At 68.9% G+C, this 57,671-nt stretch carries 39 protein-coding genes, 1 pseudogene and 2 riboswitches (2 of these 42 running past the window's edge); of the genes and pseudogenes, 27 read left to right on the forward strand and 13 right to left on the reverse strand.

Annotated features, from left to right (window positions below; genetic code table 11):
* The 6 genes from GO592_RS03525 to GO592_RS03545 all read left to right on the forward strand — a co-directional run.
* On the forward strand, positions 1-469 hold the final stretch of the coding sequence (locus GO592_RS03525) for an amino acid adenylation domain-containing protein (protein ID WP_007296430.1). It extends 1,103 nt beyond the left edge of the window; only the last 469 of its 1,572 coding nucleotides appear in the window; the start codon falls outside the window, past its left edge; the stop codon is at positions 467-469.
* Positions 456-9,602, forward strand: coding sequence for a non-ribosomal peptide synthetase (locus GO592_RS03530; RefSeq protein ID WP_007296429.1), 9,147 nt, complete (start codon positions 456-458; stop codon positions 9,600-9,602). Before GO592_RS03525 ends, GO592_RS03530 begins: the two co-directional genes overlap by 14 nt.
* A gap of 20 nt (positions 9,603-9,622) precedes the next feature.
* The gene (locus tag GO592_RS03535; RefSeq protein WP_007296428.1) at positions 9,623-14,053 is read left to right on the forward strand and encodes a condensation domain-containing protein; all 4,431 of its coding nucleotides are present in this window, start codon (positions 9,623-9,625) and stop codon (positions 14,051-14,053) included.
* Positions 14,050-14,910, forward strand: coding sequence for a 3-hydroxyacyl-CoA dehydrogenase family protein (locus GO592_RS03540; RefSeq protein ID WP_039950767.1), 861 nt, complete (start codon positions 14,050-14,052; stop codon positions 14,908-14,910). Before GO592_RS03535 ends, GO592_RS03540 begins: the two co-directional genes overlap by 4 nt.
* A complete protein-coding gene (locus tag GO592_RS44035) occupies positions 14,897-17,233 on the forward strand; it encodes an AMP-binding protein (RefSeq protein WP_237737185.1) in 2,337 nt (778 codons plus the stop codon). Before GO592_RS03540 ends, GO592_RS44035 begins: the two co-directional genes overlap by 14 nt.
* A 69-nt stretch (positions 17,234-17,302) precedes the next feature.
* Positions 17,303-26,437: an amino acid adenylation domain-containing protein gene (locus tag GO592_RS03545; protein ID WP_237737186.1), complete on the forward strand. Its 9,135-nt coding sequence runs from the start codon at positions 17,303-17,305 to the stop codon at positions 26,435-26,437.
* On the opposite strand, the gene GO592_RS03550 is transcribed toward GO592_RS03545, so the two are convergent.
* The gene (locus GO592_RS03550; protein WP_007301293.1) at positions 26,393-27,352 is read right to left on the reverse strand and encodes an alpha/beta hydrolase; all 960 of its coding nucleotides are present in this window, start codon (positions 27,350-27,352) and stop codon (positions 26,393-26,395) included. The two genes, GO592_RS03545 and GO592_RS03550, sit on opposite strands and share 45 nt — an antisense overlap.
* A gap of 92 nt (positions 27,353-27,444) precedes the next feature.
* On the opposite strand from GO592_RS03550, the gene GO592_RS03555 reads away from it, so the two are divergent.
* Together GO592_RS03555 and fgd are read left to right on the forward strand one after the other, a co-directional pair.
* Positions 27,445-27,786, forward strand: coding sequence for a YidH family protein (locus GO592_RS03555; protein WP_007301294.1), 342 nt, complete (start codon positions 27,445-27,447; stop codon positions 27,784-27,786).
* A gap of 55 nt (positions 27,787-27,841) precedes the next feature.
* Entirely contained in the window at positions 27,842-28,849 is a 1,008-nt protein-coding gene (fgd, locus tag GO592_RS03560) for a glucose-6-phosphate dehydrogenase (coenzyme-F420) (RefSeq protein WP_005571309.1), read from the forward strand.
* 69 nt (positions 28,850-28,918) lie between these two features.
* Here fgd and GO592_RS03565 read toward each other — a convergent pair whose 3' ends face one another.
* Positions 28,919-29,833: an AurF N-oxygenase family protein gene (locus GO592_RS03565; protein WP_007301295.1), complete on the reverse strand. Its 915-nt coding sequence runs from the start codon at positions 29,831-29,833 to the stop codon at positions 28,919-28,921.
* A 254-nt stretch (positions 29,834-30,087) separates the two neighbouring features.
* Between GO592_RS03565 and GO592_RS03570 the strand changes: the two genes are divergently transcribed.
* Positions 30,088-30,354 (forward strand): hypothetical protein, encoded by a 267-nt coding sequence (locus tag GO592_RS03570; protein ID WP_005264836.1) that lies wholly within the window; start codon positions 30,088-30,090, stop codon positions 30,352-30,354.
* 1 nt (position 30,355) lies between these two features.
* On the opposite strand, the gene GO592_RS03575 is transcribed toward GO592_RS03570, so the two are convergent.
* On the reverse strand, positions 30,356-30,979 hold the full coding sequence (locus GO592_RS03575; protein WP_063709752.1) for a CatB-related O-acetyltransferase: 624 nt from the start codon (positions 30,977-30,979) through the stop codon (positions 30,356-30,358).
* A 118-nt stretch (positions 30,980-31,097) separates the two neighbouring features.
* On the opposite strand from GO592_RS03575, the pseudogene GO592_RS44040 reads away from it, so the two are divergent.
* Positions 31,098-31,571: pseudogene (locus tag GO592_RS44040) on the forward strand (HNH endonuclease); the annotation flags it as partial.
* Here GO592_RS44040 and GO592_RS03585 read toward each other — a convergent pair.
* Entirely contained in the window at positions 31,517-32,026 is a 510-nt protein-coding gene (locus GO592_RS03585) for a nitroreductase/quinone reductase family protein (protein WP_005264839.1), read from the reverse strand. The pseudogene GO592_RS44040 and the gene GO592_RS03585 sit on opposite strands and share 55 nt — an antisense overlap.
* A 62-nt stretch (positions 32,027-32,088) precedes the next feature.
* On the opposite strand from GO592_RS03585, the gene pta reads away from it, so the two are divergent.
* Together pta and GO592_RS03595 are read left to right on the forward strand one after the other, a co-directional pair.
* Positions 32,089-34,209, forward strand: coding sequence for a phosphate acetyltransferase (gene pta / locus GO592_RS03590; protein ID WP_050998719.1), 2,121 nt, complete (start codon positions 32,089-32,091; stop codon positions 34,207-34,209).
* Positions 34,206-35,399, forward strand: a complete 1,194-nt coding sequence (locus GO592_RS03595; protein ID WP_007301297.1) for an acetate kinase — start codon at positions 34,206-34,208, stop codon at positions 35,397-35,399. Before pta ends, GO592_RS03595 begins: the two co-directional genes overlap by 4 nt.
* Positions 35,400-35,402: 3 nt before the next feature.
* Here the strand turns inward: GO592_RS03595 and GO592_RS03600 are convergent, their stop codons facing one another.
* Genes GO592_RS03600 through GO592_RS03610 form a run of 3 tightly spaced genes read right to left on the reverse strand, consistent with a single transcriptional unit; the run spans position 35,403 to position 40,101 of the window.
* Positions 35,403-37,733: a serine/threonine-protein kinase gene (locus tag GO592_RS03600; RefSeq protein ID WP_007301298.1), complete on the reverse strand. Its 2,331-nt coding sequence runs from the start codon at positions 37,731-37,733 to the stop codon at positions 35,403-35,405.
* A gap of 8 nt (positions 37,734-37,741) precedes the next feature.
* Positions 37,742-38,722 (reverse strand): glutamate ABC transporter substrate-binding protein, encoded by a 981-nt coding sequence (locus GO592_RS03605; RefSeq protein WP_007301299.1) that lies wholly within the window; start codon positions 38,720-38,722, stop codon positions 37,742-37,744.
* Positions 38,719-40,101, reverse strand: a complete 1,383-nt coding sequence (locus GO592_RS03610) for a hypothetical protein (RefSeq protein WP_007301300.1) — start codon at positions 40,099-40,101, stop codon at positions 38,719-38,721. Before GO592_RS03610 ends, GO592_RS03605 begins: the two co-directional genes overlap by 4 nt.
* 124 nt (positions 40,102-40,225) lie before the next feature.
* Here GO592_RS03610 and GO592_RS03615 point away from each other — a divergent pair, with 124 nt between their 5' ends.
* Positions 40,226-40,984 carry an NUDIX hydrolase gene (locus tag GO592_RS03615; protein ID WP_007301301.1) on the forward strand — a complete coding sequence of 253 codons (759 nt, stop codon included), beginning with the start codon at positions 40,226-40,228 and terminating at the stop codon, positions 40,982-40,984.
* On the opposite strand, the gene thiE is transcribed toward GO592_RS03615, so the two are convergent.
* Complete coding sequence (gene thiE, locus GO592_RS03620; protein WP_005264846.1) at positions 40,985-41,683, reverse strand: thiamine phosphate synthase; 699 nt, start codon at positions 41,681-41,683, stop codon at positions 40,985-40,987.
* A gap of 24 nt (positions 41,684-41,707) precedes the next feature.
* Positions 41,708-41,820, forward strand: a riboswitch (TPP riboswitch).
* Here thiE and thiO point away from each other — a divergent pair.
* The 7 genes from thiO (at position 41,819) to GO592_RS03655 (ending at position 48,229) form a co-directional block, all read left to right on the forward strand.
* On the forward strand, positions 41,819-42,886 hold the full coding sequence (thiO, locus tag GO592_RS03625; RefSeq protein ID WP_005264847.1) for a glycine oxidase ThiO: 1,068 nt from the start codon (positions 41,819-41,821) through the stop codon (positions 42,884-42,886). Its footprint overlaps the riboswitch before it by 2 nt.
* A 2-nt stretch (positions 42,887-42,888) precedes the next feature.
* Positions 42,889-43,113 (forward strand): sulfur carrier protein ThiS, encoded by a 225-nt coding sequence (gene thiS, locus GO592_RS03630; protein ID WP_005251712.1) that lies wholly within the window; start codon positions 42,889-42,891, stop codon positions 43,111-43,113.
* Positions 43,106-43,873 carry a thiazole synthase gene (locus GO592_RS03635; protein ID WP_005251713.1) on the forward strand — a complete coding sequence of 256 codons (768 nt, stop codon included), beginning with the start codon at positions 43,106-43,108 and terminating at the stop codon, positions 43,871-43,873. The genes thiS and GO592_RS03635 overlap by 8 nt, the downstream gene beginning before the upstream one ends.
* A gap of 113 nt (positions 43,874-43,986) precedes the next feature.
* Entirely contained in the window at positions 43,987-44,928 is a 942-nt protein-coding gene (locus tag GO592_RS03640) for an ABC transporter ATP-binding protein (RefSeq protein WP_039953058.1), read from the forward strand.
* A complete protein-coding gene (locus tag GO592_RS03645; protein ID WP_005265052.1) occupies positions 44,928-45,722 on the forward strand; it encodes an ABC transporter permease in 795 nt (264 codons plus the stop codon). Before GO592_RS03640 ends, GO592_RS03645 begins: the two co-directional genes overlap by 1 nt.
* Before the next feature lie 145 nt (positions 45,723-45,867).
* The gene (locus tag GO592_RS03650) at positions 45,868-47,322 is read left to right on the forward strand and encodes a M20/M25/M40 family metallo-hydrolase (RefSeq protein WP_172651508.1); all 1,455 of its coding nucleotides are present in this window, start codon (positions 45,868-45,870) and stop codon (positions 47,320-47,322) included.
* Positions 47,323-47,374: 52 nt separating this feature from the next.
* Positions 47,375-48,229: an adenylate/guanylate cyclase domain-containing protein gene (locus tag GO592_RS03655; RefSeq protein WP_007301305.1), complete on the forward strand. Its 855-nt coding sequence runs from the start codon at positions 47,375-47,377 to the stop codon at positions 48,227-48,229.
* A 32-nt stretch (positions 48,230-48,261) separates the two neighbouring features.
* Here GO592_RS03655 and thiD read toward each other — a convergent pair whose 3' ends face one another.
* A complete protein-coding gene (gene thiD, locus GO592_RS03660; RefSeq protein ID WP_007301306.1) occupies positions 48,262-49,107 on the reverse strand; it encodes a bifunctional hydroxymethylpyrimidine kinase/phosphomethylpyrimidine kinase in 846 nt (281 codons plus the stop codon).
* A 10-nt stretch (positions 49,108-49,117) separates the two neighbouring features.
* Positions 49,118-50,764: a phosphomethylpyrimidine synthase ThiC gene (gene thiC / locus GO592_RS03665; protein ID WP_007301307.1), complete on the reverse strand. Its 1,647-nt coding sequence runs from the start codon at positions 50,762-50,764 to the stop codon at positions 49,118-49,120.
* Positions 50,757-50,864, reverse strand: a riboswitch (TPP riboswitch). (Overlaps the previous gene by 8 nt.)
* Positions 50,865-50,996: 132 nt before the next feature.
* On the opposite strand from thiC, the gene GO592_RS03670 reads away from it, so the two are divergent.
* The 3 genes from GO592_RS03670 (at position 50,997) to GO592_RS03680 (ending at position 52,618) form a co-directional block, all read left to right on the forward strand.
* Positions 50,997-51,383, forward strand: coding sequence for a GNAT family N-acetyltransferase (locus GO592_RS03670; protein WP_007301308.1), 387 nt, complete (start codon positions 50,997-50,999; stop codon positions 51,381-51,383).
* A 101-nt stretch (positions 51,384-51,484) separates the two neighbouring features.
* Entirely contained in the window at positions 51,485-51,847 is a 363-nt protein-coding gene (locus tag GO592_RS03675; RefSeq protein WP_005563840.1) for a GNAT family N-acetyltransferase, read from the forward strand.
* Between the two features lie 93 nt (positions 51,848-51,940).
* Positions 51,941-52,618, forward strand: a complete 678-nt coding sequence (locus GO592_RS03680) for a hypothetical protein (RefSeq protein WP_007301310.1) — start codon at positions 51,941-51,943, stop codon at positions 52,616-52,618.
* Here the strand turns inward: GO592_RS03680 and GO592_RS03685 are convergent.
* The 3 genes from GO592_RS03685 to GO592_RS03695 are packed head-to-tail and all read right to left on the reverse strand — an operon-like array spanning position 52,585 to position 54,968.
* Positions 52,585-53,388 carry an exodeoxyribonuclease III gene (locus GO592_RS03685; protein WP_007301311.1) on the reverse strand — a complete coding sequence of 268 codons (804 nt, stop codon included), beginning with the start codon at positions 53,386-53,388 and terminating at the stop codon, positions 52,585-52,587. The two genes, GO592_RS03680 and GO592_RS03685, sit on opposite strands and share 34 nt — an antisense overlap.
* Positions 53,389-53,422: 34 nt before the next feature.
* The gene (locus tag GO592_RS03690) at positions 53,423-54,388 is read right to left on the reverse strand and encodes an N-acetylglutamate synthase, CG3035 family (protein WP_005563837.1); all 966 of its coding nucleotides are present in this window, start codon (positions 54,386-54,388) and stop codon (positions 53,423-53,425) included.
* On the reverse strand, positions 54,378-54,968 hold the full coding sequence (locus GO592_RS03695) for a peptide deformylase (RefSeq protein WP_005251736.1): 591 nt from the start codon (positions 54,966-54,968) through the stop codon (positions 54,378-54,380). Before GO592_RS03695 ends, GO592_RS03690 begins: the two co-directional genes overlap by 11 nt.
* Before the next feature lie 178 nt (positions 54,969-55,146).
* Here GO592_RS03695 and GO592_RS03700 point away from each other — a divergent pair, with 178 nt between their 5' ends.
* From GO592_RS03700 to GO592_RS03715, 4 genes are all read left to right on the forward strand, one after another.
* A complete protein-coding gene (locus GO592_RS03700) occupies positions 55,147-55,485 on the forward strand; it encodes a DUF3263 domain-containing protein (RefSeq protein WP_007301312.1) in 339 nt (112 codons plus the stop codon).
* A 24-nt stretch (positions 55,486-55,509) separates the two neighbouring features.
* Positions 55,510-56,061, forward strand: a complete 552-nt coding sequence (locus tag GO592_RS03705; RefSeq protein WP_039953059.1) for a LytR C-terminal domain-containing protein — start codon at positions 55,510-55,512, stop codon at positions 56,059-56,061.
* 73 nt (positions 56,062-56,134) lie between these two features.
* Complete coding sequence (sodC, locus tag GO592_RS03710; protein ID WP_039953060.1) at positions 56,135-56,836, forward strand: superoxide dismutase[Cu-Zn]; 702 nt, start codon at positions 56,135-56,137, stop codon at positions 56,834-56,836.
* Positions 56,837-56,911: 75 nt separating this feature from the next.
* Positions 56,912-57,671, forward strand: partial view of a glutamate--cysteine ligase gene (locus tag GO592_RS03715; protein WP_007301315.1) — the 5' portion only. The gene runs 365 nt beyond the window's last position; 760 of the gene's 1,125 nt are visible here — the first part of the coding sequence; it begins with the start codon at positions 56,912-56,914; its stop codon lies beyond the right edge, outside the window.

The raw sequence follows: 57,671 nt of genomic DNA on the forward strand, positions 1-57,671 counted from the left end.
CGCGTCCCGCCCGGCCGCCACCGCGGCCCGCTTCGTCGCCGACCCCTTCGCGGCTCGGCCGGGTGCCCGGATGTATCACACGGGTGACCTCGCGCGCGTCGATGCGCACGGCGACATCGAATTCTGCGGCCGATTCGACGGACAGGTGAAAGTGCGCGGCGCCCGGGTCGAGAGACACGCGGTGGAGGCCGTCCTCGAGAGTCATCCCGCGATACACCAGGCCGTGGTTCTCGCCACCGCCGACGAACACGGGGAGACGGCCTTGACCGCGTTCTGGGTGCCCGCGGCCGCGGCGACCGTACTACCCACGCCGCGCGACCTGATCGCGCACTGTGCCGAGCGGCTCGTCGCGCAGGCGGTGCCCGACCGCTTCCTCGCGCTCGGCGCCCTTCCGCTCGCACCGAGCAGCAAGGTGGACGAGGCGGCGTTGCGCCGGCTGCTGCCCAGCGGAGGTGGTGGCGTTGCGTGAGCACCATACCGAGGCCGCCGGCGGCGCGGAAGTACCGTTCCCGCTGTCGTCGGCCCAATACGAGGCGTGGCTGGCCCAGCAACTGGCCCCCGACGTGCCGCTGTGCATCGCCCAGTACGTCGAGGTGCACGGCGATCTGGACGTCGACCTCCTGCGCGAGGCCACCGTTGCGACCGCCGACGAATTCGGATCGCCCTTCCTCCGGTTGATCGACAGGGACGGTCAGCCGTTCCAACTGGTCGACCCGTCGACGGACCGGTCGATCGGCCTGCTGGACTTCCGCGGGGACGCCGAACCGGTGGACGCCGCCCGCCGATGGATGCGCGCCGACTGCGAGACCCCACTGGATCCGACTCGCGACCGCCTCGTCGAATCGTCGATTCTTCGCGTCGGTGAGACGCACTACCTGTGGTACAGCAAGATTCACCACGTCGCCCTGGACGGTTACGGTGCGATGACGATGCTCAACCGCATCGCGGCCCGGTACACCGCGAAGGTGCTCGACCGGGAACTGCCGCCCAACGAGGCCGTGGACCCCCGGCAGCTGTACGAGGCCGATCAGCAGTACCGGTCGTCGACCCGCTTCGCCGCGGACCGGCAGTTCTGGGCCGAACGGGTCGGCGGCCTCGGACCCGGATCGAGCCTGGCCCGACGGACCGGGCCCGCGGTCGCCACGAGCACCGACGTCACCGCGCCCCTGCCGGACGCGGCGGAGCGAGCGCTCGGCGACGCCGGGGCCCACGGGACCGCGAAGATCATCGCCGCGTTCGCCTGCTACCTGTCGAGGACGACGGGACGCCGGGACGTGCTCGTGAAGATCCCGGTGTCGGCGCGCACCACCGCGACCCTGCGACGGTCCGGCGGAATGGTGGCGGGCGTCGTGCCGCTTCCCGTGCAGATCCGCCCCGAGGACACGGTGGGGCAGCTGGTGGAGCGGGTGCAACTCGACCTGATGGGGGCGCTGCGACACCAGCGTTTCGGGCTCGGCGACATCCGGCGCGACGCGGGCGCCGGTGCCACGGAGTCACTGTCGGGTCCGATGGTCAACGTGATGCTCTTCCACCAGGAACTCGCTCTGGGTCCGCTCGTCGGGGAGTATCACATCGTCACGTCCGGGCCGGTCGAGGACCTGCTCGTCAACGTGTACCGGAGCGGCACACCGGTAAGGACCTTCGTCCACTTCCTGGCCAACCCCAACCGGTACGACGCCGACGAGGTCGGCGCGCATCACCAGCAATTCCTGGAACTGCTGGGCGACTTCGTCACGGCCGCCGCGAACGCCGCGCTCACCACCGTCCACGAGGAGACGGCCCGGCTCGATTTCTGGACGCGCACATTGGCTGACGCGCCCCCGGTGCTGGATCTGCCCACCGACCATCCGCGGCCCGCGCGGCCGTCCCACCGCAGCGCCGCCGTCGACGTCGCACTCGACCCGGATCTGCGGCGCAGCCTGGAAGCGTTCGCCGCCGAACACCGCACGGTCGCCGCCACCGTGATCCATGCGGTGCTGGCGCTGGTGCTGGCACGGTCGGCTCGGACCGACGACGTCGTCCTCGGCGCGGAGACGGACACCGACCCGGTGGTGTTGCGGACCCACGTGTGCGGTTCGGACCGCTTCGGCGAGTACGTCGGCACGGTACGGGACGCCGCCGCGGAGGCGTTCGCGCACCGCGGTGTGCCCGCGCGGCGAATTCTGGACATCCTCGACCCGCCGCGGTCCACGTCCCACGCATCGCTCTTCCAGGTACTGCTCGAATTCACGGACCAGGCAGGGGAACTCGGCGACCTCGACCTGCGCGTGACGGTGTCGGACACGACGGCCCGATTCACCTACGCGACAGACCTGTTCGACGCCGCCACCGTGGAGGGAATCGCCCGGCGGTTCGTGCGGACCGCCGAGGCCGCCGCCGCGGATCCGTCTGTCGTCATCGGCGACCTCGACCTGGTCGAACAGGCCGAACGCGCTGTGCAGCAGGACTGGTCGATCCGTCCGGGGGATGCCGCCGACGAGACGACACTCGGTGAGTTGTTCGCCGCCCGGGCGTCGCGGAGCCCCGACGCCACCGCCGTCGTGTCGGGTAGCGAGCGCACGAGTTACGGCGACCTCGATGCCCGGTCGAACCGCCTTGCACGGCACCTGCTCTCCCTGGGTGTGGGCCCGGAGGCGTCGGTCGCGGTGGCGATGCCGCGATCGGCGGCGCTCGTCGTCGCACTCGTGGCGATCGTCAAGGCCGGGGCCGCCTATCTCCCCATCGACGCGGACCATCCCGGTGAGCGCTCGTCGCGCGTTCTCGACGACGCCCACCCGGTGTGCATTCTGGCCACCCGGGACACCGCGGTCGCACTGCCGGCGTCGGACATTCCTGTCCTGCTCCTCGATTCGACGGACACGGATCTCGGCGGCAGCTCCGCGGACCCGCTGACCGGCGCCGACCGGGCACCGGTCGATCCGGACTCGTTGGCCTACGTCGTCTACACGTCGGGATCGACGGGACGGCCGAAGGGCGTCGCGGTGTCGCACCGCAACGTGGTCTCGCTCTTCACGAGCACCCGGGACCTGTTCCGGTTCGCGGACACCGACGTGTGGACGATGTTCCACTCCCCGGCATTCGACTTCTCGGTCTGGGAGTTGTGGGGCGCGCTGCTGCACGGCGGGACCCTGGTCGTCGTCGACTTCGACACCACCCGGTCGCCCGCCGCGTTCCTCGCGCTGCTGCGCCGCGAGCGGGTGACGGTGCTGAGCCAGACGCCGACGGCGTTCTCGCAGCTGATCGAAGCCACCGACGCGGAGGCCTGCGCGGGCCCGCCGCTGCTGCGCTACGTCGTGCTCGGCGGCGAGGCGCTCGACTTCGGGCAACTCGAACGCTGGTACTCCCGCCACGACGAGGACGCGCCCGTGCTGGTGAACATGTACGGCATCACCGAGACGACGGTGCACGTCACGCACCTCCCGCTCGGTCGCGGGCTCGCCGCCGCCGCGTGGACGAGCAAGGTAGGGCGGCCGATTCCTGGGTTTCGGGTGTCGGTGCTGGACGCGCGGCTGCATCCGGTGCCGGTCGGTGTGGCCGGCGAATTGTACGTGGCGGGACCGCAGGTCGCGCGCGGCTACCTGGGCCGCGCCGGGCTCACGGCGTCCCGCTTCGTCGCGGATGCGTCGGGCGCCCGGATGTACCGGACCGGGGACATCGTCCGGTGGCGACGTGACGGGAGTCTCGACTACCTCGGACGCGACGACCTCCAGGTCGAGATCCGCGGATTCCGGGTGGAACTCGGCGAAGTGGAATGGGTGCTCGGCCGGTGCGACGGGGTCGCGCAGGCAGTGGTGACCCTGCACGACGACCCGGTGCCGGGCCCGGCTCCGGCGGCGTACGTGGTGCCCGAGGCGGGTGCGATCGTCGACACGGAGGCCGTGCTGGAATTCGCCGGAACCGCGTTGCCGTCGTACATGGTCCCGGCCTCGGTGACGGTCCTCGAGCGGCTCCCGCTCACCGTCAACGGGAAACTGGACCGGGCGGCACTTCCGGCGCCCGTCACGGCTTCCCGCGCCGAATTCGTGGCACCGGGGACTCCCGCCGAGGAGTCGCTCACCGTCATCTTCGCCGCGCTGCTCGGCGTGCCCGCGGTCGGGGTCGACGACGACTTCTTCGCGCTCGGCGGCAACTCGCTGATCGCGGCGAAGGTCGTGGCGCGGATTCACGGTGTGCTCGGTGCGGGCGTGGGTGTGCGCGACGTCTTCGAGGCGCGGACGGTGCGGTCGCTGGCGGCTCGGGTGAGCCGAGCGGCATCGGCGGACCGGCCGCCGCTGGTGGCGACGGACCGTTCCGCGGCGGCGCCGGTGTCCCTCGCGCAGACGCGGATGTGGTTCCTCGACCAGTTCGACACGACGTCGCCCGCCTACAACATCGCGGCGGCCTTCCGATTGCGCGGCCACCTCGACGTCGCGGCGCTGCACACGGCGCTGACGGACGTCGTGGACCGGCACGAGGCGTTGCGGACGATCTTCCCGATGCGGGGCGACACGCCCGTGCAGTCGGTGATACCGGCGGCGGAGGCGGTGCCCGGAATCCGCGCGGTCACGGTGTCGGGGGAGAGCGACCTCCGGGGCCGGCTCGCGGCGGCCCTGTCCGCGGGCTTCGAGGTGACCGCACAGGTTCCGTTGCGGGCGCACCTGTTCGAGGTCGGTCCGCGCGATCACGCCCTCGCCCTGGTGGTCCATCACATCGCGGCGGACGCGCTGTCGCTGGGCCCGCTCGCCCGGGACATCACGTCCGCGTACACCGCCCGGGCGCGGGGACACGCGCCGGACTGGGTGCCGCTTCCGGTGCAGTACGCCGACTACAGCATCTGGCAGCGGGCGCTGCTCGGCTCGGAGGACGATCCCGGCTCCCTGATGTCCCGCCAGCTCGGGTACTGGCGTTCCGCGCTCGCCGACGCCCCGGTCGTGACGGACCTGCCGATGGATCGCGCACGTCCCGAACACCGGTCGCTCGCCGGCGCCCGGGAGTCGTTCGACATCGGGGACCGCCTGCACCGGAAGGTGGTCGCCCTTGCGCGCGAACACGATGCGACCGTGTTCATGGTGACGCACGCCGCATTCGCGGTCCTGGTGTCCCGCTTGGGCAGCACCACCGACGTGGTGATCGGATCCGCGGTGGCGGGACGTGGTGAGGCCGTCCTCGACGACGTGGTGGGGATGTTCGTCAACACCCTGGCACTGCGCACCCCCGTCCACGGCGCCGAGTCGTTCGCCGCGCTGCTCGCCGCCGTGCGGGACCGCGACCTGGAGTCGTTCGCGCACGCCGAGGTGCCGTTCGAGCGGGTGGTCGAGGCGCTCGCTCTCCCGCGCACCACGGCGCACGCGCCGTTGTTCCAGGTGCTGTTCGAATTCCAGGACGTCGTGCGGCCCACTCCGAGCCTGCCGGAACTGGAGGTGGAGGAGATCGACCTCGGTGTCTCCGTCTCCACCTTCGACCTGCAGCTGACCCTGGCCGAACGATTCGCAGAGGACGGGTCGCCGGCCGGGATCAGCGCGGGATTCACCTATGCCACCGATATCTTCGATGCCGCGACCGTCCGCAAGTTCGCCGAACGATACGTGCGGTTCCTCGACGCGGTGGTCGCCGATCCGGACGTTCCACTGGCCCGATTCGATCTGCTGTCGCCCGGCGAACGCGAGGCACTCGTCCCGGTGCGTGGGCGGCCCACCGGCACGACCCGGTTGCTGCCGGAGATCCTCTCCGCCGCCGCCGCCCGGGACCCGCACGCCGTCGCGCTGTCGTACGGCAACGCGGTGATGTCGTATCGCGAACTCGACGACTGGTCGAACCGCCTGGCCTGGGTGTTGATCCGCCGCGGAATCGGACCCGAGGACCACGTGGCGATCGGGCTCGCCCGGTCCGTGGAACTGGTGGTGTCGGTGTGGGCGGTGGCGAAGTCGGGTGCGTCGTTCGTCCCGGTGGATCCGAGTCTGCCGCCGGGGAGGATCGCCGACATCCTCGCCGACTGCGGGGCGGTGGCGGGACTCACGGTCGCCGAACAGCGTGACCGGATGCCGGACGGCGTGGAGTGGCTGCTCCTCGACTATCCGGGTCCGACGCGGCGATGGGAGTCCCGTCCGATCACCGACGACGACCGGGTCGTGCCGCTGCGACCGGGCCATCCGGCGTATCTGATGTACACGTCCGGGTCGACGGGGGCACCGAAGGGCGTCGTGATCCCCCATGCGGGGTTGCAGAACTTCACGATCGATCAGCACACCCGGTACGCGACGACGAATGCCTCGCGCGTCCTGAATCTCGCGTCGCCCGGGTTCGACGCGACGATGCTCGAATACCTCGCGGCGTTCGGCGCCGGTGCGCGACTGGTCATCGCGGCGCCGCACGTCTACGGCGGCGCCGCACTGACGGAGCTGCTGGCGGCGGAGAGGATCACGCACGCGTTCGCCACCCCCGCGGTCCTGGCCACGATCGACCCGCGTGGTCTGCGCCTGCTCCGCACGCTCGTCGTCGGCGGCGAACGCTGCCCGCCGGAGTTGCTGGCCCGCTGGGCGTCCGGACGCACCCTGCTCGTCGGCTACGGTCCGACCGAGACGACGGTGATGTCGAACATCGGCGACCCGATGACACCCGGCGACCCCGTGCGGATCGGCCACCCGATGCGCGGTGTCCGCGAACTCGTCCTCGACGAGTGGTTGCGTCCCGTGCCGGTCGGTGTGGTGGGTGAGCTGTACGTACTGGGCGACGGTCTGGCGCGCGGCTACCACAGGCGGGCGGGGGTGAGCGCCGCCTCGTTCGTGGCGAACCCGTTCGACCACCCGGGATCACGCATGTACCGCACCGGCGACCTGATGCGCTGGACGAAGGACGGTCGGCTGGAATATCTGGGCCGCAACGATTTCCAGGTCAAATTGCGCGGCCAGCGGGTCGAGCCGGGGGAGGTGGAGGCGGCGCTCACCCGCTGCCCCGGTGTCGCGCAGGCGGTGGTCGTGGTCCGCCACACACCCGCTGCCGAGGCGGTCCTCGCCGGATACGTCACGGCGGAGGACGGCGCGGACCTCGACACGAGCGAGGTGATGCAGTTCGCCGGGTCCGTCCTCGCGCCGTTCATGGTGCCTGCCTCGGTGACGGTCCTCGGCCGACTGCCGCTGGGCGCCAACGGCAAGGTCGACCGGCACGCGCTGCCGGAGCCCGAATTCGCACCCCGCATTTTCCGGGCGCCCGGCACCCCCTTCGAATCCGCGGTGGCCGACGTGTTCGCCGAGGTTCTCGGGACCGGCGTCGTCGGAGCCGACGACGACTTCTTCGCGTCCGGAGGCAACTCGCTGACCGCGACGCAGGTGGTCGCGCGGATCAACTCCGCGCTCGGCACGGACGTCGGTGTGCGGGACGTGTTCGAGACCCCGACCGTTCGGGCGCTCGCGGCACGGATCGCGCGCGAGACCGCGGGCGGCGAAGCTCGGCCTGCGATCGCGGGGCCCCGGCGCCCCGACGCGGTGCCGCTGTCCTGGGCGCAGCACCGGATGTGGCTCCTCAATCAGTTCGACCCGTCCTCGCCCGCGTACAACGTCGCGATGATCGTCCGGCTGTCGGGTGACCTCGACGTCGACGCGCTGACCGCCGCCCTCGCCGACGTGGTGGACCGGCACGAATCGCTCCGCACCCGGTACCCGTACGGCGATTCGGGACCCACCCAGGTGATCGTCGGTGCGGGCCACGTCGCGCAGCTCACCGTGTCGACGTCCGACGATCCGGTACGCGAACAGATCTCGGAACTCGTGTCGGCGGGTTTCGACGTCGCGACCGAAGTCCCGATGCGGGCCAGGCTGTTCGAACTCGGCGACCGGGAGCACGTCCTCGTCGTCGTGGTGCACCACATCGCTGCCGACGGGTTCTCGATGGTTCCGCTCGCCCGCGACGTGATGACGGCGTACACCGCGCGGTCCGAGGGCTGCGCGCCGGGATGGGAGCCGCTGCCGGTGCAGTACCCCGACTACACCGTGTGGCAGCGGGAACTCCTCGGCTCGGAGGACGACGCGGACTCCTTGCTGTCGCGGCAACTGGACTACTGGCGATCCGCTCTCGCCGACGCGCCGGCGGTGACCGCGTTGCCCACGGACCGTGACCGCCCGCCGCGGCGATCAGCCACCGGTGACCGGGTGACGTTCGGGATCGGCGCCGACCTGCACCGGGGCGCAGTGGCATTGGCGCGGACCCGACGGTGCACCGTGTTCATGGTCGTGCACGCGGCCCTCGCCGTGTTGCTGGCCCGCTCGGGCGGCACCGACGACGTGGTGATCGGGTCGCCGGTCGCCGGCCGCGGCGAGGCCGTCCTCGACGACGTGGTGGGAATGTTCGTCAACACGCTGGTGCTGCGGACCGACGTGTCGGGGACTTTCGACGATCTGCTCGCCCGGGTGCGCGAGACCGACCTCGCGGCCTACGCCCACGCGGACGTGCCGTTCGAACGGGTGGTGGAGGCGCTGAACCCGCCTCGGTCCCAGTCGCATTCACCGCTGTTCCAGGTGTTGCTCGAGTTCCGGAACACCGAGCATCCCGATCTCGCCCTCCCGCACCTGGAGGCCGAAGTTCTCGAACCCGACGTCGAGGTGTCGCTCTTCGACCTGCAGCTGACGGTGCGCGAGCGGTACGACGAGTCCGGAACACCGGAAGGGATGACGGCGGGATTCACCTACGCCACCGACCTCTTCGATGCGGCGACCGTGCAGGCCCTGGCCGATCGGTTCACCAGGATCCTCGCCGCGTTCGTCGCGGATCCGACAGTCGCCGTCGGGGACGTCGACGTGCTGGCCCCGGACGAGCGCACCCGGATTCGCGAATGGAGTGCGGCGGCCGAGATCGTCGTGCTCGATCCCCGGCTGCAGCTCACCCCCGAAGGCGTGACCGGTGCGGTGTACGTGGCCGATACGCGGGAGCACCACACTTCGGCGCGGGCGGCGGCCGCGACGTTCGTGGCGAATCCGTTCGGCGCCCCGGGCTCCCGGATGGTCCGGACGGGCACGCTCGCGCGGTGGAACCGGTCCGGACGACTGCTGAGCGTGGGCGCGACCGGGCCTCCGTCGCGGTCGGTCACGGACGTCGTGGCGAGTCACCCGGCGGTCCGCGAAGCGGTGGTCCTCACGACCGCGACCGGTGTCACCGCCTTCTGGGTCCCGGCAGCCGCGGCGGCCGTGCTACCGATGGCGGACGATCTGCGGGAGTTCAGCGCCGGGCGGCTCGACGCCCGATCGGTTCCCACGCGATTCGTCGCACTCGGTGCGGTCCCGCGGACGGCGGACGGCGAGGTGGACGAGAACGCGCTGCGCGCACTCGTCTCAGAGGCAGCGCCCGCGCCCGGCGAGTCGCGGCACCGCTGGACGACGCTGCAACGGTCCGTCGCCGAGCATTGGGCGGCGGTGCTGGGGCACGACGACTTCGGTCCCGAAGACGGGTTCTTCGACGTCGGCGGCAACTCGCATCGCGTCGTGGAACTGCAGCGTCGTCTCGACGAACGCTGGCCCGGGGCTCTGCGGGTGGGTCAGCTGTTCGACCTCGTCACCGTGGCGGCGCAGGCCGAGGCGATTTCGCAGTCCACCGACACGAGCGAGGCGTCCGCGCCCGCCACCTACGAGTTCTGACCAGCCGGGAGGAGGCAACCGTGACCGTGCGACATCCCACACCGGGCGACGACGACATCGCCGTGGTCGGCATCGCCGCGCGCTACCCCGAGGCCGCGAACCTGGCGGAGTTCCGCGCCAATCTCGCGGCGGGCCGGGATTCGGTGCGCCCGCTGTCGCGGTCACGGGCGAAGGCGACCGGGCTGGGACCTCCCTCGCACTACCACGCGATGGGTTTCGTCGAGGACATCTCCACGTTCGACTACGCCTTCTTCACACTGTCGAAACGGGAAGCGTCGCTGATCGACCCGCAACAGCGGCTCGCGCTGGTCCTCGCGTACCAGGCGGTCGAGGACGCCGGATACTCGGTGGCGGAGTTCCGTGACAGCGCGACGGCGGTGGTGTTCAGCGCCGCCACCTCGACGTATCCGGCGATGTGGGCGGAACCGGGTGTGCTGAGCACACTGGGCAACGTTCCGTTCGCCGTGCCGGCCCGGATCGCGTACCAGCTCGGCCTCACCGGCCCCTGCTACGCCGTCGATTCGGGTTGCAACGGGTCGCTGATCGCGGTGCACCACGCCTGCCGGGAGCTGCGGTCGGGTGACGCCGACTTCGCCCTGGCAGGCGGAGTCAGTCTGCGGGTGAACGGTCTCCGCGCCGACATGGCGGAGGGATCCGCGGAACTGATGTCACCCGGCGGGCGTTGCCGCGCGTTCGACGCGAACGCGGACGGCACCGCGGTCGGGGAGGGCGGTGCGGCGCTCCTCCTCACCACGGTGGCCCGCGCCCGCGCCGACCGCGTCCCGGTCCACGCCGTGATCCGCGGCACCGCGACGGTGTCCAGCGGGCATTCGTCTGCGACGATCAGCTCCCCGAGCGCCCGGGCGCAGGTGGCCGTCATCTCCCGGGCCTGGCAGAAGGCGGGTCTCACCCCGGACGCTGCCGGGTACCTCGAGGCCCACGGATCGGGAACTCCACTCGGCGACGCGGTCGAACTCGAAGGGATCACGTCCGCGTTCCGGGGCCGTCCCGGCGTCCTGCCGATCGGTTCGGTGAAGACCAACATCGGTCACCTCGACCACGCCGCCGGGGTGTCCGGCCTCGTGAAGGCGATCCTGGCCGTCGAGCACGGCGAGTTGTACCCGTCGCTGCACTTCGAACGACCCACCGGTGGAGTCGACCTCGCGGGCAACGGGATCGAGGTGGTCACCGAGGCCCGGACGTGGAGCGACGAGACCGGACCCCGGCTGGCGGGGGTGAGTTCGTTCAGCCTCGGCGGCATCAACGCGCACTGCGTGGTCGAACAACCGCCCGCGCGTGCCACCGGATCGCGCGCCGGCACCACGAGTCGACTGGTCGGGGTGTCGGCGAAGAGCGTGGGCGCCCTCGCCACGCTGTGCACGGAACTGGCGACGGCCGTGCGCGGGCACGACCTCGACGATGTGGTCTTCACCCTCAATCGCGGCCGCCCGCATCACGACCACCGGGTGGCGGTGCACGCACGCAACATTGCCGAACTCGCGCAGTCGCTCGCCGCCCGTGCCGCCGAACTCGACGCCCGCGGCGAGGGCTCCGCACCGACCACCCGGCAACGCCCCGCCGTGGCGTTGCTGCTGTCGCCCGACCGGATGCCGCCTGCACTGCGCGGCCGCACCCTGCCGTCGGAGCTTCCGGCCACCGGCGACGAGGCGGACCTCCTTGCCGGTCAGATCGCCGTCCACCGGGAACTCCGGGCCGCGGGAGTCACCGTCGACGCCGTCCTCAGCGGCGGCGTGTCCCGGTACGCGGCCCGGTATCTGCGGGACACACTGTCGGCGGTGGAGGCTGCCGACATCGCCACCGCGGCCGCGGATCCCTCGATCGACACCGACCGGCTCGTCGCCGTCGCGAAGGGAATGCTCGCGGACGGACCCGTCGTCTTCGTGGAGCCGAGCCCGGAGGGACGCCTCGGCGCACTGCTCGCCGACGCTCTCCGCGACACGGCGGACGCCGACATGCTCCGTGCGCCGGACACGTCCGACGCGGTCACGCACCTCCTCGCCGGACTGTACGAGCGCGGAGTCGACCTCGACTGGGCGGCCGTCGACCGCGGTGACGACTCGGCCTGGCGAGTGCGCCTACCCGGCCACCCGATGTGCGGTTCGCGGTGCTGGTTCGACCTCCCGGGCCAACCCGACTGGGACGACGCACCGGACAATAAGTCGGCGGAACCGAGCCCCCGATCGGTGACGGCCGCGCCGGAAGACAGCCTCGACTGGTTGCAGACGACATTGCGCGAGTTGCTCCACAGCGAGAGGGACGTCGGCGCCGACGACGACTATTTCGACCTCGGTGGGAACTCGCTCATCGGCATGCAACTCGTCGACCGGGTGTCGGACCGATACGGGGTCCGGCCCAAACTCATCGACCTCTACGAGCGGCCGAAGGTCGCAGATTTCGCCGCACTCCTCGCGGACGGCACGTCCGCGTCCGGTGGGCTGCCCCCGATCATGCCGCGGGGGCGGCACGTGATGTCGTTCGGTCAGGTACGCATGTGGTTCCATCATCAACTCGACGCCGCGACGACCATCTACAACCTGCCGATGGTCAGCGAATTGCACGGGCCGATCGACGAATCCGCCGTCCGGGGAATGTGGGACGACCTCGCCGCACGGCACCGGGTGCTGCTGTCCAACTACGTCGAGGTCGACGGGGAGCCGGAACTGCGGATCCGCGAATCCCTCGGCGACTTCTTCCACACCGCCGACGTGTCGGGCGAACCGGATCCGGTGGCCGCGGCCCGGGCCCTCGTGCACGACGCCGCGGTGGCACCGTTCGACCTGGCCACCGACCCGCTCGTGCGGGCACTGCTCATCAGGATCGGCCCCGACGAGCACGTCCTGCAGGTCACCACCCACCATTCCGTCAACGACGGGGGGTCGCCCAGGATCTTCGAGCAGGAACTGCCCGCCCTGTACGCGGCACGCCGCGCCGGCCGCCGCGCCGACGTCGCACCGCTCCCCATCGAGTACTGGGACTACGCCCTGTGGCAGCGGGAACTCATCGCGAGTGCCGAGCTCGACTCCGAACTCGAATACTGGAGAACCGTTCTGGAGGACGTACCGCTGCTCCGGCTGCCCACCGACTTCCCGCGTCCGGAGCGGAAGAACTTCACCGGCGCGTTCCACACGTTCACCGTCTCCGAGGACCTGACCCGGAGCCTGCGGGCCGTGGCGCGGAGGGAGTCCGTGTCGCTGTTCGTGGTACTGCTCTCCGCGTTCTACCTCCTCATGGCGAGCCGCAGCCGCCAGCGCGACCTCGTGGTCGGGACACCGACGACCGGACGTAACCGGCCGGAACTGTCCGGCATGATCGGGTACTTCAACAGCACGGTGGCGCTGCGCGCCGACCTGTCCGGGGACCCGAACATCGCGGAGCTGTGCGCACGCGTGCGTGATGTCGTGCTCGGCGCCCTCGAGCATCAGGAGATCCCGTTCGACCGCGTCGTCACCGCACTGACCGGCGACCGGGACCTGAGCCGGACACCACTGTTCGACGTCTGCCACGTCCACCAGGAGCTGCCGGCGCTGCAGTCGCAGCAAGGACTGACCGAGACGCTGTTCGACCAGGAGGATCCCGCGGCCATCGCGTTCGGCGGGGTGCCGTCCGGCACGGCCAAGTTCGATCTCACCCTCGTCACCACGGAGCGGGGCGGCGAGGACGGCATGGCGGCCGGGCTCGAGTTCAGCACGGAACTGTTCACCGAGCAGACTGCCGCCGCGCTGTGCGCCGAGTACGTCCGCATCCTCGAAGGTGTCGCGGATTCTCCCCGCACACAGCCTGTTTCCGTGTTCCTGGCCGACGCGGCCCCAGCGCCGGTGTCGCGACTGGTGGCGCCGCCCCTGGTCCCGGCCGACCGGCCCCGGCAGCCCTCGACCGGCGCGGAACCGCCGAGCTACTCGACCGCACGGGTGACGGTGACGCTCGACGGCCGGCCGGGCCACCCGGAACTGCTCGCCGCCTGGCTCACCCTCCTCGCCTGGTACACGGCGCAGGACGAGGTGGCCGTGGGCACCGCCCCGGGGCCGGGGGCATCACCGCGGCTCGTGGTCGCGGACCTGTCGGGAGATCCCACCTACCCGGAGCTGGTGGAGACCGTACGCCGTGAGTTGTCCTCGGATCCTCGCGCGGCCGCCACGGCGGCGCAGCACTTCCCCGTGCGCTGCGACGGGGAGCGCGACGACAGTGCCGAACGGGCAGACCTGTCGCCCGTCGAACTCGGGCTGTCGTGGACGCGCGGTCCGACCGCGCTCACCCTCGAACTGGACTACGCCACCGACCTCTTCGACCGGAGCACGGCTACCGCGATGCTCACCGACCTCCGGCGGCTGCTGGCCGGACTCGTGGCCCATCCCGACCTGCCCACTCAGGAGGTGGCGATGGAGTACGTGCATCAGGACGACACCGGCTTTTCGACGGAGGCGGCGCGATGAGTGAAGGCAGTGCGATGAGCGTCGGTGTGGTGGGGGCGGGGACCATGGGCGCCGGGGTGGCCGAATGTCTCGCGCAGGCCGGCCACGACGTGATCGTCGTCGACCCCGACCCGCAGGCCGTCGAACTGGCCCGGTCTCGGATGCGCGACTCGCTGCGGCTGGCGATACTCCTCGGCCGGGCCGGTGGTCCGAAACCCGCCGAGGTCACCGCGCGGGTGCACTGGACCGGGCAGATGAGCGACCTGCGCGACGCCACCGTCGTCATCGAATGCGTCCCCGAGCGAATCGACCTCAAGGAGAAGGTCTTCGCCGAACTGGACCGGGCCTGCGCACCCGACGCGCTCCTCGCGTCGTGCACCTCCGGCATCCCCGTCGACAGACTCGCGGCGAGTACCACGAGACCGGAACAGGTTGTCGGACTGCACTTCATGAACCCCGCGCCGCTCAAGGACACTGTCGAGGTGGTGCGGGGGCCGCGGACGTCGCCGCAGTCGCTGGACCGTGCGCTGGCGCTTCTCGCCTCACTGAACAAGACCGGCATCGTCGTCGGCGACGGACCCGGCTTCCTGCTGAACCGTGTCCTCATGCTGTGTATCGCGGAGGCGGCGACCGCGCTCGGCGACGGTATCGCCGACGCGGACACCACCGATGCGCTGTTCGAAGGCTGCCTCGGCCACCCGATGGGCCCACTGCGGACCGCCGACCTGATCGGCCTGGACAACGTCCACGACACGATGACCGCGCTCCGCGAGTTGACCGGCGACGACCACTACCGCCCGCCCGAGTCGCTCGTCGCCCTGGTCGAGGCCGGTCATCTCGGGCGTAAGACCGGGCGAGGATTCCATGAGTACCGGTGAGGTGCTGCCCCTCACCTACGACCAGCTCGCCGTGCTCCGCGCCGGTGTTCTCGACGCGTCCTTCGGCCAGTATCTCGAACTCGACGGCCCGCTCGACGAAGACCGGTTCTGCCGGGTGCTGCAGCAGACTCTGGCCGAATGTACCGGACTGCACTGCACTTTCGTGCTCGACGGCCCGGAACCCGGGCAGGTCACCGGCGCCCCGGCGACCGGCTCGGACGTCCTCGACGCCGCCGCGTCCGACGACCCCGGCCGACTCGTGACGACGTGGATCGACCAGGAGCTGAACCGCCCGATGGACCCCGGCACCGGACCGCTGTACGTGCACGTCCTGTTCCGGCTGCCGCACGGCCGGTACGGGTGGTTCCAGCGCTATCACCGATTGGTGAACGACGAACCGGGCATGACGGCGATCGTCCGCCGCACCGCCGAGGCCTACGAGTCGGGGGAATCCGTTCCCACCTCGCCGCCGGAGTCCCGGCCGTTCGTGTCGCCCTCCGTCCCGCTGACCTCCGACGCGCGGTACCGCGAGAGCGACTCGTGGGCGGACGACCGCCGCTACTGGGCGCACCTGCTCGCCGGAGCGCCGCGACACGAGACCCCGCCCGGTCCGGTCTCCGAGGAGGAGGACCTCGGCCCGTTCACCGTTCCCGCCGACGGCGCGCTCGTGCGGCTCGCACGCCGCAGCGGTGGCGGTCCCGCCGCCGTCCTGCTCGCCGCGCTGGCGGTGTACTGGCACAGCCGCACCGCCGTCGACGACGTGGTGATCGGGCACCGGTCGCACGGGTCCACCACACCCGTGAGGCTCTCCCTCACACCGCAACTCACATTCGATGCGCTGACACGGCACGTGGGTCTGCAACTCCGGAGATCCCGGAGACACCGGTTCCTCGCTTCCACGGATGGTCCGGTGGACTCGTGGCCTGTGGCAGGCGGAATGCGCGAACCGCTCGGCGTCGAGCGCATCGGTGCGGGTGCCGTCACCGTCGTGAAGCGGTGGGACTCCGCCGGTGACGGGGTGGTCGTCGACGTCGACGACCGGGACGGTTCCTGGACCGTCGACGTGCACGGCCCCGGCGACGCGCAGCGCCTCTCCCACATTCTCGAAACCGCGGTCGGGGCACCGGATAGGCCGTTGGCTCGTGTGGGTGTGTTGGGTGTGGTGGAGCGGGGGTTGTTGGTGCCGGTGCGGGGTAGGGCTGGTGTGGGGGTGCGGTTGTTGCCGGAGATTTTGGCGGGGGGTGTGGGGTTGGGTGGGGGTGGTGTGGCGGTGTCGTGTGGGGGTGTGGAGTTGTCGTATGGGGAGTTGGATGAGTGGTCGAATCGGTGGGCGCGGGTGTTGATCGGGCGGGGTGTGGGTCCGGGTGTGGTGGTGGGGGTGGGGGTGCCGCGGTCGGTGGAGTTGGTGGTGGCGGTGTGGGCGGTGGTGAAGTCGGGGGCGGCGTTTGTGCCGGTGGATCCGGGGTTGCCGGAGGTGCGGGTGCGGGAGTTGTTGGTGGATTCGGGTGCGGTGGTGGGGTTGTCGGTGTCGGGGGTGGTGTTGCCGTCGGTGGTGGAGTGGTTGCGGGTTGATGATCCGGGTGTGGTGGTGGGGGTGTCGGGGGTGGGGGTGTCGGATGGGGATCGGGTGCGGCGGTTGTGGGTGGGGGATGCGGCGTATGTGATGTATACGTCGGGGTCGTCGGGGCGTCCGAAGGGGGTGGTGGTGACGCATGGGGGGTTGGCGAATTTGGTTGAGGAGGTGCGGGTTCGGTTTGGTTTGTGGTCGGGGTGTCGGGTGTCGCATGTGGCGTCGCCGAGTTTTGATGCGTCGGTGTACGAGTGGTTGATGGCGTTTTCGGTGGGGGCGCGGTTGGTGGTGGCGCCGCCGGGGGTGTTCGGGGGTGCGGCGTTGGGGGAGTGGTTGGCGGTGGAGGGGGTGACGCATTGTTTTGTGACGCCGTCGGTGTTGGCGACGGTGGAGTCGGGGTCGTTGGGGTCGGTGCGGGTGTTGGTGGTGGCGGGGGAGGTGTTGGGGCCGGAGTTGGTGGCGCGGTGGGCGCCGGGGAGGGAGTTGTTCGATGCGTATGGGCCGACGGAGGTGACGGTGCAGGCGACGGTCAGTGGTGCGTTGGTGGCGGGGGGTGTGGTGACGGTGGGGGGTCCGGCGGTGGGTGTGGAGGTGGTGGTGCTGGATGGGTGGTTGCGGCCGGTGCCGGTGGGTGTGGTGGGGGAGTTGTATGTGGGGGGTGCGGGGTTGGCGCGGGGGTATTTGGGGCGGGCGGGGTTGACGGCGGGGTCGTTTGTGGCGAATCCGTTCGGGGTGGTGGGGTCGCGGTTGTAGCGGACGGGGGATTTGGTGCGGTGGGATGGGTTGGGGTCGTTGGTGTTTGTGGGGCGTGCTGATTTTCAGGTGAAGGTGCGGGGTCAGCGGGTGGAGTTGGGGGAGGTGGAGTCGGTGTTGGTGCGGTGTCCGGGGGTGGTGGCTGCTGCGGTGGTGGTGGTGGGTGAGGGTGGTGGGTTGGTGGGGTATGTGGTGCCGGAGGTGGGGGTGTGGGTGGATCCGGGTGTGGTGGTGGAGTTTGCGGGGTCGGTGTTGCCGGGGGGTGTGGTGCCGGCGGTGGTGGTGGTGTTGGGGGAGTTGCCGGTGACGGCGAGTGGGAAGTTGGATCGTGCCGCACTCCCCGCACCCGTCGTGGCGCGCGGACCCCACCGCGCGCCGCGAACAGCGGCGGAACACACACTCGCGTCGGTGTTCGCCGAAGTGCTCGGGCTCGACCAGGTCGGGTTGGACGAGTCGTTCTTCGCGCTGGGCGGCGACAGCATCCTGTCGATCCGGCTCGTGTCCCGTGCCAAGGCTCGCGGATTGGTGTTCACGCCGCAGCAGGTGTTCGAGCACCGGACCGTGGCTGCGCTCGCGGCGGAATCGGAGATCACGGACGGTGAGACCGCAGTTGCGCTCGCCGAACTCGCGGGCGGCGGCATCGGCACGTTTCCGCCGACCCCGGTGGTCCGGTACCTGATCGAGCGCGGCGGGCACTTCGAGCGGTTCAGCCAGAGCGTGCTGCTCGACCTCCCGGGCGGCATCGACTCGGGCCGGCTCCTCGCGACCGTCACCGCGGTGCTCGCGCGACACGACATGCTGCGGTCACGGCTCTGTAAGGACGCAAACGGGCAGTGGCAGATGGAGACTCGTGCCGCGACCGAGATCGACACCGACTCACTGGTCCGTCGCATCGTCGTCGACCCGGGGTCCGATCCCGGCACCCTGGCAGACCTGATCGCGGCCGAGCACCAAGCGGCCGTGGAGCGATTGCGCCCGTCCGACGGGGTGGTCGTCCAGTTCGTCTGGCTCGACCCGGAGTCCGCCGCCGGGCACCCGGCACGGACCGGACGATTGATCGTGGTGGCGCACCACCTCGCGGTCGACGGGGTGTCGTGGCGGATTCTGCTGCCCGACTTCGCAGCTGCCTGGTACCAGATCAGTACCGGGAGCGTACCGGCCCTCCCGGAACCGGCGACGTCGATGCGCCGGTGGGCGCACGCGCTGGCCGAAGAAGCCGTCCGCAGCGACAGGGCCGCCGAGCTGGGGTGGTGGCAGAACGTCGTCGCCGGACCCGACCCGCTGATCACCGAACGCCCCCTCGATCCGGGCCTGGACCTCGCGACCGCGTTGCAGGACGTGAGTGTCGAGACCTCCCGCGACGACACGTCCGTTCTGCTCACACGCCTTCCGGAGCTGTATCACGGGGGTGTCCTCGACGTCCTGCTGACGGCGCTGGCGGTGGCGGCGTCGAGGTGGCGAGCGGAGCGGGGGATCCCGGGAACGTCGATGCTGATCCGGCTGGAAGGGCACGGCCGGGAGCAGCAGGTGGTGCCCGGTGCCGACCTGTCCCGCACGGTCGGCTGGTTCACGACGGTCTTCCCCGTGCGCGTCGATCTCCGCGGCATCGACCTCGACAACGCACTCGTCGGTGGCCACGACATCGGCAGCGCCGTGAAGCGCGTGAAAGAACAGCTCCGGGAAGTCCCCGACATGGGCATCGGTTACGGACTGCTCCGCTACCTGAACCCGGACACCGCGGGCAGCCTGCCGGGAACGGAACCGGGGCAGATCAGTTTCAACTATCTCGGTCAGGTTCCGGATTCGGCGGACGGTGACACCGCGGTCGGCTGGAGTCCCGCCGACGGGTTCGGCGACCTGCGGTACGTGCCGGACCCCGACATGCCGGCGTCCGCCGCCGTCGAGGTCAACGCGATCGTGATCGGCGGACGACTCCGGGTCGGGTTCGGTTTCCCGGACACTCTGCTCGCGCACGCCGACGTGGAGCGGCTGGCAGCACGGTGGCGGGAGTGTGTGTCCGCGTTGGTGTCCCACGCGCGCAGTGGGGACGCAGGCGGACTCACACCGTCGGACGTTCCCCTCGTCGACGTGACCCAGGGCGACCTCGACACGTGGGAGGAGCGCTTCGGCGCGCTCACCGACGTGTGGCCGCCCGCACCCCTGCAGGCCGGATTGCTGTTCCACGCCCTGCTCGCGAAACCGTCGATCGACGCGTACACCGTCCAGGTGGCACTGCACCTGAAGGGTGCCGTCGACCCGGTCCGGATGCGCCGGGCCGCCACCGCATTGCTGGATCGGCACGCGAATCTGCGGGTGGCGTTCGTTCCCGCTCGAGACGGAACATTCGTCCAGGTGGTACCCGCGGACGTCGACCTCCCGTTCCGTGAGATCGACCTCACGGATCTGCCCGAGGCCGCGCGGTCCGCCGAACTGGACCGGGTCCTGACCGCTGACCGGGCCACGCCGTTCGACACGTCCCGGGCACCACTGGTGCGGTTCGTGCTCGTGACGACCGGCAGCCACGAATCCCGGCTCGTGTGGACCAATCATCACACCCTCCTCGACGGATGGTCGATGCCGCTGACGATCCGCGAGTTGCTCGCGCTCTATGTGGCCGGAGACGACGATGTTTCGGCGTTGCCGCGACCCCGGCCCTACCGAGACTTCCTGTCCTGGCTGCATCGCCGGGACCCTGCGGACTCGCGTGTGGCGTGGGCGACCGCGCTCGCCGGCGTCGACGGTCCGACGCTGCTCCTTCCCGACGCACGGGGACGGCCGCTGTCGGCTTCTCCCGAGAGTGCTCGGTTCACCGTGTCCGAGGAACTGACCGCCGACCTCACCGCCCTCGCGCGTACCCGCAACACGACACTGAACACAGTGACGCAGGTGGCGTGGGGCATCGTGCTCGGCGCAGCGACGTCCCGCCACGACGTGACGTTCGGGAGCACCGTGTCCGGACGGTCGCCGCACCTGTCCGGTGTCGAATCGATGATCGGGTTGTTCGTCAACACCGTGCCCACACGCATCACGCTGAACCCCCGGGAAACGCTCGGCCGGCTGCTCGACCGGACACAAGCGGAACAGGCAGCCCTCCTCGACCACCACCACCTCGGTCTCGCCGACATCCAGCGAGCAGCCGGCCCCGACATCGGGTTCGACACGGCAACCGTCTTCGAGTCGTACCCGATCGACCGGGGAGGCCTGACCGAAGACACCGACCTCGCCGGCATCCGGGTGGTCGACGTGAGCGGCGTCGACGCCACGCACTATCCGCTGAGCGTCGCCTTCTCGGTGGACACGCAGCTGCGCTTGACGTTTCACTACCGACCCGACCTCGTCGACCGGGCCACCGTCGACGCGATGGCCGGCCGGGTCATCCGGGTGCTCGAGGTGATGGCCTCCGATCCGGATAGGCCGTTGGCTCGTGTGGGTGTGTTGGGTGTGGTGGAGCGGGGGTTGTTGGTGCCGGTGCGGGGTAGGGCTGGTGTGGGGGTGCGGTTGTTGCCGGAGATTTTGGCGGGGGGTGTGGGGTTGGGTGGGGGTGGTGTGGCGGTGTCGTGTGGGGGTGTGGAGTTGTCGTATGGGGAGTTGGATGAGTGGTCGAATCGGTGGGCGCGGGTGTTGATCGGGCGGGGTGTGGGTCCGGGTGTGGTGGTGGGGGTGGGGGTGCCGCGGTCGGTGGAGTTGGTGGTGGCGGTGTGGGCGGTGGTGAAGTCGGGGGCGGCGTTTGTGCCGGTGGATCCGGGGTTGCCGGAGGTGCGGGTGCGGGAGTTGTTGGTGGATTCGGGTGCGGTGGTGGGGTTGTCGGTGTCGGGGGTGGTGTTGCCGTCGGTGGTGGAGTGGTTGCGGGTTGATGATCCGGGTGTGGTGGTGGGGGTGTCGGGGGTGGGGGTGTCGGATGGGGATCGGGTGCGGCGGTTGTGGGTGGGGGATGCGGCGTATGTGATGTATACGTCGGGGTCGTCGGGGCGTCCGAAGGGGGTGGTGGTGACGCATGGGGGGTTGGCGAATTTGGTTGAGGAGGTGCGGGTTCGGTTTGGTTTGTGGTCGGGGTGTCGGGTGTCGCATGTGGCGTCGCCGAGTTTTGATGCGTCGGTGTACGAGTGGTTGATGGCGTTTTCGGTGGGGGCGCGGTTGGTGGTGGCGCCGCCGGGGGTGTTCGGGGGTGCGGCGTTGGGGGAGTGGTTGGCGGTGGAGGGGGTGACGCATTGTTTTGTGACGCCGTCGGTGTTGGCGACGGTGGAGTCGGGGTCGTTGGGGTCGGTGCGGGTGTTGGTGGTGGCGGGGGAGGTGTTGGGGCCGGAGTTGGTGGCGCGGTGGGCGCCGGGGAGGGAGTTGTTCGATGCGTATGGGCCGACGGAGGTGACGGTGCAGGCGACGGTCAGTGGTGCGTTGGTGGCGGGGGGTGTGGTGACGGTGGGGGGTCCGGCGGTGGGTGTGGAGGTGGTGGTGCTGGATGGGTGGTTGCGGCCGGTGCCGGTGGGTGTGGTGGGGGAGTTGTATGTGGGGGGTGCGGGGTTGGCGCGGGGGTATTTGGGGCGGGCGGGGTTGACGGCGGGGTCGTTTGTGGCGAATCCGTTCGGGGTGGTGGGGTCGCGGTTGTATCGGACGGGGGATTTGGTGCGGTGGGATGGGTTGGGGTCGTTGGTGTTTGTGGGGCGTGCTGATTTTCAGGTGAAGGTGCGGGGTCAGCGGGTGGAGTTGGGGGAGGTGGAGTCGGTGTTGGTGCGGTGTCCGGGGGTGGTGGCTGCTGCGGTGGTGGTGGGTGAGGGTGGTGGGTTGGTGGGGTATGTGGTGCCGGAGGTGGGGGTGTGGGTGGATCCGGGTGTGGTGGTGGAGTTTGCGGGGTCGGTGTTGCCGGGGGGTGTGGTGCCGGCGGTGGTGGTGGTGTTGGGGGAGTTGCCGGTGACGGCGAGTGGGAAGTTGGATCGTGCCGCACTCCCCGCACCGGAAGCTCCGGCGCGTCGATTCCGCGCTCCGGCAACCCCGTTCGAGTCCGTTGTCGCCGAGGTGTACGGCGACGTCCTCGGTGTCGACCGCGTCGGTGCCGACGACGACTTCTTCCGGTTGGGCGGAGACTCGCTGTCGGCCACCCGGGTCGTCGCACGGGTCGACGCCGCTCTCGGCGTCGACGTCGGCGTGCACGCCCTGTTCGAGGCACCGACAGTGGCGGGGTTCGCGGAGCGCGCGGCGAAAGCGGGTGTGCTGACGCGTCGGCCGGAGTTGCGGGCGTCGCCGCGCCCCGAGCGCATTCCCCTGTCGCTGGCCCAGACCCGCATGTGGTTCCTCAACCAGTTCGACACCTCTTCGCCCGCCTACAACATCGCGATGGCGTTCCGGCTCACCGGCGCACTCGACCTCGACGCACTGCGGGCCGCGGTATCCGATGTGGTGGAGCGCCACGAATCGCTCCGCACCCGATTCCCGATGTCCGGCGAAGAACCGGTGCAGGTGATCCTCTCGGCTGCTGATTCGGTGCCGGACCTGCCCGTCACACCGGTGCCGAGCGACGAGGAGTTGCGAAAACGGCTGTCGGCGGCGCTCTCGGAGGGGTTCGACGTCACTGCGCAGATCCCGTTGCGGGCCGCCGTGTTCGAGATCTCCGGCACCGATCGCGTGCTGCTGGTCGTGGTCCACCACATCGTTGCGGACGGAGTGTCGATGGTCCCGCTCGCCCGCGACATGATGGTGGCGTACACCGCGCGGGCGGCCGGATACACCCCGGAGTGGCACCCGCCCACGGTCCAGTACGCCGACTTCACGCTCTGGCAGCGTCAGCTCCTCGGATCGGAGGACGATCCGCAGTCGATGGTGTCGCAACAACTGAACTACTGGCGCACCACGCTGGCCGGCCTCCCCGCCGCCCTGGACCTGCCCGCCGACCGCCCGCGGTCGATGCAACGCACACCCGACGGGAGCAGGGTCGGATTCGAGATCGACGCCGTTCTGCACCGCCGGCTGCTGGCGACGGCGTCCACGCACCAGTCGACCGTGTTCATGGTCGCGCACGCCGCCCTGGCCGCCTTCCTCGCGCGGATGTCCGGTACCGAGGACATCGCCGTCGGCACCCCGGTCGCCGGGCGCGGCGAGGCCGCCCTCGACGACGTGGTCGGGATGTTCGTCAACACCGTGGTGCTTCGGACCGTCGTCTCCGACGCGAGCCGGTTCTCCGAACTGCTCGAGCAGGTGCGCGACGTCGATCTCGGTGCGTACGCCCACGCGGAGGTGCCGTTCGAGAAGGTCGTGGAAGCGCTCGATCCGCCCCGCTCGACGGCACACTCACCGCTGTTCCAGGTGCTGCTCGAGTTCCAGAATGTCGAGCGCCCCGACCTTTCGCTGCCCGGCGTCGAGGTCGAGGGCATCGACCTCGGTGCGACGATCGCCAGGTTCGACCTGCAGCTGACGTTGTCCGAGGAGTACACGGACGACGGAACACCGGCCGGCATCACGGCCGGTTTCACCTACGCCACCGACCTTTTCGACGCCGAAACCGTCGCCGGCCTGGCCGACCGGTTCGTCCGGATGCTCGACACCGCCGTCACCGACCCGTCGATCAGGGTCGGCGACCTCGAGATCCTCGACGCCCTCGAACGGGACGAACTCGTGCCCATGCGCGGCTTTCCCGCGGCCGCGGAACGCACGCTCCCGGACGTCCTCACCGCGGGCGCTGCGCTCGCACCGGGGGCGACCGCAGTGTCGTGCGAAGGCGTCACCGTGTCGTACCGGGAACTCGACGAGCGGTCGAACCGACTGGCCAGGGCGCTGATCCGTCGGGGTGCCGGACCGGACGCCTTCGTCGCGATCGGCGTGCCGCGATCGCTCGAATGGGTGCTGTCGGTGTGGGCGGTCGCGAAATCGGGGGCGGCGTACGTGCCGGTCGATCCCGCCCTGCCGCCCGCGCGCACCGGCGGCATGCTCGAGGATTCGGGCGCGGTGCTCGGGTTGACGGTGACGGTGCACCGTGACCGGTTGCCCGGCGTGGTGCCGTGGCTGCTGCTCGACGATCCCGAGGTGGCGAACGGGTACTCCAGCGACCCGGTGACCGACGCCGACCGTCCGCGTCCGCTGAGAGTCGACCACGCCGCGTTCCTGCTCTATACGTCGGGGTCGACGGGAACACCGAAGGGGGTCGTGCTCACGCACGGCGGACTCGCGAATCTCGCAGTCGAGGAACGGGAACGGTTCGCATCCATGCACGGTGCGCGGGTGTCGCATCTGGCGTCGCCGAGCTTCGACGCGTCGTTGTTCGAACTGCTGATGGCGTTCGCCGTCGGCGCGACGCTGGTCGTCGTGCCACCGACGGTCCTCGGGGGGCGGGAACTGGCCGAACTCCTCGCGAGCGAACACGTCTCGCACGCATTCTTCACACCCACGATCCTGGACACCCTCCGCCCCGAGGACGTTCCGTCCCTGCGGATTCTCGCCGTCGCGGGCGAGCGGTTCCCACCCGAACTGGCCGACCGCTGGACCCCGGGACGATTCGTCTTCAACGGATACGGACCCACCGAGGCGACGGTGCAGACCACGATCAGCGAGGTGCTGTCGCCGGACGAACCGGTGAACGTGGGAGGCCCGGGGCGGGGCGTCGACGTGATCGTGGTGAACACATGGTTGCAGCCCGTTCCGGTGGGGGTGATCGGGGAACTGTACGTCGCGGGGCCGGGGCTCGCGCGCGGCTACCACCGGCGGTCGGCGCTGACGGCCGCGTCCTTCGTGGCGAACCCGTTCGGCGAACCCGGCTCCCGCATGTACCGGACCGGCGACCTCGTGCGGTGGAGCGAGGTCGGCAGACTGGAGTATGTGGGACGCAACGACTTCCAGGTGAAGATCCGGGGCCAGCGGGTGGAACTCGGTGAAATCGAATCGGTGCTGGCCCGCTGCGACGGCGTCGGCCGCGCGGCGGTCACCGTGCACAGCGGCACCGGCGACCGGCTGGTGGGATACGTGACCGCCGAAGCCGGGGCGAGCATCGACACCGCCGAGGTACTCCGGTACGCCGGATCCCACCTCGCCCCGTACATGGTGCCCGCCCAGCTGGTGGTGCTCGACCGGCTGCCCGTCGGCCGCACCGGCAAGCTCGATCGGCGAGCGCTACCCGCACCGGTGCTCGCGCCCAGAGAATTCCGGGCACCCGCCACCCCGGTCGAGGAGGCGGTGGCGGAGGTCTTCGCCGACGTCCTCTGCATCGAACGCGTCGGAGCCGACGACGACTTCTTCGAACTGGGCGGGAACTCGCTCGTCGCGACCCGGGTGGCGTCCGCGCTCCGCGACCGGCTCGGCACCGACGTCGTCCTGCAGTGGATCTTCCGCAACCCCACCCCGGAGGGTCTGGCTCGCCGCATCGTCGACCCGTCGGCGCTCGGAAGCATGCCGGCGGACGACGTGCTGAACGTCGTCGTTCCGTTCCGGGCGTCCGGTGCGCAACCCGCGCTGTTCTGCGTGCACCCGGCGGGCGGACTCGCATTGGGATACGCCGGACTGATGAAGTACGTCTCACCCGACCGTCCGGTGTACGGGCTGCAGCTGCCGATCCTCAGCGGCGGAACGACGTTCGAGTCGATGGCACAGCTCGCCCACCGATACGTCGTCGAGATGCGCGCGGTGCAACCGCAGGGGCCCTACCACCTGCTGGGCTGGTCCCTCGGCGGTGTCATCGCCCAGGCCGTCGCCGTCGAACTCCGTGAGTCCGGCGCCGAGGTCGGCACACTCGCGATGATGGACAGCTACGTCGCGGAGGGCGAAAACTTCGGTGACCTCGAGGTGAACGCCGAGGAGTGGCTGCACGGGCTGGGTGTCGAGTTCGAGGGCGAGGGCGACACCGGCACGTCGTACCGCGAGCAACTGGTCGAGATGCTCGGACGATCCTTCGGCCGCGACCCCGCGTTCGCGTCGACCCTCCTCGGTCGCATCAGCACCGGCCTGGAGAACTCGAAGCAGATCTCCACCGGATACCGGCCGCGGGTGTTCGACGGCGACCTGGTGTTCTTCAGCGCCGCGCAGTCCGCCGACGGGGAGGAAGGCGAACGGCCGTCGCCGAGCGTCTGGCAACCCGCGATCACCGGCGTGATCGTCGAACACAAGGTGGAGTGCGACCACCTGCGGATGACCACACCGGAAGCCCTCGCGGTGATCGGACCGATCCTGGAGCGTTCCCTGGGGTCACGCCCCGATCGCACTGCCGATGACGGGCCAGGACTCCCGTAGCTCGGTCTCGAACAGCCCCCACGAATGCGTGCCCTGCGACAGATAGGCGAACGTGGCGGGAATCCCCAGCGAGTGCAGCCGCGACTGGAACGCGGCCGCGCACACGTTGGTCACCATCTCGACGACGCTGCCGCCGATCGTCTGGGGCACCACCAGCACGGGGTCGTGGTTGTCGATACTGCCGGGAAGTCCGTTGCCGCTCGAGACGAACAATTCTGTGCCGCTCAGTCGTTCGGCATTCAGCATCGGGTCGTGTACCCGCCACCGCGGATCCATGGCGGAGCCCCACATGTTGGCCGCATTGCCGCCGCCCCGCAGTTCCACCATCGACCGCACCATCGCCTGGCCCAGCAGTCCGCTCGTCGCGGCACACCCGCTGTACGAGCCGACGGCACGATAGAAACCCGGAGCCTGAATGGCGAGGTCGAGTACCGCGCCGCCTGCCATCGACACCCCGCCGATGGCGTTCGCCCCCGTGGTCGCGAAGCGGCTGTCGATGGCGGCGGGGAGTTCGGCCGTCAGGTACGTCTGCCACTTGTTCCGGCCGAGAACCGGGTCGTCGGCATCCCAGTCGGTGTACATGCTGTACTGGCCGCCGATCGGCATTACCACGTTGACGTGCTTGTCGGCGAAGAAGTCCCGCACACCGGTGTTGTTGAACCAGGAGATCCCGTCCGACCCGCCGCCGATTCCGGTGAGCAGGTAGAAGGTGGGCGCCGGAGCACCTGATGCGGGAGAGATGACGTCGTTGGCCACCCACCGGCCCATCGACTCCGAATACACGTCCACCCTGGTGATGCGGGGCTCGGCCGACGCCGCCTGCGGGCCGAGCACCGCCCACACGGATACGACCAGCAGCATCACCGCCAGTACACGAAGAGAGATCGCGGATCGCAGAGCTTCGAACGGTCGCATGGACGCCCCCTGGCTGTGGCCTGCCCTTCCAATCTAGGACTGCGGGGTACCTGCTTGGTGCGGTTCCAGCGAACCGGTGTAAAGATGATTCGGTGACCGACAACGACCGGCCCGACGAACGTTTCACCCTCGCAAGCGAGCGGACGTTCCTCGCCTGGATGCGGAGTTCGCTGGCACTCCTGGCCGGTGGCATCGCGATGATCCACCTGGTCCCCGAATTCAGCACGGGATGGGTGCGGACGACCCTCGGCCTGATCCTGATCGGTCTCGCCGCGGCCGCGGCCCTCGTCGGCATGCGGCGGTGGGCGCAGGTCGAGAAGGCCCTGCGCGACGGAGCGCCGATGCCACCGCCCCACGAGTTGTGGCTGTTCGCGGTGACACTGACGGTGGTGGCACTGGGAGCGGCGCTCGCCAGCCTGGTGGCCGCGCTCTAACCTGCAGAAGAGGTTTGCATCTCGCGAACCGGACGCGAAGACGAAGGAGTACACGGTGGCCCACGAACTCAAGCTCGGTTACAAGGCGTCCGCGGAGCAGTTCGGTCCGCGGGAGTTGGTGGAGCTGGGTGTTCTGGCGGAGGCGCACGGTATGGATTCGGCGACGGTGTCGGATCATTTCCAGCCGTGGCGGCACGAGGGTGGTCATGCGCCGTTCTCGTTGGCGTGGATGACGGCGGTCGGGGAGCGGACGGAGCGGTTGCAGTTGGGGACGTCGGTGATGACGCCGACGTTCCGGTACAACCCGGCGGTGGTGGCGCAGGCGTTCGCGACGATGGGGTGTCTGTATCCGGGGCGGATCATGCTCGGGGTGGGTACCGGTGAGGCGCTCAACGAGATCGCGACAGGTTTCGCGGGTCAGTGGCCGGAGTTCAAGGAACGCTTCGCGCGGTTGCGGGAGGCGGTCCGGTTGATGCGTGAGCTGTGGCTCGGCGACCGGGTCGACTTCGAGGGGGAGTACTTCACCACGAAGGGGGCGTCGATCTACGACGTGCCCGAGGGTGGGATTCCGGTGTACATCGCCGCCGGTGGTCCGGTGGTGGCCCGGTACGCCGGTCGGAGCGGCGACGGGTTCATCTGCACGTCCGGTAAGGGCATGGAGTTGTACACGGAGAAGTTGATGCCTGCGGTCGCGGAGGGGGCGGAGAAGGCCGACCGTGATGTCGCGGAGATCGACAAGATGATCGAGATCAAGATTTCGTATGACACGGATCCGGAGTTGGCGTTGGAGAACACGCGGTTCTGGGCGCCGTTGTCGTTGACGCCGGAGCAGAAGCATTCGATCGACGATCCGATCGAGATGGAGAAGGCGGCGGATGCGTTGCCGATCGAGCAGGTGGCGAAGCGGTGGATCGTGGCGTCGGATCCGGATGAGGCGGTGGCGCAGATCCGCCCGTACCTCGATGCGGGATTGAACCACCTGGTGTTCCACGCTCCCGGCCACGATCAGAAGCGGTTCCTGGAACTCTTCGAGCGGGATCTGGCGCCGCGGTTGCGGGGATAGGCGGCTTCGCCGCCCGTGCGCCGTTTTGGCAGTGGGTGCTACCAGAAAGGCGCACGGGTGCGGAGCGCCTCAGAGCATGTTCACGCGCTTGTAGAGGTGCCGGGAAGGACCGCCCAGCAGATCGGCGTCGTCCAGGAACCGCATGAGCGGCTGCGAACTCTCGCGGATCTTCTCGGCCCGGAATCGGTTGTTCTTCGCCTCGCGGAGCGCGCGTTCGGTGTCCAGTCCGGCTGCCGCGTAGACGGCGGGATTGATCATGCTGGAGACGATCAGGTTGGATGCGATAGCGATGCAGGCGCGGCTCGCAGCACGGTGCGCCTTGCTCATGCCCTGGGCCCGTCGCAGGGTCTCCTCCCGGGCGAAGCGCATGTGCCGGGCTTCTTCGACCACGTGAATCTTGCTGGTGACGCGGACGATCGGCTGGACGCGTGTGTCCTTCATCCAGTCGCGCTGCATGACGTCGAGGATCTCTTCGGCGACGAGAATGCCGGCGTACGCGACCTCTCCCGAGGCGAGCGCCTTGAATCCGCGGCCCAGGGTGACCACCGACTTGCGCGGAACGTAGGAGGGGCATCCGAACTTCTCGGCGGTGCGAGCGAACATCACCGAGTGCCTGCACTCGTCGGCCACTTCAGTCAGTGCGAACTGGAAGTGGGCCTGCGATGCGTCCTTGGCGTACACGTCCCGGATGACCATCTGCTGAAGGATCATCTCGAACCAGATTCCGGTGCCCATGATCGAGGACACCTCGTGCTTCGTCAGCGTGATCTGCTGTTCGAACGTCATCTCGTCCCACATCGGCGTGCCGTACAGAGAGGACCACTCTGGGGTGAGGCCGTACAAATCGTCGGGGACCGGTGCGTCCCAGTCCACCTCGACGGTCGGGTCGTACGACATGCGTGCGGAGGACTGGAGAAGCCGGGCGCCGGTGTCCTGGCGATCCGTGATCTTCGGATTGCGGAGAGCGAGCGTCGAGCGTGCCATGAAATCCTCCATGTCAGTGTTACCGGCAGTTACACCTAATCATGTCGAAGTAACCTCTTGACGTCAATGCCTCTGGTGTACAAATTGTGGACAACGTCCGGGCAGTTCTTCGGCCGTCAAGGCCTCGGTGATGATCCCCACAACTGCGACCCAAGGCTTGCTCAAAATTTGCCAATCGTCTGTAGTGAGTTCTCGGCAGCGGGCCCGGATGATCCCTTGCCCTGGCATCACCCTGCAGAAAGCGGAATGAACCCATGTCTGATCAGAAGAGTGCCGCCCAGCCCCACAGCCCCGACGTCGTCGTCGGCGCTCGCGTTCGGGTCCGCCGCGACTCCGACGCTCCCGCGCCCGGTGTCGTGATCGAGGATTTCGCGGACCTGTCCCAGTCGGAGGGACTCCTCGGACGTGATTGGGCGCCCGTGCACCGCTGGGCCGTCGCTCTCGACGACGGACGCCTCGTGTTCGCCGACGACGGCGAACTCGACCTCGACGCCGAAGCACCGCAGGCGGCGCGCGGCTGATTCAGCCGAGCCTGTCGGCGACATCCTGAAGTTGCTCGACTGTGCCTGTGGCGATGGTTCGCACATGTTCGGTGACGACAGAAATCGGCCAGTCCCACCACGCGATCCGCACCAGTGCGGCGATCTCGGATTCCGAATAGCGGTCCTTGATGTGGACGGCCGGATTCCCGCCCACGACCGCATAGTCCGGCACGTCCCGCGTCACCACCGAACCGGTCGACACGATCGCGCCGTGCCCGATGCGGACGCCAGGCATGATCGTCGCGTTGCCTCCGATCCACACGTCGTTGCCGACGACGGTGTCGCCCCGCGACGGTAAATTCGCGAGCAGATCGGCGTGCTGGGCCCACGACCCGCCCATGATCGGAAACGGGAACGTCGAGACTCCGCTCATCCGATGATTTGCGCCGTTCATGATGAACGTCGTCCCGGTCGCGAACGCGCAGAACTTGCCGATGATCAGCCGGTCCTGCCCGTAATGGTGCAGGACATTGCGCGTTTCGAACTCGTCCGCGAACTCGGGATCATCGTAGTAGCTGTACTCCCCGACCTCGATCAGTGGATTCTCGATCAGAGGTTTCAGCAGGACCACCCGAGGCTGACCTGAAACGGGATGCAGGGTCATCGGATCCGGTGCGGCATTCGTGGGCAACTACTTCTCCATTCCTCGGCGCAGGCGGGCGTGCGCGATCTCCTGTATAGCGCCGTACTGCCCTGCGCTGCATGTGCTTTTTAGGGGCATCGGCTTCGCCCGGCAGCTGGTGGCCGACGCCGTCGATCGTGACACCGCGACGTCGTTGCTGCGGGTGTATTCGTGCCCGCAGTCGGAGGCGTTGACGGCGGTGCAATCCCAGTCGCGCACGTTCCCGAAGAGTCTGCGACAGCTGATCGACCTCCGCGACCGCACATGTCGTACGCCGTGGTGCGATGCACCGATCCGGCACCACGACCACATCCGCTCCCGCCGACAGCACGGGGCGACCAGCGCGCACAACGGGTCCGGGCCGTGTGAGGCCTGCAATTACGCGAAGGAAGCACCAGGCCGGAGAGCCCGCCCGATACAGCGGCCCGGCCGCACCCACCTCATCGACGTCGGCACCCCGACCGGGCACCACTACCGGTCGGCGGCACCGCCGCTTCCGGCCCCGGCACGGCGCTCGGCTCACGAGGCGGTGAGAGCGAACACCCGCATCGTGCGGTTCGTTCGGTGCTCGTAGACGCCGTAGACGCGCACCATCTCGTCGAATTCGCGATAGATCCGTGTTCGCTCCGGTTCGGCCAGGAGAGTCGCGGTGACGGGGATGTCCTTCCCGCCGATCGTGACCTTCGCGTTCGGCTGGGCGAGAAGGTTCCCCGACCACGCCGGGTGGTGATCCTGCCCGAAGTTGCTGCCCACGACGAAGATCTGCTCACCCTCACGGTAGTAGAGGAGCGGGCTCGTCCGTGGTGCGCCAGACTTGCGACCCGTCGTGGTCAGCAGCACTACCGGAGCGGCGATCGGACCGAGGATCGTGAAGCGTCCCCTGGTCTTCTGGAGGAGCCGGCGGTCGACTCCGGCGAGTTTCCGGATCACCCACGATCCGGGTCGGGTGGCGGCAAATTTGGCTGCGGGTTCGCGGAGGAAGCTGTTCTCGCTGCCCCATCGGACGTCGGGGAAGGGTGATTCGGCCATACGTCATCTGACCGCCGGGCGGGTGCGGTGTCAATCGCCCAGAGCCGGTGGCCGGATACGCTATGGCCATGGCTGCGCCAGCGACACCCTCACCCGTGAATCCGCCCGCACGTCCCCAGCCGTCGAGCGTCTACATCGCCTCACCGGAGGGGGATACCGGCAAGTCCACCATCGCGCTGGGTGTCCTGCAGATGCTGTGCGCGTCCGCGGCGAGGGTGGGCGTCTTCCGTCCCATCGCCCGATCGACGCAGGAAACCGACTACATCCTCGAGTTGCTCCTCGAACACACCACGGCCGACATCGGGTACGAGGAGTCCCTGGGGGTCACGTACGAGCAGGTCCACGCCGATCCCGACGGCGCGCTCAGCGAGATCGTCTCCCGGTATCACCAGGTGGCGGCGCAGTGCGATGCCGTCGTGGTGATCGGCAGCGACTACACCGACGTGGCCAGCCCCAGCGAGCTCGGCTACAACGCCAGGATCGCCGTGAACCTCGGCGCCCCGGTGTTGCTCGCCGTGAGGGGAGCACGGCGCACCCCCGAGGAGATCGCCCAACTCGCGCAGCTCGCCATCGGTGAACTGACCGCTCACCACGCGCACCTGCTGGCCGTGGTCGCCAATCGGTGCGACCCCGACCAGCTCGATGCGGTCACCGACGCGTTGGCAGTCACCGGTGTGCCCGCGTGGAGCCTGCCCGAGATCCCCTTGCTGGTCGCACCGACCATGGCCGAACTCCTCGAGTCGATCGACGGCAGCCTGTTCAGCGGCGACCCGGAGCTCCTCCACCGGGAGGCGCTGCGGGTGATGGTGGGTGGAATGACGGCCGAGCACATCCTCGAACGGTTGACGGAGGGCACGGTGGTGATCGCCCCGGCCGACCGTTCCGACGTGCTGCTGGCGATGGTGAATGCGCATGAGGCCGAAGGTTTCCCGTCGCTGGCGGGCATCATCATGAACGGCGGGCTGATGCCGCACCCGGCAATCGCGAAGTTGATGGCCGGCCTCAAGCCGCGGTTGCCGATCCTCACCACCGGACTGGGCACGTTCGACACGGCCAGCGCGGCAGCGCAGACCCGTGGCCGGGTGGCGGTCGGTTCGCAGCGCAAGATCGACACCGCCCTGAGTGTCATGGAACTCCGGGTGGACGCACCCACACTGCTGGAGCGGTTGAAGCTGCCGATCCCGTCGGTGGTGACTCCGCAGATGTTCGAATACCAGCTGATCGACCGCGCCCGCCGCGACCACAAGCACATCGTGCTCCCGGAAGGCGACGACGACCGCATCCTCCGAGCGGCGGGGAGACTGCTGCAACGGCAGGTGGCGGAGCTGACGATTCTCGGCGACGAGGTGCAGGTGCGTCGCCGCGCGGCGGAACTCGGCGTGGACCTCGGTGACGCGCAGGTGCTCGACCCCCGGACGTCCGAACACGCCGGTCCGTTCGCCGAGGAGTACGCGCGGCTCCGCGCCCACAAGGGCATGACCGTGGACCGTGCCCGCGAGGTGATGACCGACATCTCGTACTTCGGAACCATGATGGTGCACTTGGGAATCGCGGACGGCATGGTCTCCGGTGCCGCGCACACCACGGCGCACACCATCCGGCCGTCGTTCGAGATCATCAAGACACAACCGGGAGTGTCCACGGTGTCGAGTGTGTTCCTGATGTGTCTGTCCGATCGGGTGCTCGCGTACGGGGACTGCGCGGTGGTGCCCGACCCCACGGCCGAACAGCTGGCCGACATCGCGATCTCTTCGGCGCAGACGGCGTCCCAGTTCGGTATCGATCCGCGTATCGCGATGCTGTCGTACTCGACCGGCGACTCCGGCAGCGGCGCGGACGTCGACAAGGTGCGCTCTGCGACGAAACTCGTCCGCGAGCGTCGCCCGGACCTGTTGGTGGAGGGCCCCATTCAGTACGACGCTGCCATCGAGCAGAGCGTGGCCGACAAGAAGATGCCCGATTCGGCGGTGGCTGGGAAGGCGACGGTCTTCATCTTCCCCGACCTCAACACCGGGAACAACACGTACAAGGCCGTGCAGCGCAGCGCCGGCGCCATCGCCGTCGGGCCGGTGTTGCAGGGCCTCAACAAACCGGTCAACGACCTCTCGCGAGGGGCGCTGGTCGAGGACATCGTGAACACCGTGGCCATCACCGCGATCCAGGCGCAGGGAGCAGAGCAGTGACCGAGGGGTCCGTACTGGTAGTCAATTCCGGTTCGTCGTCGATCAAGTTCCAGCTGATCCACCCGGACACCGGTAAGTCCTCGGCGTCCGGTCTCATCGAGAGGATCGGGGAACCCGAGGGGCGCATCGTCTATCACCACCGCACCGGATTGGCGGAGCGCCACGTTCACATCGCCGACCACCGCGCCGGACTGAAGATGTTGTCGGACATCGTCGCCGAGGTGGGTCGACCTCTGAGGGAGGCGGGGATCGTCGCGGTCGGCCATCGCATCGTCCACGGCGGCGACGTATTCTTCGAACCCACGATCATCGACGACGCAGTGGTGCAGTCCATCTCGGACCTTTCGACCCTTGCGCCGCTGCACAATCCGGCGAACGTGATCGGGATCGAGGTGGCGCGGGAGGAGCTGCCGGACATCCCGCACGTCGCGGTGTTCGACACCGCGTTCTTCCATACCCTGCCCGCGGAGGCGTCGACGTATGCGATAGACCGGCAGGTCGCGAAGGAGCACTCCATCCGGCGGTACGGCTTCCACGGCACGTCGCACCAGTACGTGTCGGCGCGCACGGCCGAGTTCCTCGGCAGGGACCTGTCCGAGCTGAACCAGATCGTCCTGCACCTGGGGAACGGTGCCTCGGCGTCCGCGATCCGCGGGGGACTGGCCGTCGACACCAGCATGGGGCTGACCCCGCTCGAGGGACTCGTCATGGGCACGCGGTCCGGGGACGTCGATCCCGGCGTCATCCTGCACCTGCACCGCAGCGGGATGGGTGTCGATCAGATCGACGACCTCCTGAACCGGCATTCCGGCCTCAAGGGCTTGTCGGGGGTCAACGACTTCCGGGCGCTCCTGACGCTGGTCGGCGAGGGCGACGGGGCTGCGGCGTTGGCCTACGACGTGTACGTGCACCGACTCCGCAAGTATATCGGCGCCTACCTGGTGGAACTCGGCGGCGTCGACGTCATCACGTTCACCGGGGGAGTCGGCGAGAACAACGTCGACGTCCGCCGCGACAGCCTGGCCGGGCTGGGACGCCTCGGCATCGTCGTCGACGACGACCGCAACCGCGCGAGTTCCCGGGACGCACGCCGTATCTCGGTGGACGAGTCCGACGTTCAGGTGCTGGTCGTGCCCACCAACGAGGAGTTCGCGATCGCCTGTGCGGCGGTGGAGCTGATCGGGGCCTGAGCGTTACAGCAGGCTCTTGGGCCGGATGGTGTTGGCCAGATCCACCAGCGTGTACCGGTGAGTGCGCTCGGGGGCGTTGCGGGCCAGCGCCCGCAGGCCGGCCTCGGTGCCCTTGCGTAGGCCCCGTTCGGTGAACGGCACACCGAGGATCTGCTCGAGTTCCGTCGCCGACGAATGACCGGCACGCATCCAGTCCAGTGCGGTGCCCAGGACGAGCGTGCGCATCTGCAGTGCCCGGCTCTCCTCGGGTGCGAGCGCGGCGACACGGAGTGCGGCCTCCCGGAGAGCCGATTCGTCGAGTTCCTCGATCGGTTTGCCGGACAACAGCATCAGCACGCTCGTCATCCGGGCCATGGTGAAGTGCCGGGACGTCGGGGGAACCTGATCGAGGGCGGCGATGGCACCGGGCAGATCGCCGCGTTCGGTGAGTTGCCGCGCCAGCCCGAATGCCGCACTCACCATGCTGTGGTCGGTCCGCCACACCGTCCGGTAGTACTTCTCGGCGAACGTTCGCCACTGGTGGGGGTCGGAGCTCTCCCAGTGCTGCAGAATCAGTTCGGCGGTGGCGGCCAGCGCAAGTTTGGGAGCCGTCTCCCCGGGCATCGCCTGCAGTACGGATTCGAAACGGGAGAACGCCGTCTCATAGTCGCCGTCGATGAGCGTCGCGAGTCCGGCGTACCAGTCGACGCGCCAGTTCCCACCCATCTCTCCCTCCACGTCGCGGAGGAGTTCGGTGGCGGTGGCGGCGTCACCGAGATCGAGGTGGGCCTTGATCTCGGCGAGCGTGAGTTCCCGGGAGAACGCCACGTCCAGATCTCCGACGACCCGTTCGATACCGTTCTCGCGCGCGTGCCGAATGGAATCCAGCGTCTGCTGCGGCTCGCTGTGCACCGCGGCGGCCAGGAGCGGGGCGTTGGGATCGGTCGGGTCGATCAGGGGTACCGCCAACGCCTGCGCCACGGACTGCGGATCGAGATTCTCGTCCCGTTCGACGCCGTCGACGTACACGTCGGTCTGCTCGACGGCCTCGTCCGTGCCGAAAGTCGTTCTCTGCTTGCTGAACACGGTCGACAGTCCGGGATGCTCCTCGCCGGTCTGCTGCGCGAGGACCTCCCGCAGCACCGCCGTGAGCTGACCCGCCATCTCCTCGGCCGACGCGAAACGCCGGCTCGGGTCGGGGTCGGTGGCGCGCAACAGGAGTCGGTGGAAGAACTCGTATTCCGCGAGGAGCGGCGCCTGCTCGGGGGACGGGATCCCGTCGAGGTACCGGCCCTTGTCGGACGGCATGTCGAGCGTCAGGACGGCGAGGGTGCGCCCCACCGTGTAGATGTCGGACGCCACGGTCGGGCCGGTCGTGACGATCTCCGGCGCCTGATACCCGGGTGTGCCGTACAGGTAGCCGTAGTCCTCGATGCCCGCGACGGCACCGAGGTCGATCAGCTTGAGGGCATCCTCGGTGACCATCACGTTGTCGGGTTTGAGGTCGTTGTACACCAAACCGGTGGAGTGCAGATACGCCAGTGCGGGAAGGATTTCGAGCACGTAGGCGATGGCCTGCTCGACCGGCATGCGTTCGGGCTTCGCGTGCGTCGACAGGACGTCCCGAAGCGAGTGACCGCCCACATACTCCATCACGATGTACCCCATCGGGGTCCCGTCCGACCGGGGATGCTCCACGAAGTTGAAGATCTTCACGATGCTCGGGTGGGCCACCTCGGCGAGGAACTGGCGTTCGGCCACCGCCACGGCCTGAGCCTCGGCGTCGCCGAAGTGCAACAGGCCCTTGAGAACCACCCAGCGGTCACTGACATTGCGATCGATGGCCAGATAGATCCAGCCGAGGCCGCCGTGCGCGATGCAGCCCTGCACCTCGTACTGGCCGCCGATCAGCTCGTTCGGGCCGAGAAGCGGCCGGAAGTCGTACGTGGCTCCGCACTGGGGGCACAGACCGAACTCTGAGCCCTCGGACGTGGCGCCGGTGCGGCCCACCGGCTTGTTGCACTTCCAGCAGAAGCGCTTGCTCTCGGGGACTTTCGGGTCGGTCATCACGGCGGATGCCGGGTCCAGTGTCTTCACGACGGGAACCTCGACGAGACCGCCGCCGAGACGCAGGCGCTGCCCGGACCGGGTGCGCGGTGAGCGCGTCGAGCGGCCGGTGCCGGACGCGCCGGACGGCCGGGACGTCGGCGCCGCCTGGGTGGCCTGGGTGGCCGGACCCTCGTCCGGTTCTTCCCGGACCGCGGCCTGCGTGGCGTCCCCTTCCGGCTCCCGGACGGCGGCCTGGGTGGCGATGTCCGGGTCGGTGGACTCCGGATTCTGCGAATGCTGCGGCATGCGTCCCCTCAGTCCTGGTACACGGCGGACGGCGGGGCGGGGGACGGCCCCAGCATCGACAGCCACTGGTCGTACATCCTGGTCCAGGTACCGTCGCGGCGGATGCGTTCGAGCGTGCCGTTGACGAACCGCACCAGGTCCTCGTTCGACTTGGTGATGCCGACGCCGTACGGCTCGGCGCCCATGCTGTCTCCGACGATCTCGAGATACGGGTCCTGGGACGCCAGACCGGCGAGGATCGTGTCGTCGGTGCTCACCGCATCGACCTGCCGCTGTTGCAGGACCACCAGGCAATCCGACCACATGGGGACCGTCAGAATGTCCGCGGTGGGCGCCACCTGCTGCAACCGTGTCAGCGACGTCGTGCCGCGGACGACGCAGACCCGTTTCCCGTCCAGGTCGGCGGCGCTGCGGATCGGGGAGCCCTTCACGACGAGAACCCGCTGCTGCGCCTCGAAGTACTCGGAGGAGAACGCCACCCGTTCCTTTCGGTCGCAGGTGATGGTCATCGTCTTGGCCACGATGTCGACCATCGACTCCTGCAGCGCCTTCTCACGATTCGCCGACGTGAGGATGCGGTACTCGAGCCGGTCCGGATCGCCGAACAGATCCCGCGCGATCTCCCGGGCCACGTCGACGTCGAAGCCCTGGATGGCACCGGTCGCCGGATCGCGGAAACTCATCAGATTGCTGCCCGTGTCGAGGCCGACGACGAGACGCCCCCGCGCGCGGATGGCGTCGACCGTCGGCATCGGCGGTGCGGCGTCGGGGTCGGGGAACGGGCGCAGGCTCGCGGTGGGATCGCCGCAGTCCTTCTCGGGAGTCGGCGGCGCAGCGCTGGTCTCGGGCGCCGGCGTCGCGGCCGCGGGAAGCGGGGGCTCGGTGTACGACACGCTCGGCGATCCGACGTGCTCGGGACTCGACTCGGCGCACCCGCCGATCAGTAAGGTGGCCGCCACGAGCACGAGCGCGATCCGGCGCCGCCTCACTGATATTCCCTCAATCGAGGCCACAACCCGATGATAATTCCGCCGACCGCGATCAGCGTCAGGACGATGGCGCCGGAACCGAGCGCGGTCAGCACCCGGGCCGCGGATTCGACATGCGACCGCAGACGGTCGCGTGCGGTGCCGATTCCGTCGGTGAGCGCGTCGTCGACGGCGGTGAACTGAGCCGCGGAATCCGAAGGTCCCGGTCCGATGGCGACCATTGCCGCCGAGACGAAGTCACCCCTGGCGAGGATCTCGTTCATGCGGTCGTGTGCCGAGGACCAGCGCGTCCACGCCTCCTGCGCCCTCGCCACCTCGTCGTGGCCGACCGCGCGGTCGCCGTCGTGGGGGTAATTCGACAGGAGAGTGTCGAGCTGACCGGACTTGTCTTCGAAGACGGCGTCGTAGTCACCGTTCGAGTCGCGGCGGACCAGTTTGAGGGTCTCCTCGGTGCGCGCCTGCTGGGCCAGGATGCGGGCCGCGGTCAACTCGTGAATCGGGCGGGCGCCCTCGGTCAGTGCCCGCTTGGTGTCGAGGGAGGAGACCAACCCGGCGACCAGCATCCACGCCAGGAGGATCGCCGTGCACGACGACGCCACGATCAGCCCGAGATTGAACGTGCGCCGACTGAGCCTCGCAATGACGATCTGGGCGACGAGCAACGCGACGAGTGCGACGAGGATCAGGATCAGCGCCAGCCAGGGCGGACGGGAGTAGTCCCGCTGCGTGTCCGCGACGTCGGCTTCCTGCTGGACGTGCAACTGCTGCGCCATCGGCAGCATGCTCGTCTGCATCAGCGTGGACGCCTCGCTGAGGTAGGCCGCGCCGACCGGATGACCGGTGCGATTGTTGGCCCGCGCGGTCTCGACGAGACCGGAGTAGACGCTGAGGTCGGTGGAGATGGAGGCAAGCAGTCGGCGGCTGTCCACGTCGCTCGCCGCGAGTCCGCCGGACGCGTACACGAGGTCGGCGGAGGCGGTGCCGATCGCCTGCGCATAGGTGTCCCGGAGTTCGGGCGGTTCGAGACCGCCGGAGATGAACGCCGTCGTGGCCGCGGCATCCGCCACGGACAGGGCGCTGTAGAGGTTCTGCGCCGAGAACGACAGCGGTTCCGTCTCCGCGAGGACGCTGTCGAGAGTGGCTTCCCTGCTGTTCACCGTCGAGGCGGCCACGAACCCGGCGGTGAGGGTGAGCAGGACCAGGAGGGCCCCGAGGGCCGTGAGTTTGGCGGGAGTCGACTCCAGGAACGCGCGCAGTTCCTTGCGGCGTGCCACCGCGGGGTCGACGTCGTCATCCGCGGCGGCAGACAATGCGCGGCTGCCGTGGGGTTCGATCGACGGTGCCTCACGCAGAACCACCTCGCACCCCTCCCGTGTCATGGCCGCACCTTGTGGGGAGCATATAAGCAGCGGTCGGTTCACGACTGCCGACGGGCAGTTCCGGAAGAAACCGTTAGTGTGAGGGAACTGCAGGGAGACCCATCAGGTCGGACAGGGGTAGTCGATGCGTGGTGACGGTGACGGTTGGGCAACCGGGCCGGACGGCAGTCGTCATTGGGGCAAGCACGGTGCGGCCGGGTTGTTGTTGCGTGCGCCGCTCCCCGACGAGACGCCGGCCGTCCTGCTGCAGCACCGTGCGGTGTGGAGTCACCAGGGCGGTACGTGGGCGTTGCCCGGCGGTGCCCGGGACAGCCACGAGTCCACCACCCACGCCGCGGTGCGCGAGGCCCACGAGGAAGCAGGCATCGAGAGCGCGGCCATCCGCGTCCGCACCGAGGTCGTCACGATGAAGGCCGCGAGCGGCTGGAGTTACACCACGGTGATCGCCGACGCCGAGCGCCCACTGCCCACCGTCGCGAACGGCGAGAGCACCGAACTGCGCTGGGTGCGGGAAACCGACGTCGCCGGGTTGCCGCTGCACCCGGGTTTCGAAGCGGGGTGGCCGCAACTGCGCACCACCGAGGTGCGATTGCTGCTCGACCGGCACGACGTGCTGGGCGAGCGCGGCGCGCTGGCACAGTTGTCGAAGGCCCTGCCCCGCACACTGCACCTGCCCGACGGCACTTACGGGTGGCTGCCGCGCGTCGAGGTGCTCGAGGCCCTGGACGCCGTCGGCCGCCTCGCCGAACCGGCCGGCCACGGCACCACGCTGGGAACGGTGACGGCGGTCGTCACCACCGAACCCGACCTGATCGAACAGTTGCCGGCCACCGTCGTGGTCCTGCCGCCCGCCACCGTGCTGGACTGGCTGGATCAGCCGTAACTACGCGTTCTGCTGCAGCAGGGCGGACAGCGAGCGCGCGGCGGCCTGCGGGTCGCGGGCCTCGGTGATGGCCCGGACGACGACGATGCGGGAGGCCCCCGCGGCGAGGATCTCCGGAACCCGGGACTCGTCGATGCCGCCGATCGCGAACCACGGGCGGTTCGGCTCCGAGTCGGCGGTCGATCGCACCAGATCGATGCCCGACGCGGTCCGCCCCGGCTTGGTGGGGGTGGCCCACACCGGACCGGTGCAGAAGTAGTCGACGCCGTCCTCGATCGCTGCGAGGCTGGCCTGAGCGCGGCTGTGAGTGGAGCGGCCGATCAGGACGTCGGAACCCACCACGGTCCGTGCGTACGGGACGGGCAGGTCGCCCTGGCCGAGGTGCAGCACGTCGGCCCCGGCCGCCAGCGCCATGTCGGCGCGGTCGTTGACCGCGAGCAGCGCTCCGTGCCGCCTGGCCGCGGCCGCGAGCACCGACAGTGCCGCCAGTTCGTCCCGGGCGTCCATCGTGCCGAACTTCTTCTCTCCGGCCGAGCCCTTGTCGCGGAGCTGGATGATGTCGACGCCGCCGGACAGTGCGGCCTCGGCGAACTGCGCCAGGTCGCCCTTCTCGCGCCGAGCATCGGTGCACAGGTACAAACGTGCTGTTCCGAGGCGGCGCCGACGGTCCGTGAGGTTGCTGTGATGCGAGGTGGTCACGGCATGACGGTAGCCTCTACGGTGAAAGTGCAACACGGGAGTCCCGGGGAACGTGGGGCTGAGAGGGGCTCACGCCGAGCCCGACCGTCATACCTGACCCGGATCATGCCGGCGCAGGAAGTGAGGTGGAGTTCAATGGCGAGATCGGTATCCGTCGTCGGAGGCGGAGTGATCGGCCTGTCCATTGCGTGGCGAGCAGCCCGCAACGGCTGGTCGGTACGGCTGTACGACCCGTCGATAGGTTCGGGAGCGTCCTGGGTGGCGGGTGGCATGCTCGCCCCGTTGTCCGAGGGCTGGCCAGGCGAGGAGAGCGTCCTCGAACTGGGGAGCGCATCGCTCGACCGGTGGCCCGAATTCGGGAAGGAACTCGAGGCCGGAGCCGGCGTCGAGTTGTTCACGTCGGAAAGTTCGCTCACCGTCGCGCTGGACGGCGCCGACGCGGAGGACCTGCGGACAATCGCCGAATGGGTGGGCGCCCAGGGGCGGGAACTGCAGATCCTGGGCCGCGCCGAAGTCCGGGCCCTCGAGCCGATGCTGGGTCGCGGAGTCCGATTGGGACTCTTGGCCGTCGACGAACTGGCCGTGGACAACAGGCTGCTGTTGCAGGCGCTGCAGCGGTGCGCCGCCGACGCCGGAGTGGAGCTGATCGGGGAGGCCGTGCACAGCCTCGACCGGCTCGACACCGACCAGATCGTCGTCACCGCGGGCATCGCGTCACCGGCCCTGTGGCCCGGGCTTCCGGTTCGCCCGGTGAAGGGCGAGATCCTGCGGTTGCGCTCGCGTCCCGGGGTGACCCCCGCGCCGGGCCGGACCATCCGCGGCAGCGTGCACGGCAGGCCCGCCTACCTGGTGCCGCGTGCCGACGGCATCGTCGTCGGTGCCACCCAGTACGAGTCGGGCAACGACACGCAGGTCACGGTGGCCGGTGTGCGCGACCTGATCGCGGACGCCGAGGCCCTGATGCCCGCCATCGGCGAGTACGAACTGCACGAGACCTCGGCGGGTCTGCGTCCGATGACCCCGGACAACCTGCCGCTGATCGGCCGGGTGTCCGATCGGGTCGTGGTGGCGACGGGACACGGCCGTAACGGCATCCTGCTCACCCCGGTGACCGCCGACGCGACGATGGCATTGTTGGAGGGCTCGGCATTGGTCGAGGCGAAAGCCGCCGACCCCGAACGTTTCGAGAAAGTAGCGAGGTAGAGATGAGTGAGCAGCAAGTAGTGGTGCCGATCGGCATCAGCGTCAACGGCGAGGACCATGAGTTCACGGAACCGTTGACCGTCACCGGGCTGCTGGAGGTGCTGAACCTGCCCACCAAGGGCATCGCGGTGGCAGTGAACGGCGCCGTGTTCCCGCGCGCCCGGTGGGACGAGCTCGTGGTCCGGGGCTGGGAGATCGAGATCCTCACGGCGGTGCAGGGTGGCTGACGCGACGCCCGGCGTGCAGAAGGGCCTCACGATCGCGGGACGCACGTTCGGTTCACGGTTGATCATGGGCACCGGCGGCGCCGCCAACCTCACGGTGCTCGAAGAGGCGCTCGTCGCGTCCGGCACCGAGCTGACCACGGTCGCGATGCGCCGCGTCGACGCCGCAGGCGGCACCGGTGTGCTGGACCTGCTGCGCCGGCTCGACATCGCCCCGCTGCCCAACACCGCGGGGTGTCGCGGTGCGGCCGAGGCTGTGTTGACGGCGCAACTCGCTCGTGAGGCGCTCGAGACCGACTGGGTGAAGCTCGAGGTCATCGCCGACGAGCGCACCCTGATGCCCGACGCCATCGAGTTGGTCAGCGCTGCAGAGCAACTGGTCGACGACGGATTCGTCGTCCTGCCCTACACCACCGACGACCCGGTTCTGGCCCGCAGACTCGAGGACGTGGGCTGCGTGGCCGTGATGCCGCTGGGTTCGCCGATCGGCACCGGGCTCGGTATCGCGAACCCGCACAACATCGAGATGATCGTGGACGGTGCGGGGGTGCCCGTCATCCTCGACGCCGGCATCGGGACCGCAAGCGACGCCACCCTCGCGATGGAACTCGGCTGCGATGCGGTGTTGCTGGCCACGGCTGTGACCAGGGCGAAGGATCCGGCGCTCATGGCGTCGGCGATGCGCGGGGCCGTGGTGGCGGGGTACGAGGCACGTCACGCGGGCCGGATTCCCAAGCGGTTCTGGGCGCAGGCGTCGTCGTAGTCCTCGGGGTCGCGTCGGGGTCCGGCTCAGGGTCCGACCGGTACCAGGGGACGAGCCGGGAGTAGACCTGCGGCCGATGCGCGCCGTCCGCAGGGTCGGGCATCCTTCTCATCATGATTGAAGTGAGGGGACTGACAAAGACCTTCGGTGCGACGAAGGCGGTGGACAACCTGACGTTCAACGTGAAGCCGGGTATGGTCACCGGCTTCCTCGGCCCGAACGGTGCAGGCAAATCGACGACGATGCGCATGATCCTCGGGTTGGACCGCCCCACGGCGGGCAGCGCGTTGATCGACGGCAAACCGTACAGCGACCTGGTGCAGCCGCTGCGGACGGTGGGGGCTCTGCTCGACGCGAAGTGGGTGCACCCCAACCGCTCGGCCCGCGCCCACCTGCAGTGGATGGCGGCGTCCAACTCGCTGCCGAAGAGCCGGGTCGACGAGGTGCTGCACCTCGTCGGGCTCACCGAGGTGGCCGGAAAGAAGGCAGGCGGGTTCTCGCTCGGCATGTTGCAGCGCCTGGGCCTGGCCGCCACGCTACTCGGCGACCCGAAGGTGCTGCTGTTCGACGAGCCGGTGAACGGGCTCGACCCGGAGGGCATCGTCTGGATCCGGAAGTTCATGCAGCGCCTCGCGGCGGAGGGTCGCACCGTGCTGGTGTCGAGCCACCTGCTGTCCGAGATGGCGCTCACCGCAGAACATCTGGTGGTCATCGGCCGGGGGCGTCTGATCGCCGACACCACCGTGTCCGAGTTCGTCAGCAAGTCCTCGGAATCGACGGTGCGGGTGCGGAGCCCCCAGCTGGACGCGTTGCGTAGCGCGCTCACGTCCAACGGGCTCACCGTGCGCGAGGACGGATCCGACGGGCAGCAGGCGCTCGTGGTGGTGGATTCGTCGACGGACGTCGTCGGCGGGATCGCCGGTTCGCAGGGCATCGTCCTGTACGAGTTGGCATCTCAGCGCGGATCGCTGGAGGACGCCTTCATGAAGTTGACCGGAGACGACGTGCAGTACCACGCAGAGGGCGTCGAAGATGTGATGAGGGGTGCACTGTAATGGCTGTTCTCAATGCCGAACGGATCAAGATCACGTCGACGAGGTCGCCGTGGTGGTGCACGGTCATCATCATCGTGCTCGGCCTCGGCCTCGCCGCAGTCATCGGGCTGAGCGCGAAGGCCAGCATCAACTCCTTCAACAACCAGATCGCGGACGGTAAGCAACCGGATTTCGATCCGTTCCTGCCGCAGATGTCGGACGCCGTCGGCGGTGTCTCCGGATTCGGCGTGCTGGTCCTGATGATCCTCGCGGCACTCGCCGTGACCAGCGAATACCGGTTCGGCGTCATCCGCACCACGTTCCAGGCCATCCCGAACCGGGCGTCCGTCCTCATCGCGAAGGCAGGCCTGATCGGCGCGTTCGGCGCGGTGCTGACGTTCGTGCTCACGTTCGGCGCGTATGCCATCGCGAAGGCGACCGCGGGTGACGAGGCAGGAGCGGCGCTCACGCTGTCGGGTGACGACGCCTGGCGGTCGATCTACGGCGTCCCGATCTACGCGTTCCTGTGCGTGGTTCTGGCCGTCGGCGTCGGCACGCTGCTGCGCCAGTCGGCGGGCGCGATCGCCCTGCTGCTGCTGTGGCCGCTGCTGATCGAGAGCCTGTTCAACCTGTTCGGCTCGTTCGGCCAGAAGATCATGCCCTTCCTGCCGTTCCTCAACGCCAACAACTTCTTGGGGGCGCCGCAGGGGGTCGACTTCCACTGGGGCCCGTGGGGCAGCCTGGTCTACTTCGCGGTGTTCGTATTCGTGATCTTCGGGGCCGGCCTGGTGGTCGTCAACAAGCGCGACGCCTGACACCCGATACAGTACTTTCGCCCCGTTCCTCCGCCAGGTGGTCGTCGGGAGACCTGGCTGAGGGTGACGGCGGGGTGGGAGCCTGTGGGCCGGTGCGAAATCCATTCGCGCCGGCCCACAGGTGCTTCTGCGTTAGGCTCCCGACATGCGACTACGGGGAGCCTTCACAGTCGGAGTGGCCGGTGTGATGGTCTTGGCCGGGTGCTCGTCGACGAGCGAACCCGATTCGCCGCCGGTCGATGCGAGCGCTCTCGCGGCCTCGGTCACCGAGGGCGGTGTGGTGGGGCACCTGGAGCAACTGCAGACGATCGCCGAGAACAACAACGGCAACCGCGCGGCCGGAACCTCCGGCTACGACGCCAGCGTCGACTACGTCGCACAGGTGCTGGAAGACAAGGGCTTCGACGTCGAGACCCCAGAGTTCGAGTTCCACAACTTCGACGTCCGGACGGAGGCGCTCAGGTCCGGCGACCGTGACTTCGAGGTGCGTGCACTGGCGTATTCGCCGTCCACCGGTCCGGACGGGATGACCGCCCGCCTGGTGCCCGCCCCCAAGGACGAGAGTCCGGGATGCGAGGTCACCGATTACGACGGCCTCGACGTGACCGGGGCGATCGTCCTCGTCAATCGCGGGGTGTGCCCGTTCGCGGCCAAGCAGCAGCTCGCGTCCGAGCGCGGCGCCGCAGGCGTGATCGTCGTCAACAACGAGGACGGGCCGATGAACGGCGGAACTCTCGGCGATCCGGACGTGGGCAAGGTACCCACGGGCGGAGTGAGTAAGGCGGACGGCGCCGCGCTCGAGCAGGCCGGGGGTGACGTCACCCTCACCCTCGACACCACCACCGAGTCGAGCACCGCTCGCAACGTCATCGCCCAGACGAAGACCGGTTCGACCGAGGACGTCGTGATGGTCGGCGCCCACCTGGACAGCGTCCCGGACGGTCCCGGGATCAACGACAACGGCACCGGCGTCGCCGCGACCCTCGAAACGGCCGTGCAACTCGGCGGTTCGCCCGACGTCGACAACGCGGTGCGCTTCGCGTTCTGGGGCGCCGAGGAGTTGGGTCTGCTCGGTTCGGAGGCGTACGTGAACAGTCTCAGCGAGGACCAGCGGAACGACATCGCGCTGTATCTGAACTTCGACATGCTCGGTTCCGAGAACGCGGGCTACCTGGCGTACGACGGCGACAACTCCGACAACGTCGGCGAGGGGCCCGGACCCGAGGGTTCCGCGGGCATCGAGCGCACGTTCACCGATTTCCTCCAGAACAACGGTGTCGTCGCGGACGGCACGGATTTCGACGGTCGCTCCGATTACGGTCCGTTCATCGAGCACGGCATCCCCTCGGGCGGCGTGTTCAGCGGCGCCGACGAGACGAAGACCCCCGAGCAGTCACAGAAGTGGGGTGGCACCCCGGATGTGGTGTACGACGAGAACTACCACAGCGCGACCGACACCCTCGAGAACGTGAACCGGGCCGCGCTCGCCAAGAATGCCGCCGCGGTCGCGTACGCCGTGGGGGTGTACGCGGAGTCGCTCACCGGGCCGAACGGTGTCCCCACGGGCGCGGACCGGGAGAAGGCGCGGGCGGCGGAGTGATGTCCGATTCGGCACGGGTTTGTGCATGTGACGCTGGGTTACCCTTACTCTCGTGAGCGACGACCCGGCCGAAGAGAACAGTGCCGAACTCGACGCTGCGCAGACACCGAAACGAGGCGACAAGGTTCTGGGCTGGATGGGATCGGTGAACCGGCAGCCACAGCTGATCGAAGGGCTGCGGAGGGTTCGTCGCGCGCTGCCCGGTGATCCGGCGTTCGGCGATCCACTGTCTACGGCAGGCCCCGGCAGCGCACGGGCCATCGCCCGCGTCGCCGATCGCTTCCTCGACCACCAGCCGGGCGCGTCCCGAGAGATGAGCCTCGGCGCGCTGCAGGTGTGGCAGGCGCTGCTCGAGCGCACCGGTCGCGGTCGGGGAACGCAGGAAGTGACCATCGTGTTCACCGACCTTGTGGGGTTCTCCAGTTGGTCGCTGCCCGCCGGTGACAGCGCCACCCTCGCCCTGCTGCGTGACGTCGCCCGAGCCGTCGAGACCCCCATCGTCGACCGCGGCGGGCACGTGGTGAAACGCCTGGGGGACGGCGTGATGGCCGTCTTCCCCAGCCCGGACCGCGCGATCGACGCCGTCTTCGCCGCACAGGAAGCGCTCGCGGAGGTGGAGGTGGACGGCTACCGCCCCCGCATGCGTGTCGGCATCCATACGGGCGTGCCCCGGCAGATCGGCAGCGACTGGCTCGGCGTGGACGTGACGATCGCGGCACGCATGATGGAACTGGGCGGCGACGGCAACGTGATGGCGTCGTCCGCCACGCTGGAGAGTCTGCAGCCGGGCACCCTCGACGAACTCGGTGTCGGCGTCAAACCGTGGCGACGCGCCTTCTTCGCCCCCGCGCCCAGCGGGGTGCCCTCCGATCTCGGTATCTGGCGGTTGCGGCTCCGCCGCCCGTGAGTACTTCTTAACCGCCGGACGTTAACAAGTACTCACGAGTGACGGAGTCGCCACAGGGGAGAGACGGGGCCGTGACCGGCGCCCAGGTCGTACGACGCCTCCAGACACTTGGTGACCCATTCCTTGCCGAACGCCACCGCATCGGGCACGGACCACCCGTGGGCTAGAGCGCTCGCGATGGCGGCCGCGAGGGTGTCGCCGCCGCCGTGATCGTTGCCGGTGTCGATACGGGGACTGCTGAACTCGAGGAACCTGTCGCCGTCGAACAGCAGATCGGTGCTCGACGCCGACGTCCGGAGATGGCCGCCCTTCACGATCGACCACTTCGCCCCGAGTGCGTGCAGCGCCTCGGCGGCCCGGCGCGCGGTCGCGTCGTCCACCACCTCGATGCCGGTGATCAGCCGGATCTCGTCGAGGTTCGGGGTGACCACCGTGGCGATCGGGATCAGCGTGTTCCGCACGGCGTCCAGCGCCTCGGCGTGCAGGAGCGGATCTCCGTGCATCGACGCGCACACCGGGTCGACGACCAGCGGGACCAGTTGGTCGCGGCCGATCCCGACCTCGGTGCACACGGCGGCGACGGCCTCGATGATGGCCGTCGACGCCAGCATGCCCGTCTTCGCTGCCCCGACCCCGATGTCGTCGACGACGCACCGCACCTGCGCGGCCACCGTCTCCGGCGGAATCTCGTGGAAACCGCTGACGCCCACCGAGTTCTGCACCGTCACCGCGGCAACAGCGACGCAGGCGTGGACGCCGCACAGCGCCATCGTCCGCGAGTCGGCCTGGATCCCGGCGCCGCCGCCGGAATCGGTGCCGGCGATGGTGAGGACGCGGACGGGGGTCTGGCCGTCGGGGGTCAGGGGCAGCAGCTTCACGAAGGGGACCTTACCGATTCTCTGAGGTGACGGATTCGACGGGCAGATACACGCGACCACCTGCGTCGACGAACTCACTCGACTTCTCGGCCATGCCCGCCTCGATGGCTTCGACCGAATCGAGTCCGTGTCGCTGCGCGTATTCGCGCACGTCGGCGGAGATCCGCATCGAACAGAACTTCGGGCCGCACATCGAGCAGAAGTGGGCCGTCTTCGCCGGCTCGGCGGGCAGCGTCTCGTCGTGGAACTCCCGCGCGGTATCCGGGTCGAGGGACAGCGCGAACTGGTCGTGCCAGCGGAATTCGAACCGGGCCTTCGACAGCGCGTCGTCCCGCTCCTGCGCCCGCGGATGCTGCTTCGCGAGGTCCGCGGCGTGCGCCGCGATCTTGTACGTGATGACCCCGGTCTTGACGTCGTCCCGATTCGGCAGTCCCAGGTGTTCCTTGGGTGTCACGTAGCAGAGCATCGCGGTGCCGGCCTGCGCGATCATCGCCGCGCCGATCGCGGACGTTATGTGGTCGTACGCCGGCGCGATGTCGGTGGCGAGCGGCCCGAGCGTGTAGAACGGTGCCTCCTCGCACAACTCTTCCTCGAGGCGCACGTTCTCCACGATCTTGTGCATCGGGACGTGCCCGGGACCTTCGATCATCACCTGCACCCCATGGGATTTCGCGATCCGCGTGAGCTCGCCGAGGGTGCGCAGTTCCGCGAACTGGGCCTCGTCGTTGGCGTCCGCAATGGAGCCGGGGCGCAGGCCGTCACCGAGCGAGAACGTGACGTCGTAGCGGTGGAGGATCTCGCACAGTTCGTCGAAGTGGGTGTACAGGAACGACTCCCGATGGTGGGCCAGGCACCAGGCAGCCATGATCGAACCGCCGCGGGAGACGATGCCGGTGACGCGTTTCGCGGTCAGCGGGATGTAGCGGAGCAACACCCCGGCGTGGACCGTCATGTAGTCGACGCCCTGCTCGCACTGCTCGATCACGGTGTCGCGGTAGATCTCCCACGTAAGTGCCGTCGGGTCTCCGTTGACCTTCTCGAGCGCCTGGTAGATCGGCACGGTTCCCACGGGCACGGGCGAATTGCGCAGGATCCATTCCCGGGTCTCGTGGATGTTCTTGCCGGTGGACAGGTCCATGATGGTGTCGGCGCCCCATCGCGTCGCCCACACCATCTTCTCGACCTCTTCCGCGATCGACGACGTGACCGCGCTGTTGCCGATGTTCGCGTTGATCTTGACTGCGAACGCCTTGCCGATGATCATCGGCTCGAGTTCGGGATGGCAGCGGTTGGCCGGGATCACGGCGCGTCCCGCCGCGACCTCGGCGCGCACCGCCTCGGGTGAAACACCCTCGCGTGCAGCGCAATACTGCATCTCGGGGGTGGTGACGCCGGCGCGGGCGGCGTCGAGTTGGGTGCCCTCCCGATCGGCGATCCACGGTGCACGCAGATGCGGCAGTCCCGCTTCCAGGTCGATCGCGGCGTCCGCGTCGGTGTACGGACCCGACGTGTCGTACAGGTCGAGGTGCTCACCGTTGGTGAGGTGTACGCGCCGGACCGGCACCCGGACGTCGTCGCCCGACAGCAGGTACTGCTTGGTGCTGCCCTCGATCGGCCCCGTGGTGACGGACGTGGCTGTAGATACGTTTGTGCTCATCGATGATGCTCCCTACGCCGGCATTACCCGGACAGGTTCGACGGTCGACGGCCCTAGCCGTCCTCTCAGCCCGCTGGTGCGAGCCCCCGTGGATGTGTAGTTGTCCCACAAACTGTAACCGAGATCTCTGTGAGCAATCATTCGGGTGAAACTTGGACAGCGGTTCCCGGCATCGGTATAAAGGGTGATGAACATCACATTTCGATTACGACACACCCCCCAGGAGATAGCCATGCTGACAGACGCGCAGGTTGTGGACGTGATCGACAACGCCGATCAGAACCGATTCGAGCTACGCCTGAGTGGTGACCTGGTCGGCATCCTCGGGTATTTCGACCTTGCAGACGCGCCGCCCGGCGCCGGTGCCGGCGTGGGGGTGGTGGCCGCCCGGCCGCCGGGTCCGAAGGGTCGGGGGCGGCAGGCGCCGGTGGTCTCGTTCATGCACACGGTGATCGTGGAGGACTTCGGCCACCGCGGACTCGCCGCCCTCATGGTGGGTCGCTCCCTCGACCTCGCCCGCGGTTACGGCTGGAAGGTCCGGCCCGTGTGCACGTACGTGCAGCGCTTCGTCTCGGCGCACCCCGAGTACCGCGATCTCGTCGTCCCGGTGGAGGGCTGACGACGGTCGGGGCACGAATCGGGCACTCGTCGGCAACGAGACGGTGCCGGGGGCGGCGAGTCTGCTCGCGAGGATGCCGCCTTGCTGATTCTATGAGTGGCATGGATCACACTTCGAATAGTTCCGGGTCGTCCGGGAACATCACGGCCGCTGAGGCTCGCGTGCTCGACAACCCTGCCCACGAACGATTCGATCTGTGGCTCGGGGACGAGTTGGTCGGCATCCTCGGCTATCGGGACGAGGACGACATTCCCGGATTCACCGCGAAGCCGGGCGAGGTGGTCGCGTTCATGCACACGGTCGTCAAGGAAGAGTTCGGTGGGCAAGGGCTGGCCGCAATCCTCGTGGGCGAGGCGTTGAGCTCGGCGCGTCGGCGTGGCTGGAAGGTGCGCCCCATCTGCACGTATGTCCAGCGCTACCTGGCGCTGCATCCGGAGCATCTCGACGTTCTGGTTGCCGAGTAGCCCTACTTTCGAGAGCACTGCTCTTGCCATCTGCGACTCCGCTGTGAATACTGCTCTGTATAGAGAGCGGTGCTCACATTCGAAGGAGTTGTCATGGCCGTGTCAGATCGGATCGAGAGTCGTACCGGGGTCGCACGGATCTGCGCCGCGGCGCTGTTCGCCCTCGCCGGTGTCCTGTTCGTCGTCTACCCCGTGGTGCGTCCCTACGCGGCAGGTGGGGCGCCGGACGGACAGGCCGAGTTCGCCTCACCGTGGTGGCTCGTCGCTCACCTCGCCGCCGTCGGCGGGTTCATCGCGTTCGGGCTTGCGCTCGTCGCGCTCAGCGGACCGCTGAATGGGACGGGTGGCGAACGAGCGGCGGTGGTCGCAGTGGCGGCGTCGTGGATCGGGACAGGGCTGACGCTGCCCTACTACGGTGCCGAAACGTTCGCGCTGCACGCCCTGGGCGGCAGCGGCCTGGACGAGGGGGCCGTCACGACCCTCGCCGAGAGCGTGCGGATGGGGGCGGCGCAGGCGACGCTGTTCGCCGCAGGACTGCTACTCGTCGCGGTCGGCGCGTCGGCGGCCGCCGTGGCGATCGCCCGATCCCGGCTGCTCGCGGGCTGGGCGGGGATCCCGATGGCGGTGGGGTTCGCACTGTTCATCCCGCAGTTCTACGTCGACGCCCCATTGCGCATCGGGCACGGTGTGCTCATCGGGTTCGGGTGCGCGGTCGTGGCCCTCGGTGTGCTGCGTTCTCAGTCGCCGAGGTCGACGATGACCGGCGCATGATCGCTGGCGCCCTTGCCCTTGCGTTCGTTGCGGTCGATCTCGGCCTTGTCGACACGGCCGGCGAGGGCAGGCGATCCCAGCACGAAGTCGATGCGCATTCCCTGCTTCTTCGGGAACCGCAACTGGGTGTAATCCCAGTAGGTGTAGACGCCGGGGCCGGGGGTGTGCGGCCGGACGACGTCGGCGAATCCGGATTCGACGAATGCCTGGAAGGCCTCACGCTCGGGGACGGACGTGTGCGTCTTGCCCTCGAACAGCGCCGGATCCCAGACGTCCTCGTCGGTGGGGGCCACGTTCCAGTCGCCGACCAATGCGATCTGCGCGTCCGGGTTCTGCCCCAGCCACCCGACCGCGTCGGTGTGCAACTTCGCCAGCCAGTCGAGCTTGTACGTGTAGTGCGGATCGGCCAGCTCACGGCCGTTGGGGACGTACAGGCTCCAGATGCGGACGCCGTTGCACGTGGCGCCGATAGCGCGGGCTTCCTGCGCGGGCGCGACCTCCGGGTCCTTGTGGAAACCGGGCTGATCCTCGAACCCGACCTGCACGTCGTCGAGACCCACGCGGGACGCGATCGCGACGCCGTTCCACTGGCTGAGGCCCACGTGCGCGACCTCGTAGCCCAGTTCGCGGAAACGCTCGTACGGGAACTGCTCGTCCTTGCACTTGGTTTCCTGCATCGCCAGCACGTCGACGTCGGACCGCTGGAGCCAGTCCAGGATCCGGTCGGTACGGGCACGAACAGAGTTCACGTTCCAGGTTGCGATGCGCACGGCAGCCACCCTAGCGGCACTCTCCGACAGGTCGTCAGCCGACAGGTTCGGTGGCGTAGCGGTACCGGTGGTGGGCCACGAAGCCGAGGTTGCGGTACATCGCCTGGGCGCCCTCGTTCTCGACGGCGACCTGCAGACACGCGTGGGTCGCGCCGTGTTCGCGTCCCCAGTTGATCATGTCGCCGCAGATGAGGCTGCCGATTCCGTGGCGGCGGTGAGCCTCCGCGACCTCGACCGCGGTGAGCCCGACCCACCGGCGGTCGTCGGGCGCGGACGTGACGGATCCGCGGGCGACGGCCAGCAGCGTCGAGTCGGCGGCGCCGATCCGGCCGAACCCGAGAGTGCCGCCGCGGACCGAATCCAGCACGTCGACCGCGAAGTCGGGGAGCGCGGACCCGCGGTAGCGATAGAGGGCGAGCCAGTCCGGATCGGGGTGATCGGTGACCGTGGTGGTGCGTGGGCCCTCGGGCAACGCCAGGTTGTCGATGTCGGCTGCCATCACGACCACTTCGTCGCTGACGTTCCAGCCGAGCGGTACCTCGCCCAGCCGGTCGGGAATCAGCAACCGCAGCGGGCGGTCGCGCTCGGCGTACCACTCGCGCAGACGGTCGAGCGTGCCGCCCGGGGAGGCGTCCTCCAGGCTGCCGACCGACCCACGGTCGCCGAGCGGGGCCGCCGAGTTGGCGCGTCCGGTGAAGCCGTGACCGTACCGGGCGAGCCACCCGTCGATCCACGCGTGCTCGACGCCCGGCCAGCCGTCGGCCGAGGCCAGTTCGAGGGACCGGATCTCGCTCGCGCGCACCGGTCGCGCGGGGACGGCCTTCAGCGCGATCACCCGCTCCGGATCCACCTCGACCACGGAGCCGTCCGCGGCGCGGACGACCACCGCCGGTTCGACGCTCTCCAGCACCCCTATGACGTCGGTCATCGGATGGCTGTGGCCGGGTGGCAGCTGATATCGCAGCACCACCCGGCTTCCGAGCGGAATGTCAGTCGTCATGCCCGAAGGGGTCTTCGACCGTTCCCGGCACCCAGCTGAGGCCGGGAACGCCCCAGCCGGCACGCTTGATGGTCTTCTTGGCGGCGCGTGCGTTGCGGCCCACCAGCATGTCGACGTAGAGGAAGCCGTCGAGGTGACCGACCTCGTGCTGCAGCATGCGTGCGAAGAAGCCGTGTCCCTCGATCTCGACGGCGTTGCCGTCGGCGTCGGTGCCGGTGACCTTCGCCCACTCGGCCCGTCCGGTGGGGAACTGCTCGCCCGGCACCGACAGGCAGCCCTCGACGTCGTCGTCCGGATCCGGCATGGTTTCGGGTCGTTCCGATGTTTCGAGGACCGGGTTGACGACGCAACCCCGGCGGCGGAGTGCCGTGCCGTTCCCGTCGACGTCCGGGCAGTCGTAGACGAACAACCGCAGCGGCAGGCCGACCTGGTTGGCGGCGAGCCCGACGCCGTTGGCGGCGTCCATCGTGTCGTACATGTCGGCGATGATCTCAGCGAGTTCCGCAGGTGACTGGGACACTGCCTCGGTCGGTTCGTGCAATACCGGGTCGCCCACGATCCGGATGGGGAGGATGGCCATGGTCGTCAAGGATAGTGCGGCGCGCCCGAGCCGTTCGCACTGCCCGCGGCGTTCGTCATGGTTGAATAGTCGCTGAAGAACAGCGGTGTAATTCGTTGCTCGGTCGGCCACGCGATCGAGGAGCCGGGGGAACGTGGTTTCGCTGAGGTCGAGCGAGAGCTAGTAGTCGAGGAGTGAGATGGACGGCGCAACAGCGCGTAGTCGGAACCAGTCCGAGCGCACCGACGGCGACAACTCGGCAGGGGGCAAGGACGTCGGTGACGACGGCCTCTCGCGTCGGGAGCACGACATCCTGTCCTTCGAGCGCCAATGGTGGAAGTACGCCGGCGCGAAGGAAGAAGCGATCAAAGAGCTGTTCGACATGTCCGCCACCAGGTACTACCAGGTTCTCAACGCACTGGTGGACCGGCCGGAGGCACTCGCAGCCGACCCGATGCTCGTGAAGCGCCTGCGACGGCTGCGCGCGAGCAGGCAGAAGGCCCGCGCCGCCCGCCGCCTCGGGTTCGACGTCACGTAGCACCCGGTCGCTAAGGTCGACATCGTGAGTACTCCGAAACCCGAATCGTCCGGCCCGCCGTTACGTGCCCTCGCGATGGTGCTGATCGCCCTCGCGATTCTGTTCGCGGGTCTCGGGTTCGCCTCCCTCGGAGGTTCGGACTCGGAGGAGACCGCCGCCACCGTCACCACCACGGCGGCTGCCACGACCACGGCCGCCGTGCGTCCGACGACGGCTGCGGGAGCGGCGGGCACCACCTCGACGCCCGCGGCGAGCACCACGTCCGGTGCCTCGAGTACCTCGAAGTCCGCCGACGCGGCGTCGGTCCCGGTGCGGGTGCTCAACAACAGCAATGTCACCGGTCTCGCGAGCCAGACGGCCACCGAACTGATGTCCTCGGGGTGGACGGTGTCGGAAACCGGCAACTACAGCGACGGCACCATCTCCGAAACCACTGTGTACTACGGGACTTCCGCCGCCGAGAAGGAAGCGGCGACGGAGATCGCCGCGCAACTCGGGGTGTCGGCCCAGCCGCGGTTCCCGGGTATCGCCAATTCGTCCGCCGGTGTGATCGTCATCGTCACGTCCGCGCAGTAGACCGGACGGTCGGTGCACCATCGCCGCGGTTATGATCAGATGCACTTCTTCGCCACCTCAAAGGAGCGGTTTGATGGCCTCGAGTTCTACCCGTCGGATGTCCTGGCGCATTGTCACCCCGGTGGTGGCCATTGCAGCACTCGGACTGACCGCCTGCAGTAACAACGAGGAGCCGACCGACGTTCCCGGCACCACTCCTCCCGTCTGGACCGGCGCCGCCGATCCCAGTGCTGCAGGCGTTCCCGGTGACGCCGAGAGCGGTTCCGGTGAGTCCGCGGAGAGCGGCGCGGTCAGCGCGACGCTGAAGAACGCCGAGGGCGAAGACGTGGGCACCGCCACGTTCAAGCAGGCAGGCAGCCACGTCGAGGTCACCGTTTCCGTCAAGGATCAGACGCCTGGCTTCCACGGTTTCCACGTGCACTCCGTCGGCAAGTGTGAGACGAACTCCGTGGCACCGACCGGGGGTGCGCCCGGAAACTTCCTGTCCGCCGGCGGGCACTTCCAGGCCGCGGGCCACTCGGGGCACCCCGCGAGCGGTGACCTCACCTCGCTGCAGGTTCTGGCCGACGGCACGGCCGAGTTGGTCACCACCACCGACGCCTTCACGGTCGAGGACCTGAAGAACGGCGACAGCGGCACCGCGGTCATGATCCACTCGGGTTCCGACAATTTCGCCAACATCCCCACCCGTTACGCACCCGCCCCCGATCAGGAAACCCTGAACACCGGGGACGCGGGTTCCCGGGTGGCCTGCGGTGTCATCGGCGCCAGCTGAGTCGCGTGACATCCCGGCTTCGGCCGGGATGCCGGTGCGCTGCCGCGCACTGCGGCTTGTGGTTGGATCGAAACCGTGGTAGTTCCCTTTCCCGGTTCGCCGCGGCCGACTCTGGGCGTCGAGTGGGAGATCGCGCTGGTCGACAGGGTCACGCGGGATCTCTCCAACACGGCCGCGGAGGTATTCGACGCGGTAGCGAATCTCGCCGGTCCCGAGGATCCGCGGATCACCAAGGAGTTACTGCGCAACACCGTCGAACTCGTCACCGGTATCCACTCCACCGTCGGTGAGGCAATGGACGACCTCGACGAGTCGCTCGACCTGTTGCGGCGGGCGGCGAACCCGCTCGGCGTCGATCTCATCTGCGCGGGAACGCACCCGTTCGCGCAGTGGTCGACCCAATTGGTCACGCGCACACCGGATTACGACGAGCTGATCGAACGCACCCAGTGGTGGGGCCGTCAGATGCTCATCTGGGGTGTGCACGTCCACGTCGGTGTGTCCTCGCCGCAGAAGGTGTTCCCGATCCTCAATGCGCTGCTGCAGCGGTACCCGCATCTGCTCGCGCTGTCCGCGTCCTCACCGATGTGGGCCGGCGTCAACACGGGGTACGCGAGTAATCGTGCGCTGATGTTCCAGCAGCTCCCCACCGCGGGGCTGCCGTACCAGTTCGCGAACTGGGGGCAGTACGAGGATTTCATCAGCGACCAGATGAAGACCGGTGTGATCACCAAGATCGGTGGGATGCACTGGGACATCCGGCCGGCGCCACGGTGGGGCACCATCGAGGTCCGCGTCTTCGACGGCATCTCCACCCGCGCCGAACTCAGTTCGC

The sequence above is a fragment of the Rhodococcus sp. 21391 genome (genome assembly GCF_016772255.1).
In the GTDB taxonomy this organism is placed as follows: Bacteria; Actinomycetota; Actinomycetes; order Mycobacteriales; family Mycobacteriaceae; genus Rhodococcus_F; species Rhodococcus_F opacus.

Coding starts and splice junctions, on each gene's coding strand:
- GO592_RS03540 (WP_039950767.1), top strand. CDS start 14,050: ATGAGTGAAGGCAGTGCGATGAGCGTCGGTGTGGTGGGGGCGGGGACC.
- GO592_RS03690 (WP_005563837.1), bottom strand. CDS start 54,388: ATGACGACTGACATTCCGCTCGGAAGCCGGGTGGTGCTGCGATATCAG.
- GO592_RS03615 (WP_007301301.1), top strand. CDS start 40,226: ATGCGTGGTGACGGTGACGGTTGGGCAACCGGGCCGGACGGCAGTCGT.
- GO592_RS03675 (WP_005563840.1), top strand. CDS start 51,485: ATGGATCACACTTCGAATAGTTCCGGGTCGTCCGGGAACATCACGGCC.
- sodC (WP_039953060.1), top strand. CDS start 56,135: ATGGCCTCGAGTTCTACCCGTCGGATGTCCTGGCGCATTGTCACCCCG.
- GO592_RS03600 (WP_007301298.1), bottom strand. CDS start 37,733: ATGCCGCAGCATTCGCAGAATCCGGAGTCCACCGACCCGGACATCGCC.
- thiS (WP_005251712.1), top strand. CDS start 42,889: ATGAGTGAGCAGCAAGTAGTGGTGCCGATCGGCATCAGCGTCAACGGC.
- GO592_RS03695 (WP_005251736.1), bottom strand. CDS start 54,968: ATGGCCATCCTCCCCATCCGGATCGTGGGCGACCCGGTATTGCACGAA.
- thiC (WP_007301307.1), bottom strand. CDS start 50,764: ATGAGCACAAACGTATCTACAGCCACGTCCGTCACCACGGGGCCGATC.
- GO592_RS03610 (WP_007301300.1), bottom strand. CDS start 40,101: ATGACACGGGAGGGGTGCGAGGTGGTTCTGCGTGAGGCACCGTCGATC.
- GO592_RS03570 (WP_005264836.1), top strand. CDS start 30,088: ATGTCTGATCAGAAGAGTGCCGCCCAGCCCCACAGCCCCGACGTCGTC.
- GO592_RS03640 (WP_039953058.1), top strand. CDS start 43,987: ATGATTGAAGTGAGGGGACTGACAAAGACCTTCGGTGCGACGAAGGCG.
- GO592_RS03565 (WP_007301295.1), bottom strand. CDS start 29,833: ATGGCACGCTCGACGCTCGCTCTCCGCAATCCGAAGATCACGGATCGC.
- pta (WP_050998719.1), top strand. CDS start 32,089: ATGGCCATGGCTGCGCCAGCGACACCCTCACCCGTGAATCCGCCCGCA.
- GO592_RS03585 (WP_005264839.1), bottom strand. CDS start 32,026: ATGGCCGAATCACCCTTCCCCGACGTCCGATGGGGCAGCGAGAACAGC.
- GO592_RS03700 (WP_007301312.1), top strand. CDS start 55,147: ATGGACGGCGCAACAGCGCGTAGTCGGAACCAGTCCGAGCGCACCGAC.
- GO592_RS03575 (WP_063709752.1), bottom strand. CDS start 30,979: ATGACCCTGCATCCCGTTTCAGGTCAGCCTCGGGTGGTCCTGCTGAAA.
- GO592_RS03645 (WP_005265052.1), top strand. CDS start 44,928: ATGGCTGTTCTCAATGCCGAACGGATCAAGATCACGTCGACGAGGTCG.
- GO592_RS03550 (WP_007301293.1), bottom strand. CDS start 27,352: ATGCGACCGTTCGAAGCTCTGCGATCCGCGATCTCTCTTCGTGTACTG.
- GO592_RS03650 (WP_172651508.1), top strand. CDS start 45,868: ATGCGACTACGGGGAGCCTTCACAGTCGGAGTGGCCGGTGTGATGGTC.
- GO592_RS44035 (WP_237737185.1), top strand. CDS start 14,897: ATGAGTACCGGTGAGGTGCTGCCCCTCACCTACGACCAGCTCGCCGTG.
- thiO (WP_005264847.1), top strand. CDS start 41,819: ATGGCGAGATCGGTATCCGTCGTCGGAGGCGGAGTGATCGGCCTGTCC.
- GO592_RS03680 (WP_007301310.1), top strand. CDS start 51,941: ATGGCCGTGTCAGATCGGATCGAGAGTCGTACCGGGGTCGCACGGATC.
- GO592_RS03670 (WP_007301308.1), top strand. CDS start 50,997: ATGCTGACAGACGCGCAGGTTGTGGACGTGATCGACAACGCCGATCAG.